This window comes from Glutamicibacter endophyticus (assembly GCF_048457885.1).
GTDB classification, from domain to species: Bacteria; Actinomycetota; Actinomycetes; order Actinomycetales; family Micrococcaceae; genus Glutamicibacter; species Glutamicibacter endophyticus.
In genome coordinates, this window is sequence record NZ_CP174200.1 from 1085580 (window position 1) to 1142908 (window position 57329).

The following is a 57329-nucleotide window of genomic DNA, read 5'->3' on the forward strand; positions in this document are numbered from 1 at the left end:
AAGTTTGCCCGGGCGGCACCGATACGTCGCTTTTTAGAGTGGTTAGCGCGACGAGAGGCCTAATACATGGAATCGGCTAGCAGCCGTGGCCAGTAGCGTAGATCGCCCCATAATTCGGCGTAGCCCGGGTTGGAACTGTAGGCACCTTGTAAGCCTTCAGCGACCATACGGTAAGACGCCGCTGGGTATTGCGAGCGGATAGATCCGTAGTCGATTTTGACCGGGCCAGCATAGTACGAGAATTTGCCAGAGGTGCTCGCTTGGCGTACCTTGCGGATGAAGTTGCCCTTAGAGTCGTACGCGGAGATTCGGATCGATATGTCTCGCTGTTTCAGCGACCCGTAGTTCGAACCGAACCCGATATTGACCGCACAGTACTTATCGACGTCGCTGTTTTTCAGCACCCAAATGTAGGCCCGATGGTAGTTGCCGTACCGATCTTGCAAGCGCTCGGACTGTTTCGGAACGTATCCCGGCCCGCAAATTTGTTGTGCCTTCTCTCGGGTGAATTCCCAACCTGCCGGGGCGGCCGAAGCCTCGGGAGCTTGCTGAACGCCGATAACTCCCGCGCCGGTCAGCGCGAGCGCCAAAACTAGTGATCGTGTAACGCCCTTTAGCGTTTTTCTTTTTCTCACCGAAGATCCTTCCGTAGATACCTTGAGCTAAAGATCTCAGGATGGCCGGAGGGTGGCAATGGGAAGAACTGCCCATGAGCAGGAAAAACACGCAGGCAAACGGGTTTACGAGCTCGGTGGTCTAAGCGCGCGTGAACTAGTGAAGGGGTCCGTCTAATTCGGCTAATCCTGCCAGAATGGGCGCTTCATGTGGCACCAGGGCAGATGGCAAGTCGTCGAAGGAAAACCAGCGAAGTTCGGCGCATTTTTGCGGCTCCGCGATACCGGGAGCGCCGCCCCACGTACGGCAAAGGAAAAAATGATCCCGATGAGACGGGGCGGGCGCGGCTGGCTCTTGCCGCCGATCGCGTACGGCCAGTGGTCGGAGATCACTCGGCGCGATGAGAATGCCAAGTTCTTCAGTGGCCTCACGGCAGGCCGCGGCGATGGGGGACTCGGCCGGCTCCACGTGACCGGCGGCAGCGCAAGAGAAGTATCCATCCATGAATCCGGTGTTGTGGCGTCGTTGCAGGAGCACTGTCCGATCTCTGATCAGAGCGACATAGACGATGTCGATCGGTGAGGCGACGGTCATCTTCGCAGGCTCCTTACTCGGTGGGGGAAGATCCTCCTTCTGGAGCATATCTGGTTGTCAGGGACGGCAGTAGGCTGTGAGCATTGGGCCCCAGAGTGGCGACGTAGCCGTGAACAAGAAAGGATGGCGCATGCTGATCACCATCACGTTGGAACCGGATTCAGGTCACGACCTCGATGCAACGGTGCTCTCGCATCTGTTACGTAAACACCCCGGTAAGGCTCAATCTTTCCAACTACCGGTCGGCACGGCCCACGTGTTCTACCCTGCATATGGGCCGCGACGCTGCACCGCGGCACTACTGCTCGAGGTCGATCCGGTGGGGTTGGTTCGATCCAAGCGCTTTCGCGGGGAAGCCGGGGTGCTCGATCATTACATTAACGATCGTCCCTACGCTGCCTCCAGCTTGTTGTCTGTTGCTCTGGGCAAGGTCATGCGCAGTGCCATGTCGGGGCAGAGCGAAAGCCAGCCGGAACTGGCGACGGCACCGCTGCCGCTAAAACTTGCAGTCCCGGTCATCTCCACCCGGGCCGATGCAGACGGGGACCTCGTTCGGAGGCTTTTCGAACCGTTGGGGTGGCACATCGAATCGTCTCCGATAGAGCTCGACGAAAACTATCCGCAGTGGGGCGCCTCGCACTACAGGTCGCTCGAACTGACCGGGAACGTGCCGCTACACCTAGCGCTGCGCCAGCTTTACGTCCTGATGCCGGTGCTCGACGACGCGAAGCATTACTGGGTGGGCGACGACGAAGCAGCCAAGCTTGTGCGCCAAGGCGAGGGCTGGCTGTCTGACCATCCGGAACGCGAACTCATCGCCCACCGCTACTTGGCGCATCAGCGTGATCTGGTCGAGGTGGCCCGTGGACTAGGAACCTCGGGCACGTCCGAAGTTTCGGAGGCAGTCACAGAAGCGACCGATCAGAATAATCCCGCTGTGCCGCTGCGGATTATGCGCGCCGAAGCAGTACTTGGCGCGCTGCACGAGACCAACTCGCATAGCGTTGTCGACGTGGGTTGTGGGCCTGGTGCGCTACTTCGCCGCCTGCAAAAAGACGGATTCTTCACGCGCATTGTGGGCACCGACGTTTCGGGGCGGGCACTTGAACGGGCCGCAGCGGACTTGCACTTAGCCGAGCGCTCCGACGCTGACCGGGAAAGGCTACAACTGCTGCATAGCTCGGCCGTATATCGCGATGAACGGCTGCGTGGTTTTGACGCCATCGTACTCATGGAGGTGATCGAGCATTTGGATCCCGAGAGGCTACCGGCCCTCGTGGACTCGATCTTCGGGTACAGTCAGCCACGCACCGTGCTCGTCACCACACCGAATGCCGAATTCAATGACCTATATCCGAGGCTCGCCTCGGGCACCATGCGCCACGATGATCACCGTTTCGAATGGAACCGTGACGAATTCCGGCGGTGGGCGGAGAACGTCGCCATGGAACACGGCTACGCCGTGGACTATCGTTCCATCGGAAATGAACATGAACAGCTGGGTCCGGCAACCCAAATGGCAATCTTCCGAAAGGTGGCCGCATGAGCACGCTGAACATCCCACAGACCAGCCTCGTGGTACTTGTGGGGATCTCTGGCTCGGGAAAGTCGAGCTTTGCCGCCGAGCACTTCGGTGCGTTCGAGGTGCTCTCCAGCGACTATTTCCGCGGGCTCGTCGGCAACGACCCCAGCGATCAGTCGGTGACCGCAGCGGCCTTCGACGCCCTGAACTATGTGGCTGGAAAGCGCCTCGCCGCCGGCTTACTCACCGTCGTTGATGCCACCAGCCTGCAACCCGGTGACCGGAAGAAACTGGTCGACCTAGCGAAGTCGCACGACACCCTGGCGGTGGCCTTGGTGCTGGATACACCGCTTCGAACCTGCCTAGAACGAAACGAAAAGCGCGGCCTGGATCAGGTACCGGCAGCTGTGATCGACCGGCAGCACCGTCAGCTGCGCAAACACCTTCGGGGGATCCGCCGCGAGGGTTTCGCTCGCGTACACATTCTTGAGCCCGATACCGACGTGAGCCAGGTTACGATCCACCGGCACAAACTACTCAACGACTTCCGCGATCACACCGGCCCCTTTGACGTGATTGGGGATGTCCACGGATGCCTCGATGAGCTGCAGCGGCTGCTGCAGAAGCTTGGCTATACCCTGCGCTTTGACTCGCGGGGTCGCGCCGTGGATGCCAGCCATGACGAGGCCCGCCGCGCCATATTCGTTGGCGACCTGGTGGACCGTGGTCCGGACTCCGCCGGCGTACTGCGGCTGGTTATGGGGATGGTTCGGGCCGGGCACGCGCTCGCCGTGCCGGGTAATCACGAAGATAAGTTGGTGCGCGCCCTGCGTGGTCGCAAGGTGACGCTGAACCACGGACTGGGCGAAACACTCGAGCAGCTTGCGGCCGAAGGGGAGCAGTTCCAGCGCGAGGTCGAGCGCTTCTGCGACTCATTGGTCTCGCACATGGTGCTAGATGACGGGCGCCTGGTGGTGGCCCATGCTGGCTTACTCGAGGAATACCAAGGCCGGGCCTCGCAACGGGTGCGTGCCTTCGCGCTCTATGGGCAGGTCACCGGCGAAGTCGACGAATACGGGCTACCTATCCGTTACCCGTGGGCCAACGATTATCGAGGACTGGCCGCGGTACTCTACGGCCACACACCGGTGACCGAGGTCGAATGGGTCAATAACACCGCCTGCCTCGACACCGGATGCGTATTCGGAGGCACGTTGAGCGCTATGCGCTACCCCGAACGAGAGATTGTTCAGGTCGCCGCCGCGGAACAGTACTGCGAACCGGCACGTCCCTTGGAACCGGTCGGTGGGCCCGCGCGTGCCGATCACGTCATGGACATGAAGGACGTGACCGGCCCGCTGGTGCTCAAAGCAGACGGTCTGGGCACCGTGAAAATCGGTGAGGCTCAGGCGGCCGGCGCGCTGGAAACCATAAGCCGGTTCGCCACCGACCCGCGCTGGTTACGCTACCTGCCCCCGACCATGTCTCCGTGCGAGTCCTCGAAGCTACCGGACTATCTCGAGCATCCGGCCGAGGCCTTCGACTATTTCCGCAAGCAGGGTGTCGCGCAGGTCATTTGCCAAGAGAAACACATGGGATCGCGGGCGGTGCTGTTGCTCGCGAAGAACCCCGAACGCTTTGCCGCACCCGATGGGTGGCTCGGTGCATTGCACACGCGAACCGGCCGCCCGTTCCTCGAGCATGCGGCCGAGCAGAAACTGTTGCGCGGTGCTCACGCAGCAGCGGAACGTGCCGGATTGTTTCGGGAGCTAGCCAGCGACTGGGTCATACTCGATGGTGAGCTATTGCCTTGGTCGCTTAAAGCACAGGAGCTGATCACCGGGACCTATGCGTCGGTAGGTGCCGCCGCGAGTACTGCGACGGATGCCGCCCTGTCCGCGTTGCGGCGCGCTGAAGCCAACGGCCTGGAGGTGGCTGACCTCCTGGAACGTACCAGTGCTCGTGCCCAAAACGCCAAGGCTTTTCGCGAGTCCTACCGTCGTTATGTCGGGTCGCCGGAGGAGCTGAGTTTTGCGGCATTTCAGATCTTGGCATCCGAAGGGCAGAGCCATGAGACCCGCAGTCATGATTGGCACATGTCGTGGGGGCAGCGACTTCACGAGGCCGATGACACTCTTTTCACGTCCACCCGAAATCGTGTGGTCACCGTGGAGGATGAGCAGGAAGTGGTCGCCGCGGTGCGTTGGTGGGACGAGCTCACCGCGGCGGGCGGCGAAGGCATGGTGGTCAAACCGCTCGAGAATTTGGTTAAGGGAAAGCGCGGTTGGGTTCAGCCGGGACTGAAGGTCCGCGGCCGCGAGTATCTGCGACTGATCTACGGTCCTGACTACCTCGAGCCGGGTAATCTTGACCGGCTACGCGAGCGCGCGACCGATCGCAAACGGCAGCGGGCGTTGCAAGAATACCTACTGGGATTACAGGCACTGAGGCTTACCGCGTCGGGTGCGCCGCTGTGGCAGGTGCACCAGTATGTTTTCGGGGTGCTGGCCCTTGAATCCGAGCCCCTTGATCCCCGCCTGTGAACGCGGCCGGTTCACGCGGTCTCGGTGAGCCCCAAACTGTCAAAAGCGCGGGCAAGGCCGAGGCCTTCGGGGTTTGGCACCGTTAAATCTGCGTGAGCGAGCAGCGAGGCCGGTGCACCGTCGATGGCCACGGCGGTGCCGGCCAACGCGAGCATTTCAATGTCATTGTGCCCGTCGCCGATGGCGATTGATTGCTCCACGGCAATATCTAGCTGCTCAAGCACCAGTTCCATGCCATCGGCCTTGCTTAGCCCCCGGGCGAAAAGCTCTCCACTGTGTCGACCCGTGCTCGATACGGAGTTAGCCACCGAATCCAGCTCCGGGCCGATCTCGTCGAGCAAGCACTGCATCGACACCGCGGAGTCAAAGACGCATGCTTTCGACCATGGATCAGGCCGCGATGCGGACACTTTCAGGAGTTGGGCCTTGAGTTCAGGTGAGTCTTGTTCGGCGATCGCAAGTAGTCGGGGCCTCGCGTGGTCGGGGATGAACAACGTCTCCGGCGACTCCAGCAGGTAGCACACACCGTGATGATCCAGCACGGTGGTGATGCGCTGAGCCAAACTCTGCTCGAGGGTGCGATTGGTCAATACCGCATCGTCCAAGCGCACGTAGGCGCCGGCGCTGGCCACCAGTCCGTCGAAACCTGCGGCAAGCATATGATCGGACAGCATGCTTGGTGGCCGCCCGGTGCTTAGGAATACTAGGTGACCATTTGCGCGCGCGGTACGAACCGCTTGGGCATGCGCCTCGGGCACGCGGCTACGGTAGGCGTAGGTGCCGTCGACGTCGATAAAGATGGCTCGCCGCTGATGCTTTGGCACCGCGAGCACGGCGGAGGCGATGGGCTGATCAGTGCTCATGTCCGGAGCCTACCAATGCTGGGGGAGCGGTCACAAAGTTCCGAATCTGGACATATCGCCTGATTTTGACCAAGAGTTCGGGTAATGTCGGCGGTGTCATCTATCGCAACTAGCAAGACGGGAGATGGGCCGTGAAAGCGCTCTTCGACTTGGACTTCAGAAAGTTCATCACCCCAACGATCATCAAGATTGTCTACGTCTTAATCATGGTGATGTTGGCTCTGACCTACATCGTGTTCGTGTTCGGCGCGTTCAATGCGAACGTTGCCTTTGGGTTTTTGACCCTACTGATTCTCGGTCCGTTGTTCGTGTTGGTCTATTTGGTGCTCGCCAGGGCGGGCCTCGAGTCGCTCATTGCGCAAATCCGCACCGCAGAGAACACCACCGAAATGGTGCGTCTCATGGGCGGCATTCCGCCGGCAGAGGCCGCACATAATTACTATCCATCCACGCCGCAGCCCCCGGCCGGGCAGCAGCCAGAGGCAGACACCCCTTCGACGCCGCCGACCAATGAGCGGAAGAACGACGAGGGGCCAACCCCGCCGACTAATCCTTACCAGCCCTAAACGGCGTTTCCCCACTCAGGCGCCGGGACGCTAGCCGATGGCCCGCCCATATAGGCGGGCCATCGGTGTTTGACGGCACCTAGCGAGCACCCGTTTCAGCCCGACTCGGCCGTATTTCGGGGGAGATTGCTGTAGCCCCTTTGCTGAGTGCCGAGCCGGTGCTTGACTGAGTTCATGACGGACATTCTCACACTCCGTGTCGTGCTCGACGGGTCCAATCCGGAGATCTGGCGAACTCTGGAGCTTTACAGCGACCTGCCTCTTATCGAGGTCGGTCACGCGATTCAGATCGCCGTGGGCTGGGAGAATGTTCATCGACAGTGTTTCCACAACCATGCACCCGACGAGCCAGCTCTTAAGGGGGACGAGATCTGCTGGCTCGATGCCGACCTTATGGACGAACCCCTCCACCGAGACCTGGCCCTGAGCACACTGGAATCGGCACTGGCCGCGAGCGGGGGAGTGCTGTACTTCGAGTACGACTTCGGCGACCGGTGGATCCACAGGGTGAGCCTGATGCACCGACGGCCGGCGGATGGACAAGCGCCACGGATGATCCTGCTCGAGGGTGAACTACGGGCGCCCATCGAAGACAGTGGCGGGCTCAGCACGTGGTATGAGTATCTGCGCATTATTTCCGCCAAGGACGAAGCGCGAAACTATCAAGAGGTACTGGACTGGATGCGGTGGCGAGTCGGCCCATGTGGCAACATCGACCCGACCCACTTCGACATCGACGTTGCGCGCCGGAAGCTGGCCCTACACGCGGCCGGCTACCGCGGCAAGAGCGTGCTCGGCACCTGGTTACAGCAGGTCCCGACGGGCACCGAGCGCTTCTTCGGCAAGATGATCGCGCAGACGGAGCTCACCCTCGACCCGCAATTCGCCAAACCGTCGTGGCTTGAGCAGATCCTTGAGCCCTTCGCCGAATTAATCCGCCTATGCGCCGGCACTGGGGTGAAACTCACCCACGCCGGATGGTTGCCGCCACGCGTCATCGAAGAACTACTCGAGCGGTGCCAATGGCACGGCATTGACTACGAGAGTGGAACCACAAAGCGGGAAAACAACCTCGACACGGTTCGCTGGCTCAGGGATATCGCCGAGGAATTCAAACTCGTTCGCAAGTACCGAGGACACCTCATCGCCACGGAGTTTGGACTGGAGCTCCTCGCCGAGCCGGGCACATTGCACCGATACCTGCTTGATTGCCTGATCAGCGGGATGAACAGCAAAATACACCGCGACTGCCAGATCACCTTGTGGATCGTAGACGAAATGGGTCTCGAAGGGTTTGAAGAACGGGCCGATACCAGCAACGCCATGCTCGGTGCCCTGCACTATGCCGATGCTCGGACCGGGGAGCCGCTGACCCGCGACAGCTATGCCCCCACCAGCGCGCTGTGGCATTTGATCGACCGCATCACCAACTTCCACTTCAGTTTGCCGACGGAGCCGAACTTGCCGGCACGGCGCGCGGCGCTAAGCCAGTTGCGTTGTTACCTGCTCTCGGGTTTCGAGCACAGCTTAGTGCTCGAAGGAAATTAGCGTTTTCTCCCGAGGACGGGCATAAGTGACCAATCACCAGTCTGCATTGAACCTCAATAAACGGTAGGCTAGTGACTGATCGTAATGTTCGCTCAGGTGACGTAACGATCGAATGGAAACACCAAAGTCTCCCTCGGCCAGCAATTCAGGCGCCTTCGTTGCGTGGATCGCGGTCCTCGGTAGTGGTTTTCGCTGCAGCTACGTAGCGCGGGCCTCAATCGATGACCAGGTCGCGAACGATGCGCCCACTTGCGGCGCCACCAGGGAGCGATCGAAAGGAGAACCCCCTTAATGGAGGGTCCAGAAATCCAATTCGCCGAAGCCGTTATCGATAACGGTCGTTTCGGTTCCCGCACCATCCGTTTCGAAACCGGGCGTCTGGCCAAGCAGGCCGCCGGTTCCGCAATGGTTTACATCGATGACGAGACCGCGCTGCTCTCGGCCACCACCGCCGGCAAGCACCCGCGCGAAGGCTTCGACTTCTTCCCGCTGACCGTGGACGTCGAGGAGCGCATGTACGCTGCCGGCCGCATCCCGGGCAGCTTCTTCCGCCGCGAAGGTCGCCCGTCGACCGAAGCAATCCTGGCCTGCCGCCTGATGGACCGCCCGCTGCGCCCGGCCTTCGTTAAGGGTCTGCGCAACGAAGTGCAGGTCGTCGTCACCGTGCTGTCCATCCACCCGGATGAGCTGTACGACGTGGTCGCCATCAACGCTTCGTCGATGTCCACCCAGTTGTCCGGTCTGCCGTTCTCCGGCCCGATCGGCGGCGTGCGCGTGGCCCTCGTTGACGATGGCACCGGAGCCCCGCAGTGGGTGGCATTCCCGCGCCACTCGGAACTGAAGAACGCCGTGTTCAACATGGTGGTAGCCGGCCGCGTGGCCGGCGATGACGTCGCCATCATGATGGTGGAAGCCGACGCCACCGACAACGCCTGGGAGCTCATCAAGGAGCGCGGCGCCGTGGCCCCGACCGAAGAGGTTGTGGCTGAGGGCCTGGAGGCCGCCAAGCCGTTCATCAAGGTTCTCTGCGAGGCCCAGGCCGACCTGGCCGCCCGCGCCGCCAAGGAAACCGTGGAATTCCCGGTCTTCCGCGATTACGAGGACGATGTCTACGCCGCCGTCGAGGCTGCCGCCTCCGCACGTCTGGCCGAGATCTACTCGATCGCCGACAAGCAGGAGCGCGATAACACCGCCAGCGAGTACAAGGACGAGATCCTGGCATCGCTGACCGGTGAAGGCAACCAGTTCGACGGCCGCGAGTCCGAGGTCTCCAAGGCCTTCGGCGCGGTAACCAAGCACATCGTGCGTCAGCGCATCCTCACCGAGCAGGTGCGCATCGACGGTCGCGGTTTGGCCGACATCCGTCAGCTCTCCGCCGAGGTCGAGGTGCTGCCGCGCGTGCACGGTTCGGCCATCTTCGAGCGTGGCGAAACCCAGATCATGGGTGTCACCACCTTGAACATGCTGAAGATGGAGCAGCAGATCGACTCGCTGAGCCCGGTTACCTCCAAGCGCTACATGCACAACTACAACTTCCCGCCGTACTCCACCGGTGAGACCGGCCGCGTCGGTTCGCCGAAGCGCCGCGAAATCGGCCACGGCGCCCTGGCCGAGCGCGCCATCGTACCGGTGCTGCCAAGCCGCGAGGAATTCCCGTACGCCATCCGCCAGGTCTCCGAGGCGTTGGGCTCCAACGGTTCGACCTCGATGGGCTCGGTGTGCGCCTCGACCCTGTCGCTGCTGAACGCCGGTGTGCCGCTAAAGGCCCCCGTCGCCGGTATCGCCATGGGTCTGGTCTCGGACACCGTGAATGGTGAAACCCGCTACGCCGCGCTGACCGATATTCTCGGTGCCGAAGATGCCATGGGTGACATGGACTTCAAGGTTGCCGGTACCTCCGAGTTCGTTACCGCCATCCAGCTGGACACCAAGCTCGATGGCATCCCGGCCTCCGTGCTGGCCGCCGCACTGACTCAGGCCCGCGAGGCTCGCCTGCACATCCTGAACGTGCTGAACCAGGCGATCGACGCACCGGATGAGCTGAACGTCAACGCACCGCGTATCATCTCCGTGAAGATCCCTGTCGACAAGATCGGTGAGGTCATCGGCCCGAAGGGTAAGATGATCAACCAGATCCAGGAAGACACCGGAGCGGACATCTCCATCGAGGACGACGGCACCGTGCTGATCGGCGCCACCGGTGGCGAAGCCGCCGAGGCCGCCCGTGCCGCCATCAACGCCATCGCGAACCCGCAGGTTCCGGAGGTTGGCGAGCGCTACCTGGGCACCGTCGTGAAGCTGACCACCTTCGGTGCGTTCGTTTCGCTGATCCCGGGCAAGGACGGTCTGCTGCACATCTCCGAGCTGCGCAAGATCAACGATGGCAAGCGCGTTGAGGACGTCGAAGACGTCGTCTCCGTGGGCCAGAAGATCCAGGTCGAGATCACCAAGATCGACGACCGTGGCAAGCTCTCCTTGGCCCCTGTGGTCGAGGAAGAGGCCGAGGCTGTTGCCGCCGAGTAATCGGTAGCTTCCTTCCTAACAGTTCCCGCCGCACCGTGATGGTGCGGCGGGAACAGTTATTTAACCGCCTGCAACGTGGGCCGACTTCGCCTTGGCCGAGCATCCCAGTAGGCTGGCGGCAGGGCGCATGACCGCAGTCCATCGGGCAACAAGTCCCGTCGAGTCGGAGGAACCGTACATGCATAATGGCTACCGCCTCAGCTAGCATGGCTCTGGCACCTATTTGGTGCAAGGTCCGGCCTCGAACTGGGTAATTCTCGCCGAGGGTGGAGAGTTCACGCTGATCGACGGTGGCTATCCTAATGACACACCGCTGGTACTTGAATCCATTCGGCAGGTGGGCCTCGACCCGCGGGCGGCGCAGGCCATGCTGATAACGCACGGGCATGTGGACCATACCGGGGCGGCCAATTACTTCGCGCAGCACTTTGATGTCCCGGTGCTGAGCTCCGCCCAAGAACATAGGCAAGTGCTGGGCCTGGAGAGCTTTCAGGTCACCCCGGCCCAAGTCATTCTGCGGGCGTGGCGCCCGGCCGTGTTCAGATGGATGCGGCATGTGCTCCGGGCGGGAGGTGCACAGGGCACTCAGGTGCCAACGGCGCAGCGTTGGGATGCAGAACAACTCGCCAAGCTGCCCGGGGCACCGGTGGCGATCCCTACTCCCGGGCATACGCCGGGGCACACGGCCTTTCTCCTGCCTCAGTCCGAGACACTCATTAGCGGCGACGCCCTGATTACCGGGCACGCACTGAGCTCACATCACGGTCCGCAGATGCTGCACCCGATGTTTCACCATCACGCCCAGTGGACGCAGAACTCGTTAGAACGACCTGGACAGCTCTCCGCCTCGCTCATCCTGCCCGGCCACGGAGGTGCCTTTGAAGGTACTCCGCACGAGGCCGTGCTAGAAGCCGCCACCCGACGCTGGCGCAGGCGAGTCGCTTCACCATCACCGGCGAGCGGGCAAGCTCAGCGTCTCGAGAAGAGCCAGCCGCTACCGATAGGTGGCATCGCGTTGCCCTAGCATTTAAGTGTTGCGCGTCACAATTATTCGGCTAAGGTTAAGCCGTTGTTAACCATGAAGATTCTAAACCTTCTGGTCAGCGACCTATCGTCGTTCCTTGGGCCAGAAAGCGCCCGCGGACCGAACGGTCACTCGCTCCTGATCGCGCTAGACACTCAAGGACTGTTGTCATGAAATCTCGTATTCTGCTCGCCTCGGCCGGTGTGCTCGCACTCTCGGCCTCCCTGGTAGCTTGCTCGGGCGGTGCCGCCCCCGAAGCACCTGCGGGCGTCGATGCGGCCACCGCAACTAGCGCCGAGGACTTCGGCGGCATGGACCAGCTCATTGCTGCCGCCCAGGCCGAAGGAGAACTGAACGTCATCGCCCTGCCCGAGGACTGGGCCAATTACGGTGCCATCCTCAGCGGCTTCGAGGACAAGTACGACATCACGGTTAACTCAGCCAACCCCAACGCGTCCTCGGCCGAGGAAATTCAGGCAGCACAGAACCAAGCCGGGCAAGATACCGCGCCGGATGTTTTCGACCTGGGCACTGCGGTGGCGTTGGAGAACACCGACAAGTTCGCCCCTTACAAGGTGACCACCTGGGATTCGATCCCGGAGAAGAACAAGCACCCGGAAGGGCTCTGGGTGAATAACTACACCGGCATCATGTCCGTCGGCTACGACTCGTCGACCGTTGAGGAGCCGAAACAGCTCGATGACCTGCTCGGTGAGAAATACCGTGGCTCGGTGGCGCTGAACGGTGACCCAACGCAGGCCGGTGCCGCATTCGCGGCCGTGGGCACCATTTCCGCCTTGGCCGGCGGCGGAGTCGAAGACTTCGCACCTGGCATCGACTGGATGCAGAAGCTCAAGGATGCCGGCAACTTCTTGACCGTCGATCCGACGCCGGCCACCATCGCCTCGGGCGAAACCCCGGTGGTGTTCGACTGGAGCTTCAATAACATCGCCGCGGCCGCCAACAAGCCAGACTTCAAGACCACCGTCCTGCCGGGCGCCGCCTACGTCTCCTTCTACAACGAGGCCATCAACAAGGACGCCCCGCACCCGGCCGCCGCACGTCTGTGGCAGGAATGGATGTTCTCCGACGAGGTGCAGACCCTGTTGCTGGAAGGTAACTCGGTGCCGGTACGCGTCGACGCCTTGAAAGAAGCCGGTTCCGTGGACGAGAAGCTACTCGAGACGGCAACGGCCGGCACCACCTCCGAGGACTGGATTTCGCCGAACCAAGAGCAGACCGACGCCGCCAACAAGCTGCTGACCGAGCGCTGGGCCGCGCTGACCCGCTAACGCGATGTCGGTGGGGCCGCAGCCGGCCCCACCGACTGGCGCTCGCGCGTCAAAGGACTTTCTCACGTGAAAACGAAATTAGCTTGGTTAGGGCTGCTACCATTCGCGGCCTACCTCGTACTCTTCTTGCTACTGCCCACCTTGCTGGCCATCTTTAGCGGCTTCAGCGACGGCAAGGGGGCCCTGACACTTTCGAATTTATCGATTCTCATCGACCCAGTGGTCTCATCGACCTTTATGGCCTCGGCGACGATCAGCGCGATCACGGCGCTAGTCGGCGCGGTGATCGGTGCCCTAGTTTGTTGGGCCCTGACCGGGTTGAGCCCGCAGAGCGCGGTGCGACGCATCGTCGACGCGGCGGCCTCCGTCTTGGCCCAGTTCGGTGGTGTGATGTTGGCCTTCGCCTTCATCGCCACCATGGGTGCACAAAGCCTATTGCGCCTGTGGCTTGATGACACGCTCGGCTGGGACATCTACGCCGATGGGGTCTGGCTTTACCAATTGCCGGGCCTAATCCTGCCCTACCTGTACTTCCAGATTCCGCTGATGATCATCACCTTCTTCCCGGCTATTGACCGGCTACGCCCGCAGTGGGTCGAGGCCAGCGCGACCCTGGGCGCAGGGCTGTGGGACTACTGGCGGCATATCGGATTGCCGGTGCTCGCCCCCTCATTTCTCGGTGCATTGTTACTACTGTTCGCCAATTCTTTTTCGTCTTACGCCACGGCAGCCGCGCTGATTAGCCAGGGTGCGCAGATCGTACCCTTGCAAATCCGGGCGGCGTTAATCGGCGAAACCGGTGCCTCCAACGTCAGCTATGCCGGCGTGCTCGCACTGGGCATGATCCTGTTAATGAGCCTGATCATGGGACTCTACTCATTGGTGATGAAACGAGCGGCACGGTGGCAGTCATGAGCCGCACGATTTCCACGGCCCCACCGATGTGGGCTCGCCGCACCATTCTGCTGGTTATCGGCGTGATCTTCCTCTTGCCGCTGTTGGCCATGGCCGAGTTCACCTTGCGCAGCACCACCGGCGGGCACAGTCTGGAACATTGGCTGAGCCTCGCAGAACTGCAGGGGCAACGCCAATATCGCGCCCTGACCCAGGGGCTCGGTAATTCCTTGGTGCTCTCGCTACTGACCTTGGGGATGGTGCAACTACTTTTCGCCCCCACCATCGTGTGGATCCATCTGCGCTTCCCGCGTTTGGAACGGATGCTGGATCTGCTGACGGTGCTACCCATCGCGATCCCTGCCATCGCCATGGTGGTCGGTTTCGCTCCGGTGTATCGGTACATTGGCAGGACGTTGGGCTCTGGGGAATGGACACTGTTCCTAGCCTACGGAGTGCTTGTCCTGCCCTTCGCCTACCGCACCATTGCCACCGACCTGCAGGGGATGGATGCCCGAGTGCTTTCCGAAGCAGCCCGGACACTGGGCGCCAGCTGGGCGACCGTCTACTTCAAGGTCCTGGTTCCGGGTCTGCGCCGCGGACTGGTTTCCGCCTCGTTGCTGACCATCGCCATTGTGATGGGTGAATTCACTGTGGCCTCGCTACTGAGCCGCACCACCTTCCAGACCGGGCTGCTACAGATTTCACAGACCGACCCGTTCATCGCGGTCCTGTGCTCGCTGCTCTCCTTGATCATTATGTTCGTCCTGCTCGCCGCCGTGTCTTTTATGGGCAATACCGGGGCACGGCGTCCGCTACCGACGAAGCCTACGAAAGATACTGCGCATGTCTGAGACCATCGCCCACTCCGCAAAGCATATGAAATCCGCCGGACTTGAACTGCGGGCCGTGCGCAAGGACTACGGTTCGAACACCGTGCTGCATTCCATCGACCTGCGCCTAGAGCCAGGCGAGCTGGTCTGCCTGTTGGGACCGTCGGGTTGCGGCAAGACCACGGCGCTGCGCTGCCTTGCGGGACTCGAAGAGGTCACCTCGGGGCAGGTGCTCATCGGCGGTGACGAGGTTTCGGGCACCCCGGTGAACCGCCGCGACATTGGCATGGTGTTTCAGGCGTATTCGCTCTTTCCGCATATGACCGTGGCAAAGAATGTCGAGTTTGGTTTGCGTATGCGCAAGATTCCGCGCAGTGAACGAACCCAGCGTGTTGCCGAGGCACTCGAGCTGGTGGGACTCTCCGGTTTCGAACACCGCTACGCCTCGCAACTCTCCGGTGGGCAACAGCAGCGTGTGGCCCTAGCGCGTGCCCTGGTCACACGCCCACGGGCACTGCTGCTGGATGAACCCCTTTCCGCGCTGGATGCCAAGGTGCGCGTACACCTGCGCGAACAGATCCGGGAGATCGTGACCGAACTGGGGATCACCACCGTCTTCGTCACGCACGATCAGGAAGAAGCGCTAGCGATCTCGGACCGGGTCGCTGTCATGAACGGTGGACATATCGAACAGTTCGCCAGCCCGGAGGATATTTACCGTTCGCCGGCCTCGGCTTTTGTCGCCGACTTTGTGGGTGTGTCTAACAAGCTGCCCGGCGTGCTCACCGGGCAGGGGGTCCAACTACATCAAACGACGCTCCCGTTGGTGACCGGCACGCAGCTGGCCGCAGGCACCTCAGTGACGGCCCTGGTACGCCCCGAACACATCGCCTTTGCCGCCTCCGTCGATGCGCAGCTTCACGGCACGGTGGTTTCCTCGGGCTTTCTCGGATCGCTGCGGCGCACCGTGGTGCGGCTCGACGAACTCGAGACCGAGGCGGCGGTGCAACATCACGCCAATGAGCGGCTTGAGATCGGAGAAACCGTGGGCCTGAGGTTCGCCGAAGTCCCGGTGGCCATTCGAGCCGAAGGCTAGCCTGAGCGCTACCGGCATGGCCAAGGCCGGTCGGGAGGGGTTTCCCGCACTCCGGGCCGGCCTTGGCAACAGTTGGGGACTAGCGCAGATTCTTGTCGAAGAATTCGCGTAGCTGGACGCTCTTATGCTTCACGATGGCATCCCAATCATCCATCGTGGTCTCGCTGTCGGCGTAGTCGCTGGGCACCTTGAAAATCTGTAGCGGCACGTCGAAGCGCTGGCACATGCTGGCATAGGCGTAGCCTTCCATATCCACCAATTCGGCCCCGAGCTCATGGATGTGGGCGCGTTGGGCGTCGTCGGATACGAAGACATCTCCGGTGGCCATCGTGGCTTGATGATCCGGCAAGATCACCTCGCCGGTCAGGGTCAGGGTGGGGGAGGCCAGCGGGAAGTCGTGCTGCAGGACGTGGGTGACCTGATACACGGTGTTCAGATCCGGGCGGGGCTCACCATCGCCGACTACGCCGGCGGTGCCCAGCACCACCACTTTCTCGACGCCACCAGCGGCAAGTGCGCCGGCTAGCGCCACCGAGGCGTTGACCTTGCCAACACCGGAGACCAGATGCTGAACATCGGTGAAGGCTGCTGCCTCATCGCTGTGGGCGAAGACCACCAAGGTCTTGAGGTCTGACATGTACTTCCTCTCGTGAGCGCTACCACCCGGGCGGTCGAACACCGGGCATACTCACCGAGTTTATCCGGTTACCCCTGATGAACGCGGAGCGGGGTCGTCGAGCCCAAGGGATACACTGAATTTATGAGTGATGTTGAACTTGCCGAAGTCGAAAGTTTCGCGTTGGACCACACCAAGGTCAAGGCGCCCTATGTGCGCAAAATTGGCGTGGAACATGGCCCCAAGGGCGACGCGATCTCCAACTATGACGTGCGCTTTGTCCAGCCGAACTATGGCGAGATTCCCACCGCGGGATTGCACACCATCGAGCACACCCTCGCCGCCTTGCTGCGCACCCGATTCGACGGGCTGATTGATTTCTCGCCCTTCGGATGCCGCACCGGATTCCACCTGATCGCGTGGGGCGAGCCCACTCCCGAGCAGGTCGCCGCCGCGGTGAAGAGCTCCCTCGAGGACCTCGTTGAGAAGGTCACGTGGGAAGACGTTCCCGGAACCGAAGCGGTGAGCTGCGGTAACTACCGTGACCACAGCCTGCACTCGGCCAAGGAATGGGCCAAGGTGATCCTCGAGCAGGGCATCAGTCTCGACGCTTTCGATCGTTCCAAGCTTGCCTAACAGGCACGCGATGTAGACGCCGGTACGTGGCGTCGCGTAGATCCGCCGCCCCCAGCAACTTTGTTGGGTGCGGCGGATTTTTCGTGCCGCGGCACACCTTCACCGCCGGTTCCATTCCACCTCCTGTCATGACGCACCACGGTCTGCGGTACAAGGGATGACCGCGCCTGCAGACGCAGAGCGTGAGGGCAGAAACGGCCGGGGCCGCGCGCGAGCTGAGAGATTCTTTTCACACCACCAGCGATCCGCGATGTGGTGTGCGCCGCACTGTCGCCCCCGTTTCTCCGCAGTATTTCGCTAATTCTTGTGAGGTGGACCTCGAACAGCGGGTATCTGGGCTAACTCTTGACGGCATCGGGCCGGGCCCGGAGGTGAGTTAGCGTTAACCGCTGTCGCCGAGGATTGCCTGCGGCATTAGTCATGTCTGAAATGAGGTGTGTATGACCGCGTGGTCGCTATTTACGGATCTGGGCTGGATCAGTATTCTCCTGCTCGTCGGAGCGTTCTTGAGGGCCAAGGTGCCCTTCATCCAAAGTATCTTCCTGCCTTCGAGCTTGATCGCCGGTGTGCTCGGCCTCGTGCTGGGACCAAAGATGCTGGGGATCATTCCCTTTTCCTCCGATATCTCCAGCTACGCGGGAGTGCTCATTGCTGTCGTCTTCGCCGCGCTTCCCTTCACCTCCAAGGTCGCCTCGCTCAAGGGCGTGATGAAGTCCGTCGGCACCATGTGGTCCGTTTCGCAATCCGTCGTGGTCCTGCAGTGGGGCGTCGGCTTGCTCTTCGCGCTCGCCGTCGTCTCCAGCGTTTTTAGCACCGTGCCCGATGGCTTCGGGCTCATGATTGCCACCGGGTTCATGGGCGGCCACGGTACCGCCGCCGCGATCTCCGATAGCTTCGGTGAGAACTGGCCTGAGGCGGCCAGCCTCGGAATGACCGCGGCCACCGTGGGCATTATCGTCTCCGTGGTCGGCGGCATCATCCTGATCAAAATCGAATCCATGCGTGGCAACACCACCTACCTGACCCACTTCAAGTCGTTGCCCAATAGCCTGCGTACCGGCATGGTTGGCGACGGTAAGCGTGAACCCGTCGGTGCCTCCCCGGTTTCTTCGATGTCCATCGATCCGCTGATCTACCATGGCGGTGTCCTGTTCGGCATCGCCGCAATCTCCTATGCGATCTCCTACTGGGCCGGCACCATGGTGGACGGGCTGAACATTCCCACCTTCTCGGTGGCCTTCTTGGTCGGCTACCTCGCACTCTTTGCGTTGCGTTCGACCGGAGCCATGAAGCACTTTGACGCCCGGTTGTTCGAACGAACCAGCGGTTCGGCCACCGATTTGCTTGTCGCGTTTGGCATCGCGTCCATCGATCCGGCCATCGTGGTGGCATACGCCGGCCCGCTGGCGCTGCTCCTGGTCTTCGGTGTACTGGGCATGATCGCCTTCTACTTCCTGATCGCCAAACGCTTGTTCGTTGACCACAAGGTAGAGCAGTCCATTTTCACCTGGGGCTGGGGGACCGGAACCGTCGCCATGGGTATCGCATTGCTGCGCATTGTCGACCCCGACATGCGTTCACGAACCCTGGACTACTACGGCCTGGCCTATATTCCGATCGGGTTCGGCGACATCGCCTTCGTCGCAATTCTGCCGGCCTTGATCATGGCCGGATTCGCCTGGCCGACCGCGATCGTGCTGACCGTAATCGGCGTGGTGATCCTCGCCGTGGCCGCACTGCTACGGCGCAAGAACACCCTGCCCGCCGAGCCGGTGGCCGTGCCCATCGACTCCTAGGGTGGTAGGGCCGCGGCCGCACCGGTGATACGTTGCTATCGCCGACGCGGCCGTTTTCGTTAATATCCGCAGGTCGGTGCGCGGGCACGTGGCAGGGTGCAAATGTGCGAGAATAGAGCGAGATTTCGGTGCCGGTTCAGGTGCCATTTACCCCCGATTTTTCGTGGAAAGTAAGGACAACCCATTGGTCATGATTCCGCTGCCATTGCACCACCAGGACACCAGCGAGTTTTCGCCGGTCGACCCGTCGGACCCGACCCTGGTGCATCGCGGCGAAGGCGGGGCCGAGGTGCGCCGAAGCATTCTGCCCGGTGGGGTGCGCGTGTTGACCGAGGCCATGCCCGGGCAGCGTTCGACCACCGTGGGCTTTTGGGTGCCGGTCGGTTCGCGCGATGAACAGGCCGGTCATTACGGCTCCACCCACTTCCTCGAGCATCTGCTCTTCAAGGGCACCGCGACGCGCACCGCGCTCGATATTGCCCAGGCCTTCGACGAGGTGGGCGGCGAGTCGAACGCCGCAACCGCCAAGGAATCCACCTGCTACTACGCACGGGTGCTGGACTCGGACGTCCCCATGGCCATGGAAGTGATCGCCGACATGGTGACCTCGGCGGTGCTCGACCCCTTCGAATTGGAGCAGGAACGCGGGGTGATCATCGAAGAGCTCAATATGGACGCCGACGATGCCACCGAGGTCGTGCACGAGCACTTCGTCGCCAAGGTCCTGGCCGGTCACCCGCTGGGCCGCCCGATCGGCGGCACCCCGGAAGAGATCCGCGAAATCACCCGTGAGGCGGTGCTTGAACACTACGAGCGGCACTACCGTCCCAGCGAACTGATCGTCACCGCCGCCGGATCCCTAGAGCACGACCAGATTTGCTCCATGGTGCTCACCGCGCTGGCCGACGCCGGATGGGATCTCGATCCGTTGGCGGTTCCCGAAGCCCGACGCAGCGCGGAGCCTGCCACCATTGAAAGCACCGGCGGACTCGAGGTCATCAACCGCCCGGTGGAGCAGGCCAATATCATCGTCGGGTGCGTGGGCATCACCGGCCATGACCCGCGACGGCACACCCTGGCCGTGCTCAACGCGGTGCTTGGCGGGGGCATGAGCTCCCGGCTCTTCCAAGAGGTCCGCGAGAAGCGCGGCCTGGCCTATTCAACCTATTCTTTCTCCGCCACGTACTCCGATGCCGGATACTTCGGCATGTATGCCGGATGCTCCCCGGCCAAGGCGGGCGAAGTCCTTGGCCTGCTGGGCGCCGAACTGGACCGCATGGCCAGCGAGGGGATCACCGAGGACGAACTGCGCAAGGCCAAGGGGCAGCTGGCCGGCGGCACCGTGCTGGCCCTGGAAGATCCAGGAAGCCGCATGTCCCGCCTGGGCCGCGCCGAAATGGTCACCGGGGAATTCCAGGACATCGACGAGTCCCTGCACCGGGTGCAGGCCGTCACCGCTGCGGAGGTGCAGGCCTTGGCCGCCGAATTGGCCGCTCGCCCGCGCACCATCACCGTGGTCGGTCCCTTCGAGAACGAAGAGGCCCTGGGCCTCACGAGCTAGGAGCATCGCGGCACAGCGCGAGAATACGCAGAGGCGGGGGGGGCCGCACCATGGTGCGGCCCCCCGCCTCTGCATATCAAGTGTCCCTGAACCTATTCTTCGTGCAGATCCTTGCCGCGAGTTTCCTTGATCGTCAGTGCGGTGAGCACCGTGACAAGCAGCAGGGCCAACGCGTAGATGCCGAAGTAGCCGCGACCGGCCTGGCCAAACCACGTCTCGAAGCCGGCCTGCAGGTAGGCGGCGGTGCCACCGAACGCAGCGACACAGATCGCGTAGGGAACCGCGACACCGATGGTGCGTACCGAGGTGGGGAAGAGCTCCGCATAGACGGCCGGGCCGATCGAAGCGAAACCAGCGATGAAGACCAGCATCATCGACATCGCGAGGGCTAGCTGTACCGGGGAATCCTGCAGCAGTGCACCGGCCGGAAAATAACAGGCGAAGGTGCCGGCGGCGCTGATGAACAGGACCGGGCGTCGCCCGATGCGATCGGAGAGGCGACCCCACAGCGGCAGCGCGGCGATGAAGACCAGGTTCGCTACGACGCCGGCCCACAGCGCACCCTTGGCGTCGATGCCCAGCACGTTGATGGCATAGGCCGGAGTGGAGACGCCCCAGACGTAGTACACAACGGTGAGGCCAACGGTCAGCCCGATCACTTGCAAGGCCTGGCGCCAATGCTTGGCCATATCGGCCAGGAGCTTTGGCTGGTCGGTCGACTGGTTTTTCTTGCCGCCCTCGAAGACCGTGGACTCTTCCATACGCGAGCGCATCAGCAGGGCCACCAACCCGAAGAGTGCGCCGAGCGCGAAGGGGATGCGCCAGCCGAAGGAGGCCATATGCTCGGGCGACAGGACGGTGGAGAGCACGGCACCCAGCAGCGTTCCAAAGAGGATGCCGGTGGTTCCCGAGACGTAGATCAGTGAAGACCATAGTCCGCGGCGTTCCGGCGGCGCCATCTCCGAGAGATAGGTCTGGGCGCTGGGTAGTTCGCCGCCGTGGGCCAATCCCTGCACCAGCCGCGCGGCCACCAGCATCAGCGAGGCCCCCGCCCCGATGCTCTCATAGCTCGGGGTCAGCGCGATGGCCAGCGAGCCAACCGACGCCAGGGCGACCGAGAGGGTCATCGAGGCCTTGCGCCCGACCTTGTCGCCGATGATCCCGAAAAGGAAGCCGCCGATCGGACGGGCAATGAAACCCACGGCGAAGACGGCCAGCGTCATCAGGAAGGCGCTCGAGGGGTCGGCCGGGCTGAAGAGCTGCGAGGCGATGAATGAGGCAAAGGTCGCGTAGACCGCCCAGTCATACCATTCAACGGCGTTGCCGGCGCCGGTGCCCAGCAGGGTGCGCAGTACGCTGCGCTGTTGCTGCGCGGCGCTCGAGGTAGAGGTCGTGGTGCTCATGGAGGGGGTCCTTAGTGGTTGGCAGTGGCGCTGAGCCGGTCGATGGCCAGGCGAGCGTAGGTGGCTGCGCCGTCGGGGAGTGCGGCGTCGTCGAATACCGCGTAGGGGGAGTGATTGTAGGCGGACTGCGCCGGGTCGGCGCCTGCGGGCACGGCGGAGAGGAAGAGGAACGACCCCGGAACTTCCTGAAGAATCCGCGAGAAATCCTCGGAACCCGCCAGCGGGTTGGGCAGCTCGTGGTGGCGCTGCTGTCCGAAGAGTTCGCGCACGGTCCTCTGGGCGAATTCCGCCTCGGCGGGATCGGTGACGGTCAGCGGGTACTCCTCGACATAGTCTGCGGTCGCCCATAGGCCGTGGGCCGTGGCAATCGATTCCACGAGGGCCGGGATCGAGGCCTTCAAGCGTCGCTTGGCGGCGGGGGAGAAGGAACGGATCGTCGCCTCCAGGTGCGCGGTCTCCGGGATGACATTGCGCGTGGTTCCGGCACGCAGCACGCCGACGGTCAGCACCACCGGGTCGAAGACATCGAATTGCCGCGTCACCATGGCTTGCAGGGCTGAGACGATCTCGGCGACAACGGGCACCGGATCCTTGGCGGCATGGGGGGCCGAGCCGTGGCCCCCGGCGCCATGGACCGTGACGACCAGCCCATCGGAGGAACTCATCGTCGCGCCGGCACGGGAGAGGAAGGTGCCGCCCTCGGCCATGGAGCTCATCACGTGCAGGCCGTAGGCCGCATCCGGGCGTCGCCCTGCGGCATCCAGCACGCCTTCGCGCAGCATCACGCCCGCGCCATCGAAGCCTTCTTCGCCCGGCTGGAACATGAAGACGACGTCGCCGGGCAGCTGCTCGCGGCGTGCCGCGAGCAGCTTCGCGCCGCCGACGAGCATCGCGGTGTGCAGGTCGTGGCCGCAGGCATGCATCCTGCCATCGATGCGGGAGGCATAGGGGACGCCGGATTTTTCCTGCACCGGCAGGGCATCCATATCGCCGCGCAGCAAGACCGTTGTGCGTTCGGCGGTCGCGGTGCTTGCGGTGCCGCGCAGTACCGCAGTCACCGAGGTGGTCTCGGTGCCCGTCGTGATCTCTAACCCCAAGCCCTCCAGTGCTTCGAGCACTTTCTCCTGGGTGCGCGGCAGGTCGAGACCTACTTCCGGTTCTTGATGCAGCCGATGCCGCAGCTGGGTGATGTCATCGGCCAGTGCCGCCGAGTCATCGCGCAGGGAGATGGTCAGGTCTGCCGAGGATGAGGTGGGTGCCATGCGGATTCCTTCAGTTGAGTCGTGATGTAGATATCGTGAAGTGATCCAGTTCATGGCGGGGACTATACTTAGAAACCTGTTAATTTCTTGCCCAAAACCGATGGAACGTGCATGGAACTACCCCAAGCGGATCTCGAGATGGTCCATGCCCTTCAGGTCTTCCCGCGCGTTTCCTGGGCGCAACTGGCGCCCATCCTGGGGCAGCACCCCACCACCTTGGCCGCGCGCTGGGAGCGGCTGCATGGGCGGGGCCTGGTGTGGGTCACCGGCCACCAGGGCGCGATCTCCACGCAAGGCGCGGCGACCTTCATCAGCATTCAGTGCCATCCGGAAGCCCGGGAATCGGTGATCGCACGCATGTGCCTGATCCCCGAGGTCGGCAATGTCGAGGAATCGGCGCGCTCCTGGGATGCCAGGCTTACCGTCTTCACCGAGGACTGGGCGCATCTGACGCATCGGGTGCTGCCGGTGGTCCGTGCGGATCCCGGGATCGCCAAGATCCACGTCTCGGTGATGACCGGCCTCTACGCGACCGGAAGCCACTGGCGGTTGGATGTGCTCTCCCCGGAGCAGCACGCACGGTTGCGCGAGCTCAACCCGCTGCATGGACGCCAAGGATCTGAAATCGTTCCGCAGCAAGAACAGCTGCGCCGACTGCTGGCCATCGACGGGCGCATGCCGGCCGCGCAGATTGCCGCGGAACTCGGCATCCACCCGACCACCGCCGCTCGACGGCTGCGCCAGCTGCTTGATTCCAAGGCCATCATGCTGCGGTGCGAACTGGCACAGGACTACTCCGGCTACCCGGTCTACTGCCAGTGGTATGCGCGGGTGCCGCCGACGCAGCTCGAGGAGGCCGTGCAGAGGCTGCGCTCATTCCGGACCTTGCGCCTGTGCGCAACGATCACCGGCGACGCAAATCTCACGTTCGCGCTCTGGTTGCGCAATCCGGTGGAAATCGCCGAGGTTGAATGGGCCCTGCAAAAGGTGGCCCCTGCGTTGCAGGTGATCGAATCGGACGTGGGCGTGCGGACGCACAAGCGCATGGGGTGGATCCTGCGCGAGGACAGCACGGCGACCGGGCAGGTCATCACGCATGAGCCCACGGACCCTGGGGGATCCGCGGAGGATCGGAAGGCACCTTCGGCGTGAAGCCCGGTGCCACAATTCGGTGCCCATCGGGCAGGGCGCTAGGCTTAAACTCATGAGTTCTACGATCAAGGTCGCCGTGCTGGGCGCCAATGGACGAATGGGGTCCGAAGCGGTCAAGGCGGTGAGCGCGGCCGCGGACATGGAGCTGGTTGCCAGCCTTGGACGGGGCGATGGCCTTGAGCAGGTCCTGCAGGCCGGGGCCACCCACGTGGTGGACCTCTCGGTGCCTTCCGCCACCGAAGAGAATGTGCGTTTCGCCGTATCGAACGGCCTGCACGCGGTGATCGGGACCACCGGATGGGACGATGCCCGTCGCGCGAACCTCGAAGCCCTGCTGGCCGAGCATCCCGAGGTCGGCGTGCTGATTGCCCCGAATTTCGCCTTGGGATCGGTGCTGGCCAGCGCCTTCGCGGCCACCGCCTCCAAGTACTTCGAATCCGTGGAAATCATCGAGCTGCACCATCCGAACAAGGTCGATGCCCCCTCGGGAACCGCGGTGCGTACCGCGGAACTGATCTCCGCGGCTCGCGCACAGGCCGGAGTGCCGGCCAGCCCGGATGCCACCGAGACCCAGATCGATGGGGCACGTGGCGCGGACATCGACGGGGTCCGTGTGCACTCGGTACGGCTGCGCGGCCTGGTGGCCCACCAGGAGGTGCTTCTGGGCGGTGCGGGGGAGCAACTCACTCTGCGCCACGACTCCTATGATCGTGCCTCGTTCATGCCCGGCGTGCTGCTCGGTCTGCGCACGGCCGCCTCGCGCCCCGGGTTGACCTATGGCCTGGACGGCTACCTGGAGCTGGGGCAGCAGTGAAAACCAAACTGTGGGTGTCCGGCATCCTGCTGTTGTTCGTGCTGTACATCGCCATGGCCTTCACCCAGGCATGGCGGTTCATGCTCACCGATGAGCCGATCGCGAAGATCATGGGCGTGGCGATCCTGGTGATTCCCGCCCTGGGCGTATGGATCCTGATTCGCGAGATCCTCTTCGGATTGCGCACCGAGCGCATGGGCAAGGAACTCGAGGCGTTGGGCGAGTTGCCCGAGGACAACCTGCCGCGCACCCCGTCGGGACGCTTCGTGCGCGAAGCTGCCGACGCCGACTTCGTGAACCACCAACGCGATGTCGAGGCCAACCCTGAATCGTGGAAGTCCTGGTACCGCCTGGCCCTGGCCTACGAGGCCTGCGGCGACAAGCGCCGGGCGCGCAACTCGATGCGCACCGCCATCGGATACTGGAAAGCCCGGCAGGGCGAGTCCGCGCGGTAGCTCAGCGCCGAGGTTGCCCAGGCAGTCCGGTTGCTGGGCGCCGGGCGCGGCTATGCATTGCGCCGCCCGGACCATGCGCCCATGATGTGCTTCCACGTGCGCGGCATGGAAGCCTCCAGTTCGGCGACGACCAGGCGCAGCTCCTCCTTGGCATAGTGTTCGGGCTCCCAGGCGGCATAGAAGTCGATCATGACCGGGTGGCCGCCTGCATGAAGCGGCGCCGAGGCCAGCGAAAAGCTGGCTGGCTCCGTGGCCAGCGCGATGCCGTGCCCGGCCGCCGCGTGGGCCTGGGCCACCGTTCCATTGGTGGTCGTGGACAGGCCGGCCAGGTCGAACCCGGCGTCCGCCGCATGGCCACGAACCGTGGTTTCCACGGCGCTGCCGAAACCCGGGGCGAATAGCCGCCGCCCCGCGAACGCGTCGAGGCCAAGATGCGGTGAATGATCCTCCGGGAGGTCTTCCGGGCGGAAATAGGCGAAGACCGGCGAGGAGAATATCCGCTCGCAGGCGTAGTGCGGCGGGGCGGGACGCGTGTTGACCGCGAGATCGATACCGCGCTCCAGATGCGCGTAGACCAGATCGGGTTGCTCGCTCGTGACGTCCGCGATGCGTGCGCCTTCCGCCAACAGCGGTGCCACGAAGCTGGTGGCCGTCGAATGCGGGCACACCACGGTGAAGCTGAGATCCTCGCGGCCAAAGCGCTCCATGATGTGCTCGGTGCGCGCGGCGCGCTTGACCACGTCGCGGGCGAGTTCTTGCAAACGCAGTGCCGCTGCGGTCGGCCGCATGCCCTGCGCCGAACGCTGGAAGAGGGTGGTGCCCCAGTGGCGTTCGAGATTCGCCAGCCGACGCGAGATGGCCGGCTGCGAAACAAAGAGCTCGGCTGCCGCCGAACTGACGTTCCCGCGGTCCATGACGGCAAGGAAGTACTCGAGGTCTCGAAGACTGGTCATGACCTAAGGTTATAGCCAAATCGTAAAAGGGTATTAGACGGGTATAGGCTGCGGCCGACACACTAGGTGGTGATCTGCACAACACCACCGCCGCGCGGCGGTCCGTCACGAGGACATCATCATGACAATCTCTACCGAGGCGCAGCGCCTTCGCCAGCGGCGCTCCATCGCCGGGGCCTTCGTGGGCACCGCCATCGAGTGGTACGACTTCTACATCTTCGGCACCGCGGCGGCGCTGGTCTTCGGCAAGGTGTTCTACCCGGAGGTGGCCCCCGGAACCGCGCTGATGGCATCCTTCGCGACCTTCTGGGTCGGTTTCCTGGCCCGTCCGCTGGGTGGACTGGTCTTCGGCCATTTCGGGGACCGCCTGGGCCGGAAGAACATTCTGGTCATCACCTTGGTCATGATGGGCGTGGCCACCACGTGCATCGGGTTGCTGCCCGGGTATGCGCAGATCGGCGTTGCCGCGCCGGTGATCTTGATCTTCCTGCGAGCGGTGCAGGGCATCGCCGTCGGCGGCGAATGGGGCGGCGCGGTGCTGATGGCCACGGAGAATGCCGAGGGCGCCAAGAAGGGCATGGCCGGTGCTTGGGTCCAGCAGGGATCGCCGGCCGGCGCGATCCTGGCCACGAGCGCATTCATGGCCGTATCCCTGCTGCCAGACCAGGCGTTCCTTTCCTATGGATGGCGCATCCCCTTCCTGTGCTCGGCGCTGCTGGTCTTCGTCGGGCTGGTCATCCGCCTCAAGGTCGAGGAATCGGCCGACTTCGAGCGGGTGCGCGAGGCCCGCGAAGTGGTGAAGGTGCCGATTGTGCAGGTGCTGCGCGACGCGCCCCTGGTGCTGGTCCTCGGGGTCATCGCTTCCATCATGGGAATCTCCTTGGCCTATTTCACGAATACCTTCCTGCTCTCCTGGACCACCGGACCGCTGGGCCTTGACCGCCAAGTGATGCTCAATGTGCTGCTCGGTGCCGCGGTCCTGCAATTCATCTGGCAGCCGTTGGCCGCCAAGCTGGCCGAACGGATCGGGGCCAACAAGGTCATGCTCGGCGGGCTGGCGCTGTGCCTGCTCATGGTGGCTCCCTTCTTCGCTGCCATTGCGGCCGCCAGCTTGCCGTTGATCACGCTCACCCTCTACGTCATGTTCTTGGCGGGAACCTCCTACTACGCCCTGCTGGCCAATGCCCTGGCCCAGGCCTTCGCCCCGCAGGTGCGCTACACCGCGGTATCCCTGTCCTATCAACTGTGCTCCTCGTTGATCGGCGGCTCCACGCCGCTGGTCGCGCAGTGGATCCTGTCCAATTCCAACGGCAATCCATGGCCCGTGGCGGCGTTCTTCGCCGCTCTGCTGATCGCCACCATTCTCGGGGTATCGGGCCTGAACCGTGCCTCGGGCCGTCGATTCGCCGCTACGGCCGTTCAGGAGTAATGCCATGAAATTGGACGCGATCTACCGCAACGCGCAGATCCGGACGCTGGATGCCGCCCGGCCGCACGCCCAGAGCGTAGGGGTCTTTGCCGGACGCGTCATCGGGTTCGACGAGGAGCTGGACTCGGCGAGCGCCGAGGAGGAGATCGACCTCGCCGGCGCCCCGGTGCTGCCGGGATTCAACGATGCCCATAACCACCTGTCCATCACCGGGGCCCGCCTGGCAGGCCTCGACCTCCGGCCGCGCACCGTGGCCGACCTCGACGAGCTCTACGCGGCGGTGGCCCGGCACGCCCGGACCCTGGGGCCCGATGACTGGGTGCGCGGCAGCGGCTATGACCAGAATTTCCTGGACGGCCATCCCAGCGCGGAGCACTTGGACCGCGTCGCCGGAGGGCGTCCGGTCTTCCTGCAGCACGTCTCCGAACATATGGCGGTAGCCAACACGCGGGCCTTCGAGCTGGCAGGGTATCCGGATCGGCACGGGGTGCCCCGGATCGACGGCGGGCATGTGGCCCGCGATGAACAAGGCAGGGCCACCGGCCTGCTGCAGGAACGAGCCTTGGAAATCATCTACGATCTGGTGCGCCCCATGCGGCAGGACGACCTGCTGCACCACCTGCGGCTCGGCGGGCAGCAGGCCTTGTCCTACGGCATCACCTCGCTGACCGAGCCAGGCAGCGGTGCCCCCGCAATGATCGGCAGCACGCCGGTGGACTTCCATGTGTACCAGCGTGCCATCGAAGAGCGGATCGCGCTGCCGCGGGTGACCCTGATGCCGTATTGCACCACGCTGCACCAGATCCAGGGATTGCGCGAAGGCGAGTACTTGGGGCTGGATCTGGGGATGCGTACCGGGCTGGGGGACGAGAAGCTGCGCATCGGTCCGGTCAAGATCCTCTCCGACGGCTCCTTCATCGGGCGCAGCGCCGCCATGCATCGGTGCTACCACGGGGAACCGGAGAACTTCGGCTTCCTCCAGTTCGAACCCGGTGAACTGCACAGGATGATCCGGTTGGCCCACGACAGCGGGTGGACGGTAGCCACGCACGCCATTGGCGACGCCGCCATCGACCATGTGCTGGATGGCTTCGCTGCGGCCCAACGGGCCACGCCGCGACCCGGGGCACGGCATCGCATCGAGCATTTCGCACTGAGCAGCCCCGCCCAGGTCCGCCGGGCCGCCGGGCTTGGACTTGTCGCGGTGCCGCAAGGGACCTTCATCTCAGATTTCGGGGACGGGATGATGGATGCCGTGGACGGTGAACGCAGCGGATGGATTTACCGGATGAAATCTCTGCTGCAGGCCGGGCTCGAACTGCCCGGATCGACCGATGCCCCGGTCGCCGACGCCAATCCGCTGGCCAGCATCCACGACATGGTCAACCGCACCACGGCCAGCGGCCGCCTGCTCGGGGCATCCGAACGGCTGACGGTCGCCGAGGCGGTCCGGGCCTACACCTACGGGTCGGCCTATGCGGCAGGGGAAGAGCATCTGAAAGGCACCTTGCGCCGTGGCCAGCTCGCCGACTTCGTCACGCTCTCCGAGGATCTCTTCGCTGTTGATCCACGCCGCATTCGAGACCTCGAGGTCACCGGGACCTACCTCGGCGGGCGCCGCGCCTATGCCTCCTAGCGGCCAGGGGGTCGCCGCGGGGGCTCAGGAAATGATTGGCCCTCGGGGCGGTTCGGGATCCCGGGCCGACCTGAAGCGATCCGCGCCGCTGACCCAGCGCATGAATGCTTCCAGCGGACCTTGGGTGCCGGAGCGATCCAGCCAGGCCCCCACGCCGAGCAGCCCAGCGACCAGGACCCAGAAGATGACGTTCTCCGGCGCCAGCGGCATGAGCATCTGCAGGAGCAGCAGGTGGCCCACGTACAAGGTCAGCGGTGCCCGACCCGCCGCGGCGAGGATCCGCCCGAACGCTCCGAGCCGCGGCGCCAGCCACAGGCAGAGCCCGATCACCGCGACCGCGCAGCATGCGGCATGCAGCGTGAACAGCAGTGAATTGCTGTGCGGCATGGGGAGCCATTGGAAGATCCCCTCGCCCAGCAGGGCGCGATCGATCGTGGGGCCGAAGCGTCCGGTCGCCAGGGCCGCCTGAAGCGAACCGGCCAAGTCGGGCACCTTTGCTTCCAGCTCGGTGCCCCGCGAAGCGACCTTCCACCAGCCCGCCGTCAAGCTGGCAGCCGCCCCGAGGGCGCCGGCGGCGAGAAGAGCGAGCTGCGTGCCTCGCCGGTGCAGCGGCATCGTGCCCAGGGCCATCCCGAGCAGGCCGTAGCCGAACCACACCAGCAGCGGATAGTAGCCAGTCACCCACAGGTCGCCGGCCAGCAGGGCCGGCTGCAGCAGGTCGCCTGGATTCGGATTGTGCCCCAGCCGCACCCCATCCAGCGACTGTGCCAGCGGGACGCGTACCAAGGGCATTGCCGCAAGCCAAGCAAGGGCCAGGATCCAGCGCCCTACCGGCGGAATGAGCAGGGCCAAGGGCAAGAGGAAGAAGAGCATCGCGTAATGCACCAGAATATTGGCTATGCCTTCATTGGCCATTCCCACCAAGAGCCCCAGCGCAGCTAGGGCTAGCGCACGCCGAAGCATCACCTGCATGCGCTGTGTGCGGGTCAGCCCGAGCGCCGCCAACGAGGTGGCAAAGAGGTTCAAGGACAGCCCCGAGGCCACCATGAAGAGCACCGAGGCTCGCCCCGAGGCCACCAATCCCGCGAAAGTTGCCTCCACGCACCCGTCATCGGAATCGACCAGCAGCGGCAGCGCATGGGCCGCGAACATTCCCAGGATGGCGATGGCGCGGGCGGCATCCAGGCCGACCAGGCGTTCGGGGCGTGTCGCGGGTCTCATGGTCTCATCCGATCACAGGCGCCCGCCGATATGCCACGATGACACCTGCGCGTGTAGATTTGGACTATGGCACTACGCGACATCGATCCTCAGGCATTCCCGTTCGGGACCGTTTTGACCGCCATGGTCACCCCCTTCACCACCGACGGTGAGGTCGACTACGAGGCTGCGGCCAAACTCGCGCGCAAACTGGTGGATGATGGCTGCGACGGCCTGGTGGTTACCGGCACCACCGGTGAGACCTCGACGCTCACCGACGAAGAAAACGTCGGCATGTTCCGCGCCGTCGTTGAGGCGGTCGGCGATCGCGCGGCCGTGCTGGCCGGGTCGACGACGAACGACACCCGCCACTCGATTCACCTGAGTCTGCTCGCCAAGGAAGCTGGCGTCGACGGCATTCTGGCCACCACCCCGTACTACAACAAGCCGAGCCAGGCCGGGATCATCGCCCACATTGAGGCCATCGCCAACGCCACCAAGCTCCCGATCATGCTCTATGACATTCCCGGACGCACCGGAATCGCGCTGAGCCCGGAGACCATCATCAAGCTGGCCGAAATCCCCGAAGTCATTGCGCTGAAGGATGCCAAGGCCGACTACCAGTCGACCACCACCGTGCTGGCCAACACCGACCTGCACGTGTACTCCGGCGACGACGGACTGACCCTGCCGCTCATGGCCGCCGGCGCCGCTGGCGTGGTCTCCGTCACCGCCCACGTGGCCGCGGCCACCTACCGCAAGCTGGTCGACGCCATGCACGCCGGGGACCTGGCCACCGCACGCGCCGCACACTTTGAGCTGGACCCGATCCAGCGTGCTCTGATGAGCCACATTCAGGGGGCCGTTGCCTCCAAGTACGCACTTCACTGGCAGGGTGTCCTGCCGAACACCGTCGTTCGACTGCCGTTGCTGGCCCCGTCGGACGCTGAACTCGATGCCATCCGCGCGGACCTGCGTGAAGGCGGATGGGATCTCTAACGAAAGGGATTAACCGCATATGACCGAAACGTCAGTGGGTAAGGCGGATACCGCCCGCCTGCAACAACCCAAGAAGCTGAAGAAGGACACCCTGCGGGTGGTTCCGCTCGGCGGTCTGGGCGATATCGGACGCAACATGACGGTCTTCGAGATCAACGGCAAGCTGTTGATCGTCGACTGCGGCGTGCTGTTCCCGGAGGAGCACCAGCCGGGCGTGGACTTGATCCTGCCGGACTTCTCCTACATCAAGGACCGGATCGACGACATCGTCGGCCTGGTGCTCACCCACGGTCACGAAGACCACATCGGTGCCGTACCGTACCTGTTGCGCATGCGCGAAGACATCCCGATCTACGGTTCCAAGCTGACCTTGGCGTTCATCGAGGCGAAGCTTGCCGAGCATCGCCTGAAGGCCAACAGCACCGTCGTCGTCGAAGGTGAAGTGCGTGAAGTGGGGCCCTTCGAATGCGAATTCGTGGCCGTTAACCACTCGATTCCCGACGCCCTGGCCGTTTTCCTGCGCACCGACGCGGGCACCGTGCTGCACACCGGCGACTTCAAAATGGATCAGCTGCCGCTCGATGGGCGCATCACCGACCTGCGCCACTTCGCCCGCCTCGGCGACGAGGGCGTGGACCTGTTCCTCTCGGACTCGACCAACGCCGACGTCCCGGGCTTCACCATGCATGAGAAGGACATTGGACCGGTGCTCGAGGCGAAGTTCGCCAAGGCTCGCCGCCGCATCATCGTCGCCTCCTTCTCCTCCCACGTGCACCGCGTGCAGCAGGTGCTGGACGCCGCGGCAATCCACGGGCGCAAGGTGGCCTTCATCGGGCGTTCCATGGTGCGCAATATGGGCATCGCCGAACGTCTGGGATACCTGCACGTGCCGCAGGGCGTCATTGTGGACATGAAGGAAGTCGACAAGCTGCCCGAGCATAAGGTCGTGCTGATGTCCACCGGTTCGCAGGGCGAGCCGATGGCTGCACTGTCCCGAATGGCCAACGGCGATCACAAGATCCAGGTCAATCCGGGGGACACCGTGATCCTGGCTTCGAGTCTGATCCCGGGCAACGAGAACGCGGTCTTCCGTGTGATCAACGGCCTGATGCGCCTGGGTGCCGAGGTGATCCACAAGGGCATGGCCAAGGTGCACGTCTCCGGGCACGCCTCGGCCGGTGAGTTGCTGTACTGCTACAACATTCTGCGCCCGAAGAACGTGATGCCGGTGCACGGCGAGACCCGTCACCTGATCGCCAACGGCCGACTGGCCGCACAGTCCGGCGTGCCGGAGGATAACGTGCTGCTGACCGAGGACGGCTCGGTGGTGGATCTGAAGGACGGCAAGGCCGAGCTGGTTGGTCAGGTCGACTGCGGTTACGTCTATGTCGACGGCTCCAAGGTCGGCACCGTGACCGACTCGGACCTGAAGGACCGCGTCACCCTTGGCGAAGAGGGCTTCATCTCGGTGATTACCGTCATCAACCGGCAGAACGGCACCATCATCTCCGGGCCGGATATCCACGCCCGCGGTGTCGCCGAGGACGATAAGGTCTTCAACGAGATCAAGCCGAAGATTGCCGCAGCGATCGTGGAAGCGGTGGGGAACAACCCCTCGCACACCACCCATCAGCTGCAACAGATCACCCGCCGCGTCATAGGTTCGTGGGTTTCCCGCAAGCTGCGTCGCCGCCCGATGATCGTTCCCGTGGTGCTCGAGGCCTAGCCCGCCTGCCACACTACAGGTCCCCACCTCATCCATGTTTGAGGTGGGGACCGGTGGTTTAACCCCATGCCACAGCGGCATAGCAGGTGTTGCTCCCGAGGCCGCGGATTCCATGGTGTGCCCGTTCGAGCGCCGACGCGCGAAGCGGAGAGAAAAATAATCCAATCCACTCGCGCCACCGCTCCGAACCTTCGATGACAGCCCCACACCACGGGTACACCATTCGCGGTCCATCAGGTCCGCAGATCGAAGGAGCAACACCATGAAGAAGATTGCGCGCACCGCATTTGTTGGCCTGAGCCTCACTGCATTGTTTGGGCTCGCCGCCTGCAGCACCGGTGGCACCACGTCCTCCCCGCAGAGTTCCTCGCCGGCCGCAACGGCTTCCACCCCGGCCAGCGAGTCCAGCGAATCGCCGAGCATGGACCCTGCGCAGTACCTGGTGGGCTCCGGATGTGCCGACTACGCCGAACAGGTTCCCGACGGCGAGGGATCGGTGGCCGGGATGGCACAGGACCCCGTGGCCGTTGCCGCCTCAAACAACCCGCTGCTGACCACTCTGACCGCTACGGTTTCTGGGAAACTGAACCCCGAGGTCAACCTGGTGGACACCCTGAACGGAGACGAGTTCACCGTTTTCGCCCCGGTCGACCAGGCCTTTGCCGCGATCCCCGAGAAGGACCTCGAGGCCGTGGTGCAGGACGCCGACACCCTGAGTACTGTGCTGACCTACCACGTTGTTCCCGGCCAAATCCTGCCTGAGGACCTGCCCGGGAAACACGCCACCGTACAGGGCGAAGATGTTGAGGTCACCGGTTCCGGGGATGAGCTGAAGGTCAACGGCGCCAACGTCATCTGCGGTGGCGTGCAGACCGCCAACGCCACGGTCTACCTGGTGGATCAGGTGCTGATGCCCTCAATGAAATCCGAATAACGCACCACCGGGGCCGTCGATGGGCCTCGGGCTGAGATGAACGAGGTGGGGCGGGGTAGCGGCAGCTACCTCGCCCCATTTTTGCCCCACGCCTCGGCGGAGTGGGAACCGGGCCAGGCTACAGGAGACGTGAGATGCTGATGCACATGGAGGAATCGGAAACTGGGCAGCGCTCTGCCGCACTCGATGCGACGCCCGAAGAGCTGCTCACACGCACCGCGCAGGGTGACGGGGCGGCCTTCGAAGCGCTGTACGACGCCGTCTCACCGATGGTCTATGGTGTGGCTCGGCGCATATTGGTCGATCCGGAGCTCGCCTCCGACGTGGCCCAAGAGGTATTCGTTGAACTCTGGCAACATGCCGCTCGCTACGATCGGACGCGCGGTTCGGCCCTGCCCTGGATCGCAACAATCGCGCACCGGCGAGCGGTAGATCGAGTACGCTCGGCCAACGCGAGCCGGAACCGGGATCTTCGAGAAGGCATCCGCGACTATCAGGAGTCGCACGATGATGTTGAAGACCTTGCCATAGTGCATGCCGATGCGCAGCGCGCCCGGCAAGCGCTGGAAACGCTGCCGGATGCGCAACGACAGGCGATTTCACTGGCCTACTACGAGGGCCTGACGCAACATGAAGTTGCCGAACGGCTTGGCGTTCCACTAGGCACGGTGAAAACACGAATACGTGATGGACTGAAACGACTACGAAACGGAATGGGGGTGGCCTGATGGAACAGCGGAAGAACTCTGAACACGCGGATGCCGCCGCCGCGTATGCGTTGAACGCCATGTCCAACACCGAACGAGCCGACTTTGAACGGTTGCTGGCCACTGACGAAGCCCTAGCACAGGATGTGCAACAGCTTTCTGAGGGTGCCGCCGTTCTTGGCTACGCGGCTACCGAACAGCCACCGGCGCAGCTAAAACGCAATGTGCTCGACGCGATTCGTGATTTGCCGCAGCAGCCCGCCGCAGATCCCACCTCGGCCACGTCCGCCGCCCAGGAACCCGCTAGCGGACCGGAAGCGGCGATGACCTCGGCACCAACGCCGGGGCCAGTCCGCGAAGAGCGGGTAGCGACCGAACCAGTACCGAGGGCACGACGAGGCCGAACCGCCTTTGCCTTGGCCGCGGCCACACTGCTGGTGGCAGCGCTCGGCCTTGGTGGCATACTCGTCGCCGAGCACCGGCAAGGCAACGAGCTGCGCGAGCAACTCAATGCGGCGCAGAATGAGGCGCAAGGGCTACGCTCGCTATTGCAGGCCCCGGATTTGCGGACCGTGCAGGCCCGCACCAGTGACGGCGCCACGGTGACCCTTGCCTACTCGAGTGCCTCTGGCCTGATGTCCGTCTCGGGGGAGCAACTGCCCAAGGCACCGGAAGGCCACGGCTATGAACTCTGGCTCATCGGGGACAGTGGCGCGACGCCGGCCGGGATGCTGGCCTCCGGAGAGGTAAGCCTCGTTGAAGGCAGCATGGAAGGCGTGACGCATCTGGGAATTACCGTCGAACCGGCGGGCGGTTCTCCGCAGCCCACCACCGACCCGATCCTCGTCCAGGAGCTCTAGAAATTTTTCCCCATCCGGCAATCCAGATGGGGGAATGCTCCGAACCACTTGTGTCAGCGGCGGCAAATACGTGGCCGCCGCCCAGCACATTGGAGCACATCATGAGCGCGCAAACCACCGTTAAACGAAGCCCGCTGCAACTGGCCGCCGGACTCTTTGGCGTAACTTTCCTACTCGTCGGGATCCTCGGCTTCGTGCCGGGTATCACCAGCGGGATCGAACATCTGGGCTTCGCCGGACACCATTCCGAGGCGATGCTCCTTGGTGTCTTTCAAATCTCCACCCTGCACAATTTGGTGCACCTGATATTCGGTGTTCTGGGGCTTGTCGCTGCCACCGCGGCGCCAAGGTCCAAGATGTTTCTCGTGCTTTCCGGAGCCGTCTACCTGGTCTTGTGGATCTACGGACTGGCTGCCGGCTCTGGGCCGGCGAACTTCATCCCGCTGAATATGGCCGATAACTGGCTGCATTTCATCCTAGGTACCGTCATGCTGCTCAGCGGCCTGCTCTTGGGCCGCAAGGTCACACGCCACTAACGCAGGTGCAATGCGGCGCCGCTACCCTTCGGGCCGGCGCCGCACCAATGGCACGGAAAGTAGGCCATCATGAAGAAAAACCATGGGCTTGATAGCCGGCAGCCAATACGCCGATGGCCGTTCGCTCTGGTCGGTATCGTTTCCGGCGCCCTGCTCTTTGGCGCGGCGGAACTCATCTCGGTGTTCTTCGCAGCAGCTGCCTCACCGGTGGTGGCAATAGGGTCCTGGTTGATCGATTTCTCGCCACCGGCAGTCAAGGACCTAGCCATTGCGTTATTTGGCGTTTACGACAAGGTGGCACTGTTTGTCTTCATTTGCCTGGTGTCGCTACTGATCGCCACGGCCATTGGACGGTTGGCTGCCGCTTGGCTACCGGCCGCACTTGCGCTGGTCGCCGCATTGGGGCTGTTGCTGGTGGCCGCCGTGCTCACCCGCGCGTCTACCGGCCCGCGCGATATGCTGCCCACGCTGTTCGGTGTTCTGCTCGGCCTGTGCACATTGACTTTGTTGACGGGCCGGGCGCGCCGAGTCGCTAACGGCGCGCCGGCGGGGAACGCCGCGGAACAAACGGCGGGCCGAGGAGGGCACACTCGTCGCGATTTCCTGCGATTGAGTTCACTGGGTCTGGTACTTGCTGGGGTGATGGCGGCTTCGGGACGGGCCCTTTCATCAGCGCATTCGACCTTCCGGGCCACCGTCGACCAGGTGAGGCTCCCAGCCCCCGCTCGACGCGCTGCAACACTCCCCGATGACGTGGCAGTCAAGCTGGCAGGGATGCCGCCCTTCGTGACCCCCAATGAGGAGTTTTACCGCATCGACACGGCGCTATCGATACCCCGGATTGATCCAACAACCTGGAGCCTGCGAGTCCACGGCTTGGTCGAACACGAAATCACCATGGATTTCGACCAACTGCTGGGCCAAGAGCTGGTCGAAAGCTGGGTCACGCTCACCTGCGTCTCCAACCCGGTCGGCGGTGACCTCGTCGGCCACGCCAAATGGCTGGGCTACCCGATCCGTGAGCTCATGGCCCGCGCCAAGCCGCTCCCGCAGGCGGACATGGTGCTCTCCACCAGCCACGACGGGTTCAGCGCTTCCACACCTCTTGCGGCGCTGACCGATCAGCGCGACGCCTTACTCGCCGTGGGGATGAACGGCGCACCGCTGCCTGCCGAACACGGATTCCCGGTGCGCATGGTCGTTCCCGGACTCTACGGATATGTTTCGGCCACAAAATGGGTGATCGATCTCGAAGTGACACGTTTTGCGGATAAGCAGGCCTATTGGACAACGCGCGGCTGGTCGGCTCGTGGACCGATCAAATTCTCGTCGCGGATCGACGTGCCTCGCGGATTTGCCCAAGTACCGGCCGGAGACCTCATGCTCGGCGGCACCGCTTGGGCACAGCGTAGTGGAATTACCCGTGTTGAGGTGCAACTCGACGGAGGCCGCTGGCACGCAGCGCAACTAGCCGCGGCGGCAGGTATAGACAGTTGGAGACAATGGTCGTTGCCCGTGCGCGGCCTGGCTCCGGGGACTCATACCGCCCGCGTGCGCGCCTACGACGGCTCGGGGCGATTGCAGAGCGAACAGCGCGCCAACCCCGTGCCTAATGGCAGCTCCGGCTGGCACGAAGTCTCCTTCCGGGTCACCTAGGAGCCGGGCACCGCTCACCGCGTTCCGGTATCCGCCTCTCCAGCGGCGCAGAGGTCGAGCGCGCAGAACATTACGGTTCCGTTAGGAACCGGCCACGGGATTTGCTGCCTGCCTATGATGGGAGCCCAAGCCCGAGGAGTAGGACATGAACAGCACTGTATCACCGAACGTCCAGCGCTGGCGCTACGCGCTTGCCGGGGTGGTATCGGCCGGCCTCTTCTTCGGCGTGGCGGAGTTGGCCTCGGTGCCTTTCACGCGCGCCTCCTCACCCCTGGTGGCCGTCGGCGCGTGGTTCATCGATATCACCCCGCCGTGGCTGAAAGATTTCGCCATCGCGGCTTTCGGCACGAACGACAAGCTGGCGCTATTCATTTCCATGGGGATTGTGGCCTTACTCGCCGCCGCCCTGCTCGGGATTCTGGCGCGGCGGGCAAGTGCCTTTGCCGCGGGGCTAATTATCCTGCTGGCGATAGCCCTCGGCACGGCGGTCTGGTCTCGCGCAGCCACAGGAATCCTGGATTTGGTGCCCACCGCCGCGGGAGCCGTGGCGGGAATACTCGCCCTGAACTATACGGTGCGCGCCGCCGAAGCAACGGAGGGGAGCAACTCGTCGCATACGGAGCACGAGGTGCCGCGCAGTTCGCGTCGTGAGTTCCTGCGGGCCGTATCGGTTACCGCCGCCGGGGCCGTACTCCTAGGTGTTGGCGGCAGGGCCCTATCTTCGGTGCGCAATGTCGCCTCTGCCACTCGGGAGGCGCTTCAACTGCCGCGCGCTGCAACACCGGCCGCGGCGGTTCCCGCTGGCGCCCAAATCAACGTCGACGGGATGCCGCAGCACGTGACACCGAACGCCGAGTTCTATCGCATCGACACCGCCCTGCGGGTGCCCGAGATCGACCCCAAGAATTGGCGGCTTCGCATCCACGGGATGGTCGAAGAAGATTTGGAAATCGACTTTGCCGAACTCCTTGCACAGCCGCTGATTGAAAGCCGAGTGACCTTGGCCTGTGTCTCGAACCCGGTCGGCGGGGAATTGATCGGCAACGCCAAATGGCTGGGCTACCCGATTCGTGAGCTACTGGCCCGCGCCCGGCCGTTACCCGAGGCCGATATGGTCCTGTCCACCAGCCACGACGGGTTTACCGCTTCGACACCCTTGGAAGCGCTCACCGATGACCGCGACGCACTGCTCGCCGTCGGCATGAACGACGAGCCGCTACCGCTCGAACACGGCTTCCCGGTGCGCATGGTGGTTCCTGGGCTTTACGGATACGTCTCGGCCACGAAATGGGTGATTGACCTCGAGGTGACACGCTTCGACCAAGCCTTGGCCTATTGGAGCACTCGTGGTTGGTCCACCCATGGTCCGATCAAGTTGTCTTCGCGGATTGATGTTCCGCGGGCCAAGGCCACGGTGTCTTCCGAGAAGCTCGCCATTGCCGGTACCGCGTGGGCCCAGCACACCGGAATCTCCAAGGTCGAGGTGCGTCTCGACGACGGTCCGTGGCAGCAAGCCGAACTGGCGGAGCAGGATTCGGTCGATACCTGGCGGCAGTTCGTGCTCCGTGTGGATTCCTTGGCGGCAGGGGAGCATACAGCCACTGTGCGGGCCTATGACCGCGAGGGCAGGCTACAAATCGAGGAGCCGATGAGCCCGGCCCCCAACGGTGCGACCGGTTGGCACCGGGTGAGCTTTACCGTCAAGTAGGGGAGCTCATTCCGGCCGAAATGCTGCCTCGAGGCGATATATTACGTGCTTTTCATTCTTGTTGGGCACGGTTCACTCGCCGTTCGGTGTCAGGACGTACGATAACCACAGCCCTCGGAGAACCTGTGCCGAAGGCCGAGGAAACGCCGACCCCGAGGAGTGGCTGCGATGCGACATGGATCCGATGACCTGAGCTCACTACATGAGGTGAACCGCGAATCGATTGTGGCTCACCAAAAGCGCATGAAGAGCGCGAACCGCACCCGGCAACTCTCGGATTTCCGGCAGGCCCACGAGATCACCCGTGAGCAGATGGCCGAGCAAATCGGCGCCAGTCTGGCGGAGGTCATCGACCTGGAAAGGGGCGCGCTCGATGAGGTATCCGTCGGTACCCTGCGGCGCTACACCGAAGCCCTAGGCGGCTCCTTGGAACTGCGCGCCGTGCTTGTCGAACAGACCCTAGAACTGGACTAGCAACGACCGCTTATGCGGTGGGCGTTGGTTTAGCGCTGGGTTTGGCCGTCGCCGCCGGTTCTGGCACCGGCTCCAAGTCCAGCTGGGCTACCGACGTATCGTTGTAGGTGGCAAAGACCCGTCCGTCGGGGAACGAGGCCAGGCGCACGCCAAAACGTCGTTTCGTTCCGGGCCCACCGATGCGGTGGTGTGTGCCGGTGCGGAAGTTCAGCACCGTGGTCGTTCCCGAGGCACTGTGCACCACACGCTCCCCGTCGCCGACTACTTCGAGGCCAGCCGAGGCCCACCCCGGACGGCGCGAAGCATTAAAGTGGGCGCTGACCTTATGGCGTGCTTCGAGTTTGCCATTGCGTGGGTCGATCACGTTGATGCCCTCAATGTCCGCGGCAAGTAGCCAGCCGGCCACCAGCTGCGGAGAGTACAAGGCCCCGGCGGTCTCGACCGGCTCGCTTTGCCACACTAGCTTCTTGGTCTTCACATCGAATTTGAAGACCTGGGACGGTCCTTCGGTGTCGGGGATCCCGTACCCGTTGCGCACCGAGGTGGTTCCATACACGTAGTCCTCGTCGGCCACCAGGCCGATAATCGAATGGCCCGGAATGAAGCCCTTGCCGTTGCCATCAAGCACCCAGGCCACGCGGTCTTTTTCTGGGTCAATCATCCCGAACACGCCGCCGGCCAGCCCGTAATCTGGGACGGTGCCGAAGTACACCTGCGTGGAGTTCGCCGCCCAGCCGTACGGGCGCGACTGATGGTACTCATAGCTCAACCGCGAGATCCGGCGGTAACTGTTGTCGTCGTCCTTTTGCGCGCTGTCCCAGCTGATCAAGTCCGCGGCACCATAGGAACCTAGGTAGCAGCGCGTAGGGGAGAACTCGATCATGTTCTCCACCTGATGTATGACTTGGCCGCCCTCCGGCGAGCGCCAGCGTTCGTCGGTCACCGGATTGAGACCGGAGAGCCCCGAGCCCATGAACCCGCCGATATAGAGGTTGCCATCGGAATGAGCGAGCAGGCTGTGTGCATCGAATAGGCCTTCGGTCAGTGTCACCGCATGCTGCCCGGCGGATTTGCGTGCTTTCAGGTCGAAGCGCTCGGTCCGGTAACCGGTAGCGGTTTCGCTGAAGACCAGAACGGAATTCGCGGTGGCGTGCAGTTCGATCGGGGCATTGGTGCCAATCGCCCCGAGGTCCAGGGCCGAGGCCGCCCCCGGCTTGTTGGCCGTGAGCCGACCCTTGACGACGGTGTAGTAGGTGTCGCGGCCGGGCAGCCAGTTTGACGCGTTGCGCGAGGAGCCCTTCAAGTCCATCGGCGTGAGCCACTTGCGGGTCTTGGTATCGAGCACCAGCTGGTCGACGTGTCCGCTGGCGGTCACGAGCAGTTGCGAACCGCGGGCACGCAGCACCGAGACGAAGCCGTTCTTTTGCGGCGTCGGAAGTTGCACCTCGGTCCGGTCGCTGGGATCGGTGGTCGGGAAGGTGAAAATGCGTGGGTTCCGTGAGCCGGTGCCGACCCAGAGTCTGCCGGTGGGATCCAGTGCGAGCCGACGCACGTAGTCGCTATCCGCGGCCATGCGTGGGAAGACACGAATTTTTTGTGTGCCCGGGGTGTAGTTGAAGACCGTTCCGGTGGGGTAGGTTCCGCCCCACACCACGGAGTTCTCGTCGACGACGAGGTCGTAGAGGGTACTGGCCTTGGGGACATCTCCGAGCTTGGCCAAGGATTTGGGGGCGGCGTGACGCCATGCCCACAGTCTTCCCGAGACGGAGAGATACAGCGTCTTGCGTTTCGCGTCCCAGGCCATGGAGAGTATTTCGCCTTGAGCGTCTTCGGGAATGCTCAAGGTGTAGGCGGGGGTCGAGGACCCGGACGGGATGATCTGAAGCTGATGGGAAGGACCGATGATGGTCGCCGCCACCCAAGGATCCTCGGCGGTTCCTAACCCGATGAGCGGAACGACATCACGCAGTGTGAGCGCGGGGAAGACGCCGGTGTATTCGCGGTGCATCCCGCCGGTATCTCTCCCGCGGGTGAGCTCGGCCAGGAAGTGTGGATCGCGTTCTTTCCAGATCGGTTCGGGGCTGGGCGTGGGGGAGGGTGAAGGCGTGGACTCGGGGACCGGCGCGGAGGCCCCTTCGCGGTTCGCCCAGAGCGCCCCGCCGGCAAAACCTCCTGCGGCGACGACGGAGAGGGCAAGGACGGAGCGTCGCGTGATGGACTTCGAAGGTGGCGTGGAGCCTTCTGGCACTAGCTCTCCTGGAGGTGGTCGGCACCGGAACGATCTACCAGCCTACCGTTTGGGGATGAGTAAACGCTGAAGATGCCTCGCGTGCCTGCTTATCTCCACGCTCGGGCGTTCGCCGGCCGCGTCCTTTGGGGGCTTGAACTGTCCAGAGAGTACCGATAGCTTACCTTTCATGCTTATCCGCGGACCTCTTGGTCGTTTTGCAATCTCGATGATGATTCTCGCCCCCATCGCGCTCGGCGCCACCGGGTGTGCTGGCGGAACGGAAATTCGTCAGGTGCAGGCCGGCGGACAGCGCACTTTTCTCTCCGACGCGACTGAACAGGCTCAGTCGACCGCTCATCTTGAGGGGACGTTGGAGGTTGGCGATGGGGGCTGCTGGCTAGCACGACTACCCGACGATACGACTGAGGTCCTGGTGATCTGGCCGCAACGTACTTCGGTGTCCGAGGGCCACCCCGCGTTGCAGCTAGATGGCGATGAGTACTCGCAAGGTTCGCCGATCGCATTCGGTGGCGGCTATCGCGAAATTGCCGAGCGGGAACCGGCCGCAGAGTGTGGGGCGAAAGAAGCCTTCATCATCAACTGAACGTGGCGCACGCGTGCGTTCAGTCGAGGTCGGCGTCAATATGCCGCCGGTGGATGAGCACCAAGTCTCGGACTAAAGCATCTGGTAACGGCTTGTTGAGGGTAAACCGAATGGCGTGTTTGGTGCACTGGTAGTCTCCGAGCCGATCTTGGCACTCTTCGATGGCCCACGACGATGGGTAGAAGCTCAAATGCTTCTTCGAGGCCGTGAAATACACCAGAGCCCGACACCGATACGTCAACGTGGGCATGCCGTAACTGATCGATTCGGCGACGTCGGGAACGGTTTCGGTGACGAGTGCCCGTAGGCGTTCGAGTTCATTTCTCGCCTCGGGGTTGATCCCCTGCAGGTATTGCTCGATGCTCGTTGCCTTCTCATGCATGGGGCCACCCTTCCGTTCCAGCTAGTCTTCTCCGCGAACGCTTGCCGCGCAAGTATGGGGGACTGCTCTGTACCTTTGCAAAGACCGACGCCAATCACTGGCTGAGAAGGCTTTTCGCTGCCGGTGGGAGTTGACTAGACCCGTTGGTCCCACGGCGCTTCACAATTCGAGACAGACCATTGACAGCCAGCATGTGACCCTCGACACTTGTAGACATTCTAATGAAAAAAGTTTTCATAATGCGGAATTTGCGGAGAGTGCTTGGTTGACGAGGGTCGACTTGGCGGATCCGCGTATCAATCAATCACTCGTTCCGAGCCCATGAAGGTATAGACAATGGCAGAGCAAGAAGTCGAGAACGCAGAACCTGCGACGCGCAAACGCCGAAAAATCGGTGTACCCCACATCTACATCATTCTCTTCGCGTTCATCGCGTTGGCCGCACTGGCCACCTACCTCGTTCCGGGCGGTCTGTATGAGCGCATCGACGGCCCCGATGGGCGAACCACCATCGACCCGGATAGCTTCACCTTTATTGACGCCCAGCCCACGACCCCGGTCGATTTCATGCTCGCGATTCCGCGCGGCATGGTTTCCGCGGCAGAGGTCGTCATCTTCACCCTGATGATTGGTGGACTCTTCGGAGTCTTGAAGGCAACCGGCCTGGTCGAGCACGCCGTGGCAGCGCTGAGCAAGCGATTTGCCCGTCGCGGCCCGGTACTCATCGCCGTGCTCATGGCGGTCTTCTCCACGGTCGCCACGCTCATCGGCACCCAGGAACTCGCCTTGGTCTACGTACCGGTGATCCTGCCCTTGATCATTGCGCTTAAATATGACTCGATCGTGGCCGCCGGTGTGGCACTCTGCGCGACGACGGCCGGATTCGCGGCCGGCGTGCTCAACCCGATTAACACGGGACTGGGCCAGAAGCTGGCTGGGGTTCCCCTATGGTCCGGTCTGGGGTTGCGCGCGGCAATCTTTGGTGTAACCGTCGCCGTGGCGATCTTCTTCGTCATCCGCTACGCCAACAAGGTCAAGCGCGATCAAACGGCCAGCTATGTGCACGGCAATCCAGCCGAGACCGAGAAACGCCGTGTGTACATCGAAACCGCACCGGGCGCGGTGAAGCACGTAATGACCGTGCGCCAACGCATCGCTGCCTTCGTTGCCCTAGCCTTCTTTGCGCTCCTCGTCTTTGGTGTGCTGAAGCTGGGCTGGTTCATGCTGGAAATGGCCGGGCTGTTTATCGTCATTGGCGCAGTCGTCGGCGTAATCGCCGGGCTACGGGGCGAGGAACTGGCGGAATCTTTCAACGACGGTTTCCGCGCCGTGCTCGTCGGCGCCCTGATTGCAGGTATCGCCCGCGGTGTCGCCGTCGTGCTGGAAAACGGACAGATCCTGGACACCATCGTTCATGGTTTGGGGGAGGCAATCGGTGGGCTGCCGCCGGCATTGGCCGCGGTAGGCATGTTTATCGGCCAGATGCTGCTGAACTTCATCATCCCTTCGGGTAGTGGGCAGGCGCTGGTGACCATGCCGATCATGGCCCCGCTCTCGGACCTGCTGGATGTCACGCGACAAACCGCGGTGCTGGCCTACCAGCTGGGTGATGGCTACGGAAATATTCTGTTCCCCACCTCGGGTTACTTCATGGCTACCCTAGCCATCGCCGGCGTGCCATGGCAGAAGTGGGTGCGCTTCTTCTTCCCGCTGTTCCTGACCTGGCTCGGTATCGCCCTCGTGGCGCTTGTCTTCGCGCAAATTATCGGCTGGTCCTAGGCTTCATAGCCGTTCACAGAGCGCGTCGTCGTCGACCATCAGGGTCGGGGGGCGGCGCGCTCGCCGTTTGTTGGCTCGCCGCACCACCTTCGCTCGTCGCGTCTATTGGTTAGATTGGCCGGTAGATATCGTCCGGTAGACAGCGCACGCCGAGACCTACGTCAATGGTGTGCTGTCCCACGCAGTCACCGGGTGTGGCTCGAGTACTTTCGCGGCAGTTTAGCCCTGTGGTGTGCCGAGTTCGATGAGCAGTACCCCGCCGGCGATGAGGACGATCCCCAGCGACATAAGCCAGGTGAGCGCTTCGCCGAAAAGAAATCTGCTGCAGACCGCCGTGAGCGCCACTCCACAGGCGGCCCACACCCCGTATGCCACACCCAGCGCCATACCTTGGGCCAATGCCCCCGAGAGGCAGCTAAAGGCGGTCACATAGCCTGCGACGACCGCCAGATACCATCGTTTGTTGGTCAACGACATGCGTAAGGACAAGGTCCCCGCAACCTCGCACACAATGGCCAGCGCCAAAAGCACGACCGACATTAGGAACCTACCGGCTGGTTGGCGGCACGGGAGTGCTCCGCGGATTGACTGCCAAGTTCGACGCAGAGCACGCCAATAATGACGATCACGATTCCAAGAAGCATCACCGGAGTAAGCGCCTCACCCAAAAGCAACCACGAAAGGAGCGCCGTCAACGCCACTCCACTCGCGCCCCACACGCCGTACGCTACGCCCAGCGGAATTCCGCAACGCAGGACAAACGCGAGCAGGGTAAAAGCGGCTGCATACCCGAGGACAACCAGCAGATACAGCCACGGCGATTCGAGGGCCAGTTTCAGACTCAGCGACCCGGCAACCTCCGCGAGGATGGCCCCCGCCAAGAGCCACCACCCGGTGCGTAAGCGCTTCATGCTGCTTCTCCCTCCGTACTAGTCAGCCGGAAGCCCTGAGTATACCGGCCGGCGCTACGGGCCGGCGTGACCCGTATGACCGTGTAAATTCGGGTCCCTTCCAGCCCGGCGGGATACCCTTAACCTATGGCTGAAGCTTCCTCCAAGCAGGGGACGAAGAAGGCGGCACCGCGTAAACCGCGGGCTACCAAATCGTCATCCGGCAAGAAAACACCACCCAACCCCGAAGAGGAGTTGGCCCTTCCACTGCGCCTACTGCGTAGCCTCTGGATGGGCATCGCCCGGGTCGTGGGTGGCGCTTTCCGTAAGCTGGGCCCCAACGTACGCCCCGACTACGAACTGCGCCGTGACGGCACCGGACTATTTTTGGTGCTCGTCGCGGTTCTTGTCGCCATCATTGAATGGTGGGGCCTACGCGATGTCGGATGGTTTGGGCGCGGAGTACATGCGGTGGCTGGCGGTAGCCTCGGCTTCATGGCCACGGTGCTACCGGTCATCTTGCTGATCGGCGCCACCCGATTGTTCCGTCACCCCGAGAACGAACAGGCCAACCAGCGTATCGGCATCGGCCTGAGCATACTCACACTGTCCGGGGCCGCCTTGGCCTCGCTGATCCAAGGCTCGCCCGCGGTCTCCGACGAGTTCGAGGTGCTTTGGGCCGCCGGTGGTATGGCCGGGTCCATTCTGGGCACCCCGCTGGGCTTGCTGATCACCGTGCCCGGGGCCATGGCGGTCTTCATCTTCCTGATCTTCATGTCGCTTCTGATTATCACCGCCACCCCGGTGATGCAGATTCCGCAACGTATTCGCGCCGGGTACAACAAGCTGCTGGGCCAAGACCCCAATCAGCCTCGCGCGCAGCAGAAGCCTGCGGCCAGCGCCCCGGCCACCGTGAATCTCGACCCGAACGCCCCGGAGCACGACCAGTCTTACCTTTACCCCAAGGAGGAGCCTGCCGCGGCGAAGCCGAAGAAGCGCGGCTTCTTCGAACGCCGGGCTGCGGCCAAGAAGGTCACCGAAGTGTTTGACGTGGACGGTGCCGAGAGCACGCCACGCCCCGGAGACGTGGCCTACGACAAGGCCGTGATCGACGCTAAGGACGCCGCAACCGACGATGAAGCCAGTCAGGCCGCCGCCGCGCGACTTGCCGCCGTACGCGGTAACCGCGGAGAGATTTACGACGTGGATGCCACCGAGGCTGCCACCCAGGCGATCTCCCGCCCGGAACAGCCGGCCGCCTTTGACTTTGACGCCTCCGAGCAACCCACCAGCGCCATGCCTTCGGCAGCAGACCGTGCCCCGGCACCAAGCACCGACGACGCTCCGACGACCGCTTTGCCCTCCGGCCCGCCTCCAGGCGTTAAGCGACCCACCGCGGAAGAAGCCAAGCGCGCCGCCATCATGGACAGCGTAGGACTGGCCGCGAAGTCTGAGCCGGAAGCCAGCACCTCGGCCATGCGTGTGGTGGCACCGCGTTCCGAACAGCTCACCGTCGCCGGAGACGTCACCTACACCCTGCCCTCCAGTGACTACCTGCCAGCCGGCCCTCCGGCTAAGGAAGCCTCCGCCGCCAATGAGGCAGTGGTCGCCGCACTCACCGATACGCTCGCCCAGTTCAAGGTCGATGCGCAGGTAACTGGCTTCTCCCGTGGTCCGACGGTGACTCGCTACGAGATCGAGTTGGCTCCGGGCACCAAGGTGGAAAAGGTCACCGCCCTGTCCAAGAACATTTCCTATGCGGTGGCCTCCTCGGATGTGCGTATCCTTTCGCCGATTCCGGGCAAATCCGCTATCGGTATCGAGATCCCGAATACCGATAAGGAGATCGTCGCCCTCGGCGACGTCTTGCGCAGCAACAACGCCACGAAGAGCGAACACCCGATGGTGATGGGTGTCGGCAAGGACGTCGAGGGCGGTTTCGTTGTGGCCAACTTGGCCAAGATGCCACACCTGTTGGTGGCCGGTGCTACCGGTGCCGGTAAGTCGTCCTTCGTGAACTCGATGATCACCTCGATTCTGATGCGCGCTACACCGGATGAAGTGCGCATGGTCATGGTGGACCCGAAGCGCGTGGAACTTACCGCCTATGAAGGCGTGCCGCACCTGATCACCCCGATTATCACCAACCCAAAGAAGGCCGCCGAGGCCTTGGCCTGGGTGGTGCGGGAGATGGACACCCGCTACGACGATCTGGCGAACTTCGGTTTCAAGCACATCGACGACTTCAACAAGGCAGTGCGGGCCGGCAAGGTGCAGGTTCCGGCCGGATCGCAGCGTGTACTCAAGCCCTACCCTTACCTGCTGGTGATCGTTGACGAGCTCGCCGACTTGATGATGGTGGCTCCACGCGACGTGGAAGACGCTATTGTGCGTATTACTCAGCTGGCTCGTGCCGCGGGTATTCACCTCGTGCTGGCGACACAGCGCCCCTCCGTGGATGTGGTCACCGGCCTGATCAAGGCCAACGTGCCTTCGCGCATGGCCTTCGCAACCTCGTCGGTCACCGACTCGCGCGTGGTGCTGGATCAGCCGGGTGCGGAGAAGCTGCTTGGCCAGGGCGACGCGCTCTTCCTGCCCATGGGTACCTCGAAGCCCATGCGTGTTCAGGGGGCCTGGGTCACCGAGTCCGAAATCCAGCGCGTCGTCGAACACGTCAAGTCGCAATTGCAACCCGAATACCGCGACGACGTGGTGCCGGTGGCAGAAAAGAAGAAGATCGACGAGGACATCGGAGACGATCTGGATCTGCTGTTGCAGGCCACCGAGCTTGTCGTGACCAGCCAGTTCGGTTCCACCTCCATGTTGCAGCGTAAGCTGCGCGTGGGCTTCGCCAAGGCCGGACGCCTCATGGACCTGATGGAGTCCCGCGGCGTCGTGGGGCCGTCGGAAGGTTCCAAGGCCCGCGATGTCTTGGTCAAGCCCGATGACCTGCCTGCAGTGTTGGCGACCATGCGTGGCGAGGATCCCAACGCGCATCAGGCTTCGGCGACCGAATCCGCGCTCGTGGAAGAGGCCAAGGTGAATCATGCTCCGGTAATTGACGAGGTGGCCGCGGACCTCGATGCCCGTGAACAAGCGGTCGACTACTATGACTCGGACGACTCGAGCGAGGACGCCTGGGACCTGACAGGAAGAGGCTAAGCTCATGGCGGCAAATAATGAACAGGCGCCGGTACCGACGCTGAACATCGCCAATGTCCTGACCACCATCCGTATCCTCATGGTGCCCTTCTTCATTTGGGCGCTGGTGGCGGATGAAAATCACTATGGCGCATGGCGTTGGGTTGCCCTGGTGATCTTCGTACTGGCGATGTATACCGATAAGCTCGACGGCGACCTAGCCCGTAGCCGCGGCTTGATCACCAACTTCGGTAAAATCGCCGACCCCATCGCCGATAAGCTACTTACCGGTTCGGCGCTGGTGATGTTTTCCATTTTGGGTGAATTGCCCTGGTGGGTGACCATCGTGATCCTCGTGCGCGAGTGGGGGATCACCCTGCTACGCGTGGTGGTAATTCGGTATGGGGTTATCGCCGCCAATATGGGCGGCAAGATCAAAACGGTGATGCAGGCCGTGGTCATCGGGCTGTACCTATTGCCCTTTACGCAGACCATTTCTTGGCTGAACACCACCGCGTGGATCCTCATGCTGGCCACCGCAGCGGTGACCGTGGGCACCGGTCTGGAGTATGTGTACAAGGCCATCGTGTTGCGCCGACAGGCCCGACGCGACACTCAGGAGCAATAAGAGATGACCACAACTCAGCGAGCCGGTCAGGTCATTGAGCGCGCCATAACCCAACACCTGAGCATCGCCACCGCGGAGTCACTCACCGCAGGACTCATCGCGGCGGAACTAGCCACCGTGCCAGGGGCATCTGCAGCGCTTCGGGGCGGGGTTGTTTCCTATGCCAGCGAGGTGAAGTCCGCGCTTCTTGGCGTGGACGAAGAACTGCTGGCTACAGCCGGTTCCGTCGACCCTCAGGTGGCGGAGCAGATGGCTCTGGGCGCACGCCGTGCCTGTGGTGCGGATCTAGCAGTTTCAGCCACCGGAGTGGCCGGACCCGAACCGCATGACGGGAAGGGCGTGGGTACCGTCTATATCGGCTGGGCCTATGCCGGCGAAAGCGGAGCTCAGGCCCATCACTTCGTAGGTGGACGAGAAGCGATCCGCGCCCAAGCCACTCAGGCGGCACTGCAGCAATTGATTCAGCTCCTTGAGCAGTCCGGTGGCCACGCCGATTAATAGATTCGGTGCTGATTTCTTGCCCCCAGTGCCGGATTCTCAACGCACCTTCGACAAATGATCTTGCAGGCACATTCCATTGCTCGGCCAATTGGGCTGGGTGATGTTTGTAGCCGGCAAGTGCGGGGGCGAGTCCTCAACTTATCTCGGGGTGAAATTGATCGTGTTCCGTCGCAATCGTTGCTCCGGATCCACATGCTTTGGAAATCGCACCCACGGGATGCCGTCTTTCATCACAACGTCAAACAATCCTGCATGCCGGTCCACGTGATGCCCCGGATGTAGCGTGGCCCCATTGCCGACACTGGTCACACCGCCATACTCCCATTCCTGCACATGGTCGATTTCGCAGTTTTCGGCCGGGACCGTGCACCCCGGCACAATACAGCCCCGGTCACGAGCGAGGATCGCTCGTTTCATCACGGTCGGGAAATAGCGTTGCGAACGACCCACATCCAATATCTCTGAGGCGCCCCCGAGCACTAACGGGATAATGTTCGCTTCACACAACATCCGACGTAACGCCCCGGAATCGATCGCTAGGCCGTGTGCGGTGATCCCACCCACTGCCGGTAACCCCTCGACGATAGGTGGGGCCCCGGCCCCAGATGTTTCCGGTAACGGGAGCCCGTGACTTTGGGCGAGGCCGACCAGTTCGCGAAGCGGCATGTGCACGATGATGGTCGGCCGGAAAAGGCCTTTCGGCTTCCCCAATCCAGCACCAGCACTGGTCTGAGTTGTCTCGCCGGTATTGGCCTCGGCAACGGAGTTTTCCTTGGTGTCGGTCCCGGCGAGGGGAATAGTTTGGGTTGGCGGGGTGGCTTGGGTGCGCAGGAGATTGATCAGCCCCGCGAGGCGGCGTTGCGCCACCGTGGGCTCGGGGGAGTCCAGGGTGTCGGCGCGGGCGGTGGCAGCTTCCTCGGCGGTCAGGAAGTCCGGGAACACCTCACCGGCGCCCGGGTTCTTACCTTCTGCACCAGGAGCGTCGTCACTTGTACTGGCAGAGGCCATGCTACCGGCCCGGCTGGCGGTGGATTTCGCGGACTCGATCGCGTGGGCATGCGCCTGGGTTTTCGGGTGATCTACGTGCCCGAGTAGCGATTCGATTAGTTCGCTATCTTCTGCGGCCGCCTTGAATACATAGGTGGTGATCCCGTGCTGAGTACCCTTACGGAACAACCCCGTCATGCTCATCGGATCACTGCGTTGCGCGGTGGTTGCCGCGTGACGGAAGAACCGGTTCAGTCCCTCAGCGCGCGTGCGTGGGTTCTCTTCGGTGAGTAGGTTCGCGGCCTGGGTTTCTAACCCAGTGTCTCCGAGGGTGGCCGCACCCTCGGATGCGGTGTTCGGGTTAGTAAGTTTTTCGAGGCGGCGGGCCGCGTTCAGCACGCTACGCACATCCTGAGTGGTGGTGAAGTGCGTGGCAAGTTCCGGAAATACGGGCTGTGCGGGAATGTCGGTGCCTGTGGGACGGGCGATGAGCCGGTGCGCGTCGGTGACCCGGGTTTTGGCGGTGAAGTAGTCCTGATTCAGCCAGCTGGCCAGGAAGCTGGCCGCGTCGCGGTAGGTCGGCCGCCCGGAGACCGGTTCACAGGGATGCTGAAGAAGCTCGATGACCCGTCCGAACCCACCACGACCCATACCGTCTTCACTATCGCGATCGTCGCCGTTGTTAGTGGTGGTCCCGTTCTTCCCGGTGATGGTGCCGGTAGCGTTCTTCATAGCATCCAGAACAGGACTCGGCAGGGTGTGGGCGGCGGTTGCTTCGACTTGATGTGCTGCGTGGAGTTGGTTCCGCAGAAGCTGGTTGGCTAGGCGCTCGGTGGCAAGCGCGATCAGCGCGGCGGCACGCGGGTCGGTGTTCGTGGCCAGCAAGGCGGGTAGCTCTGTGAGGTAGGTGTTTATTTGGGCGAGGGCGTACAGATGTGAAGCGACGGTACCCAATGAGGTGGTGTCGTGCTCCGGGTATTCGGTGGCCCGGTGCAGCGCGGTGGCCAGGTCGGTGATCTGCATGCCCACAGTTTGCACGTACGGGTCGTCGGGCAGGGGTAAACACCCACCAGCTGTGGACAACGACCAAGGAGACAGGACGAACGGTACTTCCGTCTTTTGAAATATGCGAGCACGCGGCACAAGGTGGGCGCATAATATGGAGATGGTTCATCCACGGAGCCAGCATTCGTTACCCGAGGAGGCCGGTATGGCTGAATTCAGAGTCTCGCGTCAGATAGATATCGCGGCGCGTCCGCGCGACATCGCCTCGGTACTTTCCGATTTTCGACGGTGGCCCGAGTTTTCAGCTTTCGAAACCACCGAGTCCGACATCGACCGCGAATTTCGCGGTGCGCCTCGCGGCGTCGGGGCCGTGTATGAATACAACAGCAATGAGGAACGTAGTGCAGGCATTATGGAAATCACCGAGGCTCGCGATGATCTCGTCGCGGTGCAGCTTCGTTTTCTGAAACCCTTCAAGTCCCAGATGGATCATCGTTTCGAGCTTACGGCCAAAGCGCCTGACCTCACGGAAGTGCGATGGGTAATGCACGGGGAACACAAGGGCCTGCTTGGGGTGCTCGCCAAATACCTGCTGCCCATGGAGAAGTTAATGGGTCCGCAAATTGAGCGGGGACTGCAACGATTGAAGGACTTGCTCGAAGGGTAGAGCGCATCGGATGACCACCTTTGGCGAAGCGCTTGCTTAAGCCAACACTGCCTGTAGGTGATTTGACACGACCGGTAAAGTATCTTCACAGGTTGACCACTCACACTGGTCGAACGTAGTTTTCGGCAACATTCCTGAGAAATTTCTCCCGAGTGTGGCCTAGATCGCAGATTTGTGCATAGGGTAAAGGCATCGGGAACAAAACTTCCGGATACGCCGTTGTAACTATCGAGAGTCCCACCTAAGGGGAATCTCGAACCGAATATTTTCGAGAAGGACCAGGAGTAAGGCTCGCACATGGTGAAGCAACCCGTGACCGTCAATGGTGTTATCCGTTGGCAAGAGATGGGCGACGCGAACACGGTCCAGCCCGAGAAGGAGGAGCACAAAATGGTAGTACTCCGTCACGAAATTGGAGACGTGCTGCGTGACGTCCGTCAGCGTCAGGGACGTACCTTGCGCGAAGTCTCGCACAGTGCCCGTGTTTCCCTCGGATACCTCTCCGAGGTTGAGCGCGGACAGAAAGAAGCATCCAGTGAATTGCTGTCCTCGATCTGCGCGGCTCTCGATGTCCCACTCTCGCTAATGCTCCGCGAAGTTTCTGACCGCGTTGCTCTGGCTGAGGGCGTTGTCATTCCGGATACCGTTCCCGTCGACCTGACTAAGGAATTTTCCGGAGATGTTCCTAGTCATCTGAACAAGCCACTGGCTTCGGCCGCTAACTAATTGCTAACGCAGACCCCGCGACGGGGTCCGTTTGACACTAAGGGGTCCTGAAGTTGCGTCAAGCAGCTTTAGGACCCCTGTGCCGTGCAAGGAAGACTCAAAGTTGAAGAACTCAGATTTTTGGCGAAATATGGACGCCGAATTTGGTGCCAATTACTCGCGGATGCTCGCCGATACGTTAGCGCTGACAGAGCTGGAAAGCATGACCGCTACTGAAGCGCTGAACAAGGGCGTCAAACCCAAAGAGGTCTTTGCCGCGATATGCCGCGCGCAGGACGTGCCCGAGAATCGCTGGCTTGGCGTGGATATCGAACCAAAGCCGTAGCGGCAACACGGGTATTCGAAGTCAACTTGGACTTCGAATATCTGTTCGGATACTCTGGTCTATGAAACGATGACACCGGGCATGAACTCCACAGTGCGTGCGAGGCAACGCAAAGTGTCGGTAGACGCTCGTACTGTTTAGAGCAGTACAACAGATCCACTGGCAGGTCCGACAATGGCTTGCATGAACAAAGGTTGAACATGGCTGCTAACAATGATCGGGAAAAGGCGCTCGAGTCCGTCCTGGGCCAAATCGACAAGGCCTTCGGCAAGGGTTCGGTAATGCGCTTGGGTGACGATACCCGCGCACCTATCGAAGTTATCCCTACTGGTTCTGTCGCCCTTGATGTTGCATTGGGTATTGGCGGCCTGCCGCGCGGTCGCGTGATTGAGATCTACGGTCCCGAATCTTCGGGTAAGACCACCGTCGCCCTGCACGCAGTGGCTAGTGCTCAGCGCAATGGTGGCATTGCCGCCTTCATCGACGCGGAGCACGCCTTGGATCCCGAATACGCGAAGAAGCTCGGCGTGGACACCGATGCGCTGTTGGTATCTCAGCCGGATACCGGCGAGCAGGCGCTGGAGATCATGGATATGCTCGTCGGTTCGGGAGCATTGGACATTATCGTCATCGACTCCGTTGCTGCCCTGGTTCCCCGCGCCGAAATTGAAGGCGAAATGGGCGATAGCCACGTGGGTCTACAGGCACGCTTGATGTCCCAGGCGCTCCGTAAAATTACTGGTCGATTGAACTCTTCGAAGACTACGGCAATCTTCATCAACCAGCTTCGAGAGAAGATCGGTGTATTTTTCGGTAGCCCAGAAACCACCACCGGTGGTAAGGCTCTAAAATTCTATGCTTCGGTTCGAATCGACATCCGACGGATTGAAACCCTCAAAGAGGGCACGAACCCCGTCGGTAACCGAACCCGAGCCAAGATTGTTAAGAACAAGATGGCACCTCCTTTCAAGCAGGCGGAATTCGACATCCTTTACGGTGTCGGAATCTCCAAGGAAGGTAGCTTGATTGACATGGGTGTAGAGCACGGGTTGGTCAAGAAGTCAGGTGCGTGGTTTACCTATGATGGCGACCAGTTGGGGCAGGGCAAGGAGAATGCCCGACGCTTCCTGCGTGACAACCCGGACCTTGCCAATGAACTCGAGCGTCAGATCTTGCAGAAGCTCGGCGTCCTCTCCACCGAGGAAGAAGTGGACGAGGAAGGCGAGACCGAACTGCGCGTTGTCGAAGGTGAGTAGTTTTTCGTGAGCGGCAGGTTTAAAGGACGTAGCGTTCGACCCGGATCAGGATCCGGGTCGAACGCTACGTCCATTTCCAACGAGTTTCTTGGCGATCCGGCAGAGATGCCGGACTGGGCAAAGCCAGACCCAGCGGACGTTGAAGAATCTGAGATCGTGGTCAGCGACGAGAGGCTTGACCCGTCAACGGTGTCATTTGAGGACGAAAGCACCGAAACCAATCCGCCGCGATCGGTAGATGAGTTGCGCGAAGCCATGCGCCAAATCATGGATCAGCCGCCGACGCCTCGAAAGAAAAAGAAGGAGCTCAAAGAAGAGCGGAGGGCGCAGCGTCAGGCGCAACGGGACCTTGAGCCCGATGAGTTGACCGACGACCAATGGAGGGAAAAGGCTCGCGCCATCACGCTGCGCCAGCTAACCGGCAGCGACAAGACTCTCAAACAACTCAAGGATAAGTTGCTCGAGAAAGAATGCCCCGAAGCGATCGCTGATGAGGTGCTTGAGCGCTATGTCGAGGTGAAGCTTGTAGACGATGAACGTTTCGCTAAGGGGTGGGTTACAGCCCGTGCGCGTTCACGCGGTCTAGCCCGAGGTGCAATTCGTCGCGAGCTACGTACCAAGGGGATCGATGACGAGTTGGCTGCCGAGGCTTTAGAGCAGATCGACGATGCTGCAGAGGAAGAACGTGCGCGTGAGTTAGTGCGCGCAAAATTGCGACCTGCGGCAATGGGCGATAACCGAGACAAAGCGCTACGTCGCCTAGTGGGAATGCTGGGGCGTAAAGGTTACAACGGGGGATTGGCTTTTCGAGTGGCCCGTGAAGAGTGGGACGCACGATTCGGAGAGCAGCATGGCCACTACTGACCTTGTCTTCGGACAGACAACGTTACTGTAGGGCGCTAGTCCTAAGCTGGAACCATGTCGATCATCTCGCCACGCATAAACATTCCTGACCTACCGGACCTTGATGGAGGTAATCTCGATTTCCACTCCATCGGAGGCTTTGAGGAACTAACTCTGTTCTCGGATGAATCTCTTGATCGCGTGAACCTTACTGGGAGTACGTTCAGCGAATGTGCACTGAACAATTTGTCTGGCACGGATCTTGCATGGGCCGATGTGCGAATCTCCGAGTCTTCCATCTCACGACTTGGTGCTTCAGCCATTGAAGCGCCGGGGCTTGTCATACGACAAACTCGGATATCCAGCAGTCGAATTGGGGTGCTCCACGCCCCGGAGAGCACAATTTCCGAGACGGAAATCGAGCACAGCAAACTTGACCTTCTTGCGCTGCGTCGTGCAAAAATCACCGATTTACGGTTGAGTAATTGCACGATTGGAGAGCTCGATTTGTCTGGCGCCACAGTTAACCGCGTGGCATTGGTTAACTGCCGCATCGACAGCTTGAGGTTGAGTCAGAGCACGCTCAAGCACCTCGATCTACGGGGCACACATCTCGGCGATCTTGACGATGTTTCGGCGCTGCGCGGAAGTCTGCTGAGCTACGAGCAACTCCTCCAGTTTCTGTACCCGATCGCTGCGCATTTGGGAATTGCCGTCGAGGACTAACTGGGCTAACCAGCCTTAGTTTCTTGGCCGCTGGGTAATGTGCTCATTTCGGCCAAGCCAAGGCTAAGATGTTGGGCCTTGGAAAATTCGCTACCATTTATAGGTGACTGAGCGCGAACCGATGACCCTGATCGACGACGAAAACCTTCCGCAGACCTACGAGGTGCGGACCTTCGGCTGTCAGATGAACGTGCACGACTCCGAACGCCTTTC

General features: G+C 62.5%; 52 protein-coding genes (1 of these 52 only partly in view). 39 read left to right on the forward strand and 13 right to left on the reverse strand.

All coding sequences use genetic code 11. From position 1 onward, the window contains the following. Positions 1-59: 59 nt before the first annotated feature. Both ACJD00_RS05170 and ACJD00_RS05175 read right to left on the reverse strand, forming a co-directional pair. Positions 60-590 (reverse strand): hypothetical protein, encoded by a 531-nt coding sequence (locus ACJD00_RS05170; RefSeq protein ID WP_418908780.1) that lies wholly within the window; start codon positions 588-590, stop codon positions 60-62. A gap of 181 nt (positions 591-771) precedes the next feature. Then, positions 772-1209, reverse strand: a complete 438-nt coding sequence (locus tag ACJD00_RS05175) for an NUDIX domain-containing protein (RefSeq protein WP_418908781.1) — start codon at positions 1207-1209, stop codon at positions 772-774. Positions 1210-1339: 130 nt separating this feature from the next. On the opposite strand from ACJD00_RS05175, the gene ACJD00_RS05180 reads away from it, so the two are divergent. Both ACJD00_RS05180 and ACJD00_RS05185 read left to right on the forward strand, forming a co-directional pair. Then, complete coding sequence (locus ACJD00_RS05180) at positions 1340-2755, forward strand: 3' terminal RNA ribose 2'-O-methyltransferase Hen1 (protein WP_418908782.1); 1416 nt, start codon at positions 1340-1342, stop codon at positions 2753-2755. After that, positions 2752-5274 (forward strand): polynucleotide kinase-phosphatase, encoded by a 2523-nt coding sequence (locus ACJD00_RS05185; protein WP_418908783.1) that lies wholly within the window; start codon positions 2752-2754, stop codon positions 5272-5274. Before ACJD00_RS05180 ends, ACJD00_RS05185 begins: the two co-directional genes overlap by 4 nt. Before the next feature lie 11 nt (positions 5275-5285). Here the strand turns inward: ACJD00_RS05185 and ACJD00_RS05190 are convergent, their stop codons facing one another. Then, positions 5286-6137 carry a Cof-type HAD-IIB family hydrolase gene (locus ACJD00_RS05190; protein WP_418908784.1) on the reverse strand — a complete coding sequence of 284 codons (852 nt, stop codon included), beginning with the start codon at positions 6135-6137 and terminating at the stop codon, positions 5286-5288. A gap of 131 nt (positions 6138-6268) precedes the next feature. On the opposite strand from ACJD00_RS05190, the gene ACJD00_RS05195 reads away from it, so the two are divergent. The 8 genes from ACJD00_RS05195 to ACJD00_RS05230 all read left to right on the forward strand — a co-directional run bounded on the left by ACJD00_RS05195 (position 6269) and on the right by ACJD00_RS05230 (position 15913). Beyond that, complete coding sequence (locus ACJD00_RS05195; RefSeq protein WP_418908785.1) at positions 6269-6703, forward strand: DUF4282 domain-containing protein; 435 nt, start codon at positions 6269-6271, stop codon at positions 6701-6703. A 174-nt stretch (positions 6704-6877) separates the two neighbouring features. Beyond that, on the forward strand, positions 6878-8251 hold the full coding sequence (locus ACJD00_RS05200; RefSeq protein ID WP_418908786.1) for a plasmid pRiA4b ORF-3 family protein: 1374 nt from the start codon (positions 6878-6880) through the stop codon (positions 8249-8251). A 291-nt stretch (positions 8252-8542) separates the two neighbouring features. Continuing rightward, the gene (locus ACJD00_RS05205; RefSeq protein WP_418908787.1) at positions 8543-10774 is read left to right on the forward strand and encodes a polyribonucleotide nucleotidyltransferase; all 2232 of its coding nucleotides are present in this window, start codon (positions 8543-8545) and stop codon (positions 10772-10774) included. A gap of 226 nt (positions 10775-11000) precedes the next feature. Further along, complete coding sequence (locus tag ACJD00_RS05210) at positions 11001-11798, forward strand: MBL fold metallo-hydrolase (RefSeq protein ID WP_418909310.1); 798 nt, start codon at positions 11001-11003, stop codon at positions 11796-11798. A 170-nt stretch (positions 11799-11968) separates the two neighbouring features. After that, a complete protein-coding gene (locus ACJD00_RS05215) occupies positions 11969-13090 on the forward strand; it encodes an ABC transporter substrate-binding protein (protein ID WP_309408118.1) in 1122 nt (373 codons plus the stop codon). 66 nt (positions 13091-13156) lie between these two features. After that, complete coding sequence (locus tag ACJD00_RS05220) at positions 13157-14005, forward strand: ABC transporter permease (protein ID WP_309408116.1); 849 nt, start codon at positions 13157-13159, stop codon at positions 14003-14005. Next, entirely contained in the window at positions 14002-14838 is an 837-nt protein-coding gene (locus tag ACJD00_RS05225; protein WP_309408114.1) for an ABC transporter permease, read from the forward strand. Before ACJD00_RS05220 ends, ACJD00_RS05225 begins: the two co-directional genes overlap by 4 nt. Further along, a complete protein-coding gene (locus ACJD00_RS05230) occupies positions 14831-15913 on the forward strand; it encodes an ABC transporter ATP-binding protein (protein WP_418908788.1) in 1083 nt (360 codons plus the stop codon). Before ACJD00_RS05225 ends, ACJD00_RS05230 begins: the two co-directional genes overlap by 8 nt. 79 nt (positions 15914-15992) lie before the next feature. Here ACJD00_RS05230 and ACJD00_RS05235 read toward each other — a convergent pair whose 3' ends face one another. Next, positions 15993-16550 carry a purine-nucleoside phosphorylase gene (locus ACJD00_RS05235; protein ID WP_418908789.1) on the reverse strand — a complete coding sequence of 186 codons (558 nt, stop codon included), beginning with the start codon at positions 16548-16550 and terminating at the stop codon, positions 15993-15995. A gap of 123 nt (positions 16551-16673) precedes the next feature. On the opposite strand from ACJD00_RS05235, the gene ACJD00_RS05240 reads away from it, so the two are divergent. The 3 genes from ACJD00_RS05240 (at position 16674) to ACJD00_RS05250 (ending at position 20522) form a co-directional block, all read left to right on the forward strand. Next, a complete protein-coding gene (locus ACJD00_RS05240; RefSeq protein ID WP_418908790.1) occupies positions 16674-17165 on the forward strand; it encodes an S-ribosylhomocysteine lyase in 492 nt (163 codons plus the stop codon). A 440-nt stretch (positions 17166-17605) separates the two neighbouring features. Further along, positions 17606-18961, forward strand: coding sequence for a sodium/glutamate symporter (locus ACJD00_RS05245; protein ID WP_418908791.1), 1356 nt, complete (start codon positions 17606-17608; stop codon positions 18959-18961). Between the two features lie 184 nt (positions 18962-19145). Then, entirely contained in the window at positions 19146-20522 is a 1377-nt protein-coding gene (locus ACJD00_RS05250) for a M16 family metallopeptidase (RefSeq protein WP_418909311.1), read from the forward strand. 92 nt (positions 20523-20614) lie between these two features. Here ACJD00_RS05250 and ACJD00_RS05255 read toward each other — a convergent pair whose 3' ends face one another. Together ACJD00_RS05255 and ACJD00_RS05260 are read right to left on the reverse strand one after the other, a co-directional pair. Further along, positions 20615-21925 (reverse strand): MFS transporter, encoded by a 1311-nt coding sequence (locus ACJD00_RS05255; protein WP_418908792.1) that lies wholly within the window; start codon positions 21923-21925, stop codon positions 20615-20617. 11 nt (positions 21926-21936) lie between these two features. Continuing rightward, a complete protein-coding gene (locus ACJD00_RS05260; RefSeq protein ID WP_418909312.1) occupies positions 21937-23154 on the reverse strand; it encodes a M20 metallopeptidase family protein in 1218 nt (405 codons plus the stop codon). A gap of 144 nt (positions 23155-23298) precedes the next feature. On the opposite strand from ACJD00_RS05260, the gene ACJD00_RS05265 reads away from it, so the two are divergent. The 3 genes from ACJD00_RS05265 to ACJD00_RS05275 are packed head-to-tail and all read left to right on the forward strand — an operon-like array spanning position 23299 to position 25608. After that, positions 23299-24339, forward strand: coding sequence for an Lrp/AsnC family transcriptional regulator (locus tag ACJD00_RS05265; RefSeq protein ID WP_418908793.1), 1041 nt, complete (start codon positions 23299-23301; stop codon positions 24337-24339). A 52-nt stretch (positions 24340-24391) separates the two neighbouring features. Then, positions 24392-25153, forward strand: a complete 762-nt coding sequence (gene dapB / locus ACJD00_RS05270; protein WP_418908794.1) for a 4-hydroxy-tetrahydrodipicolinate reductase — start codon at positions 24392-24394, stop codon at positions 25151-25153. Continuing rightward, complete coding sequence (locus ACJD00_RS05275; protein ID WP_418908795.1) at positions 25150-25608, forward strand: tetratricopeptide repeat protein; 459 nt, start codon at positions 25150-25152, stop codon at positions 25606-25608. Before dapB ends, ACJD00_RS05275 begins: the two co-directional genes overlap by 4 nt. Before the next feature lie 50 nt (positions 25609-25658). On the opposite strand, the gene ACJD00_RS05280 is transcribed toward ACJD00_RS05275, so the two are convergent. Then, positions 25659-26561 carry a LysR family transcriptional regulator gene (locus tag ACJD00_RS05280; RefSeq protein WP_418908796.1) on the reverse strand — a complete coding sequence of 301 codons (903 nt, stop codon included), beginning with the start codon at positions 26559-26561 and terminating at the stop codon, positions 25659-25661. Positions 26562-26682: 121 nt separating this feature from the next. Here ACJD00_RS05280 and ACJD00_RS05285 point away from each other — a divergent pair, with 121 nt between their 5' ends. Both ACJD00_RS05285 and ACJD00_RS05290 read left to right on the forward strand, forming a co-directional pair. Then, complete coding sequence (locus ACJD00_RS05285) at positions 26683-27990, forward strand: MFS transporter (RefSeq protein ID WP_418908797.1); 1308 nt, start codon at positions 26683-26685, stop codon at positions 27988-27990. Between the two features lie 4 nt (positions 27991-27994). Then, the gene (locus tag ACJD00_RS05290) at positions 27995-29626 is read left to right on the forward strand and encodes an amidohydrolase (RefSeq protein ID WP_418908798.1); all 1632 of its coding nucleotides are present in this window, start codon (positions 27995-27997) and stop codon (positions 29624-29626) included. A gap of 24 nt (positions 29627-29650) precedes the next feature. On the opposite strand, the gene ACJD00_RS05295 is transcribed toward ACJD00_RS05290, so the two are convergent. Next, a complete protein-coding gene (locus ACJD00_RS05295; RefSeq protein WP_418908799.1) occupies positions 29651-30847 on the reverse strand; it encodes a heparan-alpha-glucosaminide N-acetyltransferase domain-containing protein in 1197 nt (398 codons plus the stop codon). 66 nt (positions 30848-30913) lie between these two features. Here ACJD00_RS05295 and dapA point away from each other — a divergent pair, with 66 nt between their 5' ends. The 9 genes from dapA to ACJD00_RS05340 all read left to right on the forward strand — a co-directional run bounded on the left by dapA (position 30914) and on the right by ACJD00_RS05340 (position 40426). Continuing rightward, entirely contained in the window at positions 30914-31825 is a 912-nt protein-coding gene (dapA, locus tag ACJD00_RS05300) for a 4-hydroxy-tetrahydrodipicolinate synthase (protein ID WP_418908800.1), read from the forward strand. Between the two features lie 19 nt (positions 31826-31844). Further along, a complete protein-coding gene (locus ACJD00_RS05305) occupies positions 31845-33551 on the forward strand; it encodes a ribonuclease J (RefSeq protein ID WP_418908801.1) in 1707 nt (568 codons plus the stop codon). Positions 33552-33813: 262 nt separating this feature from the next. Next, positions 33814-34485: a fasciclin domain-containing protein gene (locus ACJD00_RS05310; RefSeq protein WP_418908802.1), complete on the forward strand. Its 672-nt coding sequence runs from the start codon at positions 33814-33816 to the stop codon at positions 34483-34485. 146 nt (positions 34486-34631) lie between these two features. Then, complete coding sequence (gene sigK, locus ACJD00_RS05315; protein WP_418908803.1) at positions 34632-35213, forward strand: ECF RNA polymerase sigma factor SigK; 582 nt, start codon at positions 34632-34634, stop codon at positions 35211-35213. Beyond that, a complete protein-coding gene (locus ACJD00_RS05320; protein ID WP_418908804.1) occupies positions 35213-36052 on the forward strand; it encodes an anti-sigma factor domain-containing protein in 840 nt (279 codons plus the stop codon). Before sigK ends, ACJD00_RS05320 begins: the two co-directional genes overlap by 1 nt. 101 nt (positions 36053-36153) lie before the next feature. Next, positions 36154-36588, forward strand: coding sequence for a DUF4383 domain-containing protein (locus ACJD00_RS05325; RefSeq protein WP_418908805.1), 435 nt, complete (start codon positions 36154-36156; stop codon positions 36586-36588). 69 nt (positions 36589-36657) lie between these two features. Then, on the forward strand, positions 36658-38244 hold the full coding sequence (locus ACJD00_RS05330; protein WP_418908806.1) for a molybdopterin-dependent oxidoreductase: 1587 nt from the start codon (positions 36658-36660) through the stop codon (positions 38242-38244). 145 nt (positions 38245-38389) lie between these two features. After that, entirely contained in the window at positions 38390-39952 is a 1563-nt protein-coding gene (locus ACJD00_RS05335) for a molybdopterin-dependent oxidoreductase (protein ID WP_418908807.1), read from the forward strand. Positions 39953-40120: 168 nt separating this feature from the next. Then, on the forward strand, positions 40121-40426 hold the full coding sequence (locus tag ACJD00_RS05340) for an XRE family transcriptional regulator (RefSeq protein WP_418908808.1): 306 nt from the start codon (positions 40121-40123) through the stop codon (positions 40424-40426). Between the two features lie 10 nt (positions 40427-40436). Here the strand turns inward: ACJD00_RS05340 and ACJD00_RS05345 are convergent, their stop codons facing one another. Next, the gene (locus ACJD00_RS05345) at positions 40437-42674 is read right to left on the reverse strand and encodes a hypothetical protein (RefSeq protein WP_418908809.1); all 2238 of its coding nucleotides are present in this window, start codon (positions 42672-42674) and stop codon (positions 40437-40439) included. A gap of 208 nt (positions 42675-42882) precedes the next feature. Here ACJD00_RS05345 and ACJD00_RS05350 point away from each other — a divergent pair, with 208 nt between their 5' ends. Continuing rightward, positions 42883-43260, forward strand: coding sequence for a hypothetical protein (locus ACJD00_RS05350; RefSeq protein ID WP_418908810.1), 378 nt, complete (start codon positions 42883-42885; stop codon positions 43258-43260). Positions 43261-43279: 19 nt separating this feature from the next. On the opposite strand, the gene ACJD00_RS05355 is transcribed toward ACJD00_RS05350, so the two are convergent. Then, complete coding sequence (locus ACJD00_RS05355; protein ID WP_418908811.1) at positions 43280-43642, reverse strand: iron chaperone; 363 nt, start codon at positions 43640-43642, stop codon at positions 43280-43282. A gap of 336 nt (positions 43643-43978) precedes the next feature. Between ACJD00_RS05355 and ACJD00_RS05360 the strand changes: the two genes are divergently transcribed. Beyond that, positions 43979-45421, forward strand: coding sequence for a YfcC family protein (locus ACJD00_RS05360; RefSeq protein WP_418908812.1), 1443 nt, complete (start codon positions 43979-43981; stop codon positions 45419-45421). 219 nt (positions 45422-45640) lie between these two features. Here the strand turns inward: ACJD00_RS05360 and ACJD00_RS05365 are convergent, their stop codons facing one another. After that, positions 45641-45961: a DMT family transporter gene (locus tag ACJD00_RS05365; protein ID WP_418908813.1), complete on the reverse strand. Its 321-nt coding sequence runs from the start codon at positions 45959-45961 to the stop codon at positions 45641-45643. Then, on the reverse strand, positions 45961-46332 hold the full coding sequence (locus tag ACJD00_RS05370; protein ID WP_418908814.1) for a DMT family transporter: 372 nt from the start codon (positions 46330-46332) through the stop codon (positions 45961-45963). Before ACJD00_RS05370 ends, ACJD00_RS05365 begins: the two co-directional genes overlap by 1 nt. A 126-nt stretch (positions 46333-46458) precedes the next feature. Here ACJD00_RS05370 and ACJD00_RS05375 point away from each other — a divergent pair, with 126 nt between their 5' ends. From ACJD00_RS05375 to ACJD00_RS05385, 3 genes are read left to right on the forward strand one after another with little or no spacing between them, the layout of a single operon-like run. After that, a complete protein-coding gene (locus ACJD00_RS05375; RefSeq protein WP_418908815.1) occupies positions 46459-49473 on the forward strand; it encodes a DNA translocase FtsK 4TM domain-containing protein in 3015 nt (1004 codons plus the stop codon). A gap of 4 nt (positions 49474-49477) precedes the next feature. Next, entirely contained in the window at positions 49478-50080 is a 603-nt protein-coding gene (gene pgsA / locus ACJD00_RS05380) for a CDP-diacylglycerol--glycerol-3-phosphate 3-phosphatidyltransferase (protein ID WP_309408063.1), read from the forward strand. Positions 50081-50083: 3 nt separating this feature from the next. Then, positions 50084-50578: a CinA family protein gene (locus tag ACJD00_RS05385; RefSeq protein ID WP_418908816.1), complete on the forward strand. Its 495-nt coding sequence runs from the start codon at positions 50084-50086 to the stop codon at positions 50576-50578. Between the two features lie 141 nt (positions 50579-50719). Here the strand turns inward: ACJD00_RS05385 and ACJD00_RS05390 are convergent, their stop codons facing one another. Beyond that, a complete protein-coding gene (locus tag ACJD00_RS05390; protein ID WP_418908817.1) occupies positions 50720-52591 on the reverse strand; it encodes an HNH endonuclease signature motif containing protein in 1872 nt (623 codons plus the stop codon). Between the two features lie 187 nt (positions 52592-52778). On the opposite strand from ACJD00_RS05390, the gene ACJD00_RS05395 reads away from it, so the two are divergent. The 7 genes from ACJD00_RS05395 to miaB form a co-directional block, all read left to right on the forward strand. Next, complete coding sequence (locus tag ACJD00_RS05395; RefSeq protein WP_418908818.1) at positions 52779-53240, forward strand: SRPBCC family protein; 462 nt, start codon at positions 52779-52781, stop codon at positions 53238-53240. A gap of 297 nt (positions 53241-53537) precedes the next feature. Next, positions 53538-53966, forward strand: a complete 429-nt coding sequence (locus ACJD00_RS05400; protein ID WP_309408056.1) for a helix-turn-helix transcriptional regulator — start codon at positions 53538-53540, stop codon at positions 53964-53966. A 79-nt stretch (positions 53967-54045) separates the two neighbouring features. After that, a complete protein-coding gene (locus tag ACJD00_RS05405) occupies positions 54046-54291 on the forward strand; it encodes a DUF3046 domain-containing protein (protein WP_418908819.1) in 246 nt (81 codons plus the stop codon). 200 nt (positions 54292-54491) lie between these two features. Further along, positions 54492-55547 carry a recombinase RecA gene (gene recA / locus ACJD00_RS05410; RefSeq protein WP_309408052.1) on the forward strand — a complete coding sequence of 352 codons (1056 nt, stop codon included), beginning with the start codon at positions 54492-54494 and terminating at the stop codon, positions 55545-55547. 6 nt (positions 55548-55553) lie between these two features. Beyond that, a complete protein-coding gene (locus tag ACJD00_RS05415) occupies positions 55554-56411 on the forward strand; it encodes a regulatory protein RecX (protein ID WP_418908820.1) in 858 nt (285 codons plus the stop codon). A gap of 54 nt (positions 56412-56465) precedes the next feature. Continuing rightward, positions 56466-57116: a hypothetical protein gene (locus ACJD00_RS05420; protein WP_418908821.1), complete on the forward strand. Its 651-nt coding sequence runs from the start codon at positions 56466-56468 to the stop codon at positions 57114-57116. 121 nt (positions 57117-57237) lie between these two features. Next, a protein-coding gene (miaB, locus tag ACJD00_RS05425; RefSeq protein ID WP_418909313.1) for a tRNA (N6-isopentenyl adenosine(37)-C2)-methylthiotransferase MiaB crosses the window boundary here: on the forward strand, positions 57238-57329 show its 5' end (the start). 1417 nt of this gene lie beyond the right edge of the window; the window shows 92 of its 1509 coding nt (coding positions 1-92); it begins with the start codon at positions 57238-57240; its stop codon lies off the right edge, out of view.

Excerpts from the sequence above, each read along its gene's own strand:
- ACJD00_RS05390 (WP_418908817.1), bottom strand. The coding sequence starts at position 52,591 with ATGCAGATCACCGACCTGGCCACCGCGCTGCACCGGGCCACCGAATAC.
- ACJD00_RS05180 (WP_418908782.1), top strand. The coding sequence starts at position 1,340 with ATGCTGATCACCATCACGTTGGAACCGGATTCAGGTCACGACCTCGAT.
- ACJD00_RS05175 (WP_418908781.1), bottom strand. The coding sequence starts at position 1,209 with ATGACCGTCGCCTCACCGATCGACATCGTCTATGTCGCTCTGATCAGA.
- ACJD00_RS05245 (WP_418908791.1), top strand. The coding sequence starts at position 17,606 with ATGACCGCGTGGTCGCTATTTACGGATCTGGGCTGGATCAGTATTCTC.
- ACJD00_RS05240 (WP_418908790.1), top strand. The coding sequence starts at position 16,674 with ATGAGTGATGTTGAACTTGCCGAAGTCGAAAGTTTCGCGTTGGACCAC.
- ACJD00_RS05255 (WP_418908792.1), bottom strand. The coding sequence starts at position 21,925 with ATGAGCACCACGACCTCTACCTCGAGCGCCGCGCAGCAACAGCGCAGC.
- dapB (WP_418908794.1), top strand. The coding sequence starts at position 24,392 with ATGAGTTCTACGATCAAGGTCGCCGTGCTGGGCGCCAATGGACGAATG.
- ACJD00_RS05285 (WP_418908797.1), top strand. The coding sequence starts at position 26,683 with ATGACAATCTCTACCGAGGCGCAGCGCCTTCGCCAGCGGCGCTCCATC.
- ACJD00_RS05190 (WP_418908784.1), bottom strand. The coding sequence starts at position 6,137 with ATGAGCACTGATCAGCCCATCGCCTCCGCCGTGCTCGCGGTGCCAAAG.
- ACJD00_RS05400 (WP_309408056.1), top strand. The coding sequence starts at position 53,538 with ATGGTGAAGCAACCCGTGACCGTCAATGGTGTTATCCGTTGGCAAGAG.
- dapA (WP_418908800.1), top strand. The coding sequence starts at position 30,914 with ATGGCACTACGCGACATCGATCCTCAGGCATTCCCGTTCGGGACCGTT.
- ACJD00_RS05265 (WP_418908793.1), top strand. The coding sequence starts at position 23,299 with ATGGAACTACCCCAAGCGGATCTCGAGATGGTCCATGCCCTTCAGGTC.
- ACJD00_RS05280 (WP_418908796.1), bottom strand. The coding sequence starts at position 26,561 with ATGACCAGTCTTCGAGACCTCGAGTACTTCCTTGCCGTCATGGACCGC.
- ACJD00_RS05215 (WP_309408118.1), top strand. The coding sequence starts at position 11,969 with ATGAAATCTCGTATTCTGCTCGCCTCGGCCGGTGTGCTCGCACTCTCG.
- ACJD00_RS05310 (WP_418908802.1), top strand. The coding sequence starts at position 33,814 with ATGAAGAAGATTGCGCGCACCGCATTTGTTGGCCTGAGCCTCACTGCA.
- ACJD00_RS05320 (WP_418908804.1), top strand. The coding sequence starts at position 35,213 with ATGGAACAGCGGAAGAACTCTGAACACGCGGATGCCGCCGCCGCGTAT.
- ACJD00_RS05350 (WP_418908810.1), top strand. The coding sequence starts at position 42,883 with ATGATGATTCTCGCCCCCATCGCGCTCGGCGCCACCGGGTGTGCTGGC.
- sigK (WP_418908803.1), top strand. The coding sequence starts at position 34,632 with ATGGAGGAATCGGAAACTGGGCAGCGCTCTGCCGCACTCGATGCGACG.
- recA (WP_309408052.1), top strand. The coding sequence starts at position 54,492 with ATGGCTGCTAACAATGATCGGGAAAAGGCGCTCGAGTCCGTCCTGGGC.
- ACJD00_RS05325 (WP_418908805.1), top strand. The coding sequence starts at position 36,154 with ATGAGCGCGCAAACCACCGTTAAACGAAGCCCGCTGCAACTGGCCGCC.
- ACJD00_RS05395 (WP_418908818.1), top strand. The coding sequence starts at position 52,779 with ATGGCTGAATTCAGAGTCTCGCGTCAGATAGATATCGCGGCGCGTCCG.
- ACJD00_RS05355 (WP_418908811.1), bottom strand. The coding sequence starts at position 43,642 with ATGCATGAGAAGGCAACGAGCATCGAGCAATACCTGCAGGGGATCAAC.
- ACJD00_RS05360 (WP_418908812.1), top strand. The coding sequence starts at position 43,979 with ATGGCAGAGCAAGAAGTCGAGAACGCAGAACCTGCGACGCGCAAACGC.
- ACJD00_RS05185 (WP_418908783.1), top strand. The coding sequence starts at position 2,752 with ATGAGCACGCTGAACATCCCACAGACCAGCCTCGTGGTACTTGTGGGG.
- ACJD00_RS05330 (WP_418908806.1), top strand. The coding sequence starts at position 36,658 with ATGAAGAAAAACCATGGGCTTGATAGCCGGCAGCCAATACGCCGATGG.
- ACJD00_RS05340 (WP_418908808.1), top strand. The coding sequence starts at position 40,121 with ATGCGACATGGATCCGATGACCTGAGCTCACTACATGAGGTGAACCGC.
- ACJD00_RS05370 (WP_418908814.1), bottom strand. The coding sequence starts at position 46,332 with ATGAAGCGCTTACGCACCGGGTGGTGGCTCTTGGCGGGGGCCATCCTC.
- ACJD00_RS05365 (WP_418908813.1), bottom strand. The coding sequence starts at position 45,961 with ATGTCGGTCGTGCTTTTGGCGCTGGCCATTGTGTGCGAGGTTGCGGGG.
- pgsA (WP_309408063.1), top strand. The coding sequence starts at position 49,478 with ATGGCGGCAAATAATGAACAGGCGCCGGTACCGACGCTGAACATCGCC.
- ACJD00_RS05230 (WP_418908788.1), top strand. The coding sequence starts at position 14,831 with ATGTCTGAGACCATCGCCCACTCCGCAAAGCATATGAAATCCGCCGGA.
- ACJD00_RS05335 (WP_418908807.1), top strand. The coding sequence starts at position 38,390 with ATGAACAGCACTGTATCACCGAACGTCCAGCGCTGGCGCTACGCGCTT.
- ACJD00_RS05200 (WP_418908786.1), top strand. The coding sequence starts at position 6,878 with ATGACGGACATTCTCACACTCCGTGTCGTGCTCGACGGGTCCAATCCG.
- ACJD00_RS05225 (WP_309408114.1), top strand. The coding sequence starts at position 14,002 with ATGAGCCGCACGATTTCCACGGCCCCACCGATGTGGGCTCGCCGCACC.
- ACJD00_RS05385 (WP_418908816.1), top strand. The coding sequence starts at position 50,084 with ATGACCACAACTCAGCGAGCCGGTCAGGTCATTGAGCGCGCCATAACC.
- ACJD00_RS05295 (WP_418908799.1), bottom strand. The coding sequence starts at position 30,847 with ATGAGACCCGCGACACGCCCCGAACGCCTGGTCGGCCTGGATGCCGCC.
- ACJD00_RS05305 (WP_418908801.1), top strand. The coding sequence starts at position 31,845 with ATGACCGAAACGTCAGTGGGTAAGGCGGATACCGCCCGCCTGCAACAA.
- ACJD00_RS05205 (WP_418908787.1), top strand. The coding sequence starts at position 8,543 with ATGGAGGGTCCAGAAATCCAATTCGCCGAAGCCGTTATCGATAACGGT.
- ACJD00_RS05290 (WP_418908798.1), top strand. The coding sequence starts at position 27,995 with ATGAAATTGGACGCGATCTACCGCAACGCGCAGATCCGGACGCTGGAT.
- ACJD00_RS05235 (WP_418908789.1), bottom strand. The coding sequence starts at position 16,550 with ATGTCAGACCTCAAGACCTTGGTGGTCTTCGCCCACAGCGATGAGGCA.
- ACJD00_RS05375 (WP_418908815.1), top strand. The coding sequence starts at position 46,459 with ATGGCTGAAGCTTCCTCCAAGCAGGGGACGAAGAAGGCGGCACCGCGT.
- ACJD00_RS05420 (WP_418908821.1), top strand. The coding sequence starts at position 56,466 with ATGTCGATCATCTCGCCACGCATAAACATTCCTGACCTACCGGACCTT.